General features: G+C 44.0%; 27 protein-coding genes and 1 pseudogene. 16 read left to right on the plus strand and 12 right to left on the minus strand.

Annotated elements, in window-relative coordinates; genetic code table 11:
- The coding region (locus ACIFQM_RS17635) for a helix-turn-helix transcriptional regulator (protein WP_430047649.1) at positions 1 to 450 on the minus strand (450 nt) is incomplete at its 3' end.
- 82 nt (positions 451 to 532) lie between these two features.
- On the minus strand, positions 533 to 1,894 hold the full coding sequence (locus tag ACIFQM_RS17640) for an amidohydrolase family protein (protein WP_430039044.1): 1,362 nt from the start codon (positions 1,892 to 1,894) through the stop codon (positions 533 to 535).
- A 301-nt stretch (positions 1,895 to 2,195) separates the two neighbouring features.
- Here ACIFQM_RS17640 and ACIFQM_RS17645 point away from each other — a divergent pair, with 301 nt between their 5' ends.
- The 6 genes and pseudogenes from ACIFQM_RS17645 to ACIFQM_RS17670 all read left to right on the plus strand — a co-directional run bounded on the left by ACIFQM_RS17645 (position 2,196) and on the right by ACIFQM_RS17670 (position 8,966).
- Complete coding sequence (locus tag ACIFQM_RS17645) at positions 2,196 to 2,768, plus strand: TetR/AcrR family transcriptional regulator (RefSeq protein ID WP_430039042.1); 573 nt, start codon at positions 2,196 to 2,198, stop codon at positions 2,766 to 2,768.
- Positions 2,769 to 2,946: 178 nt separating this feature from the next.
- Positions 2,947 to 4,353: an alanine/glycine:cation symporter family protein gene (locus tag ACIFQM_RS17650; protein ID WP_430039040.1), complete on the plus strand. Its 1,407-nt coding sequence runs from the start codon at positions 2,947 to 2,949 to the stop codon at positions 4,351 to 4,353.
- Between the two features lie 337 nt (positions 4,354 to 4,690).
- Positions 4,691 to 5,401: pseudogene (locus ACIFQM_RS17655) on the plus strand (MBL fold metallo-hydrolase).
- Positions 5,402 to 5,696: 295 nt separating this feature from the next.
- A complete protein-coding gene (locus ACIFQM_RS17660; protein ID WP_430039038.1) occupies positions 5,697 to 6,572 on the plus strand; it encodes an ABC transporter ATP-binding protein in 876 nt (291 codons plus the stop codon).
- Positions 6,569 to 8,194 carry a hypothetical protein gene (locus ACIFQM_RS17665; RefSeq protein ID WP_430039036.1) on the plus strand — a complete coding sequence of 542 codons (1,626 nt, stop codon included), beginning with the start codon at positions 6,569 to 6,571 and terminating at the stop codon, positions 8,192 to 8,194. Before ACIFQM_RS17660 ends, ACIFQM_RS17665 begins: the two co-directional genes overlap by 4 nt.
- Positions 8,175 to 8,966, plus strand: coding sequence for a DUF4097 family beta strand repeat-containing protein (locus tag ACIFQM_RS17670; protein ID WP_430039034.1), 792 nt, complete (start codon positions 8,175 to 8,177; stop codon positions 8,964 to 8,966). The genes ACIFQM_RS17665 and ACIFQM_RS17670 overlap by 20 nt, the downstream gene beginning before the upstream one ends.
- A gap of 40 nt (positions 8,967 to 9,006) precedes the next feature.
- Here ACIFQM_RS17670 and ACIFQM_RS17675 read toward each other — a convergent pair whose 3' ends face one another.
- The 3 genes from ACIFQM_RS17675 to ACIFQM_RS17685 are packed head-to-tail and all read right to left on the minus strand — an operon-like array spanning position 9,007 to position 12,130.
- A complete protein-coding gene (locus ACIFQM_RS17675) occupies positions 9,007 to 10,125 on the minus strand; it encodes a sensor histidine kinase (protein ID WP_430039032.1) in 1,119 nt (372 codons plus the stop codon).
- Positions 10,126 to 10,136: 11 nt separating this feature from the next.
- A complete protein-coding gene (locus ACIFQM_RS17680; RefSeq protein WP_430047643.1) occupies positions 10,137 to 10,853 on the minus strand; it encodes a response regulator transcription factor in 717 nt (238 codons plus the stop codon).
- Positions 10,854 to 10,876: 23 nt separating this feature from the next.
- On the minus strand, positions 10,877 to 12,130 hold the full coding sequence (locus tag ACIFQM_RS17685) for an MFS transporter (RefSeq protein ID WP_430039028.1): 1,254 nt from the start codon (positions 12,128 to 12,130) through the stop codon (positions 10,877 to 10,879).
- Positions 12,131 to 12,580: 450 nt separating this feature from the next.
- Between ACIFQM_RS17685 and ACIFQM_RS17690 the strand changes: the two genes are divergently transcribed.
- From ACIFQM_RS17690 to ACIFQM_RS17700, 3 genes are read left to right on the plus strand one after another with little or no spacing between them, the layout of a single operon-like run.
- Complete coding sequence (locus ACIFQM_RS17690) at positions 12,581 to 19,579, plus strand: amino acid adenylation domain-containing protein (protein WP_430065904.1); 6,999 nt, start codon at positions 12,581 to 12,583, stop codon at positions 19,577 to 19,579.
- A gap of 22 nt (positions 19,580 to 19,601) precedes the next feature.
- Positions 19,602 to 27,233: an amino acid adenylation domain-containing protein gene (locus tag ACIFQM_RS17695; protein WP_430065906.1), complete on the plus strand. Its 7,632-nt coding sequence runs from the start codon at positions 19,602 to 19,604 to the stop codon at positions 27,231 to 27,233.
- 27 nt (positions 27,234 to 27,260) lie between these two features.
- The gene (locus tag ACIFQM_RS17700) at positions 27,261 to 34,835 is read left to right on the plus strand and encodes an amino acid adenylation domain-containing protein (protein WP_430065908.1); all 7,575 of its coding nucleotides are present in this window, start codon (positions 27,261 to 27,263) and stop codon (positions 34,833 to 34,835) included.
- 233 nt (positions 34,836 to 35,068) lie between these two features.
- On the opposite strand, the gene ACIFQM_RS17705 is transcribed toward ACIFQM_RS17700, so the two are convergent.
- The 4 genes from ACIFQM_RS17705 to ACIFQM_RS17720 all read right to left on the minus strand — a co-directional run bounded on the left by ACIFQM_RS17705 (position 35,069) and on the right by ACIFQM_RS17720 (position 38,474).
- Positions 35,069 to 35,773, minus strand: coding sequence for a Crp/Fnr family transcriptional regulator (locus tag ACIFQM_RS17705; RefSeq protein ID WP_192511069.1), 705 nt, complete (start codon positions 35,771 to 35,773; stop codon positions 35,069 to 35,071).
- A gap of 61 nt (positions 35,774 to 35,834) precedes the next feature.
- Positions 35,835 to 36,005 carry a rubredoxin gene (rd, locus tag ACIFQM_RS17710; RefSeq protein ID WP_430039020.1) on the minus strand — a complete coding sequence of 57 codons (171 nt, stop codon included), beginning with the start codon at positions 36,003 to 36,005 and terminating at the stop codon, positions 35,835 to 35,837.
- Positions 36,006 to 36,007: 2 nt separating this feature from the next.
- Positions 36,008 to 37,201 (minus strand): NAD(P)/FAD-dependent oxidoreductase, encoded by a 1,194-nt coding sequence (locus tag ACIFQM_RS17715; RefSeq protein WP_430039018.1) that lies wholly within the window; start codon positions 37,199 to 37,201, stop codon positions 36,008 to 36,010.
- Between the two features lie 37 nt (positions 37,202 to 37,238).
- Positions 37,239 to 38,474, minus strand: coding sequence for an FprA family A-type flavoprotein (locus ACIFQM_RS17720; RefSeq protein ID WP_430039016.1), 1,236 nt, complete (start codon positions 38,472 to 38,474; stop codon positions 37,239 to 37,241).
- Between the two features lie 259 nt (positions 38,475 to 38,733).
- Between ACIFQM_RS17720 and ACIFQM_RS17725 the strand changes: the two genes are divergently transcribed.
- Positions 38,734 to 39,075: a cupin domain-containing protein gene (locus tag ACIFQM_RS17725; RefSeq protein WP_430039015.1), complete on the plus strand. Its 342-nt coding sequence runs from the start codon at positions 38,734 to 38,736 to the stop codon at positions 39,073 to 39,075.
- A 116-nt stretch (positions 39,076 to 39,191) separates the two neighbouring features.
- On the plus strand, positions 39,192 to 39,965 hold the full coding sequence (locus ACIFQM_RS17730; RefSeq protein WP_430039014.1) for a class I SAM-dependent methyltransferase: 774 nt from the start codon (positions 39,192 to 39,194) through the stop codon (positions 39,963 to 39,965).
- 134 nt (positions 39,966 to 40,099) lie between these two features.
- On the opposite strand, the gene ACIFQM_RS17735 is transcribed toward ACIFQM_RS17730, so the two are convergent.
- The 3 genes from ACIFQM_RS17735 to uxuA all read right to left on the minus strand — a co-directional run bounded on the left by ACIFQM_RS17735 (position 40,100) and on the right by uxuA (position 50,557).
- On the minus strand, positions 40,100 to 48,265 hold the full coding sequence (locus tag ACIFQM_RS17735; RefSeq protein ID WP_430047631.1) for a leucine-rich repeat protein: 8,166 nt from the start codon (positions 48,263 to 48,265) through the stop codon (positions 40,100 to 40,102).
- A 304-nt stretch (positions 48,266 to 48,569) separates the two neighbouring features.
- Entirely contained in the window at positions 48,570 to 49,424 is an 855-nt protein-coding gene (locus ACIFQM_RS17740; protein WP_430039010.1) for an SDR family oxidoreductase, read from the minus strand.
- Entirely contained in the window at positions 49,421 to 50,557 is a 1,137-nt protein-coding gene (uxuA, locus tag ACIFQM_RS17745; protein ID WP_430039064.1) for a mannonate dehydratase, read from the minus strand. Before uxuA ends, ACIFQM_RS17740 begins: the two co-directional genes overlap by 4 nt.
- Before the next feature lie 143 nt (positions 50,558 to 50,700).
- On the opposite strand from uxuA, the gene ACIFQM_RS17750 reads away from it, so the two are divergent.
- The 5 genes from ACIFQM_RS17750 to ACIFQM_RS17770 all read left to right on the plus strand — a co-directional run bounded on the left by ACIFQM_RS17750 (position 50,701) and on the right by ACIFQM_RS17770 (position 57,375).
- Complete coding sequence (locus ACIFQM_RS17750; RefSeq protein WP_430039009.1) at positions 50,701 to 52,332, plus strand: response regulator; 1,632 nt, start codon at positions 50,701 to 50,703, stop codon at positions 52,330 to 52,332.
- Entirely contained in the window at positions 52,329 to 54,113 is a 1,785-nt protein-coding gene (locus tag ACIFQM_RS17755) for a sensor histidine kinase (RefSeq protein ID WP_430039007.1), read from the plus strand. The genes ACIFQM_RS17750 and ACIFQM_RS17755 overlap by 4 nt, the downstream gene beginning before the upstream one ends.
- Before the next feature lie 82 nt (positions 54,114 to 54,195).
- A complete protein-coding gene (locus tag ACIFQM_RS17760; protein ID WP_430039005.1) occupies positions 54,196 to 54,309 on the plus strand; it encodes a putative holin-like toxin in 114 nt (37 codons plus the stop codon).
- 409 nt (positions 54,310 to 54,718) lie between these two features.
- A complete protein-coding gene (locus ACIFQM_RS17765) occupies positions 54,719 to 56,386 on the plus strand; it encodes an ABC transporter substrate-binding protein (protein WP_430039003.1) in 1,668 nt (555 codons plus the stop codon).
- Positions 56,387 to 56,400: 14 nt separating this feature from the next.
- Positions 56,401 to 57,375 carry an ABC transporter permease gene (locus tag ACIFQM_RS17770; protein ID WP_430039001.1) on the plus strand — a complete coding sequence of 325 codons (975 nt, stop codon included), beginning with the start codon at positions 56,401 to 56,403 and terminating at the stop codon, positions 57,373 to 57,375.
- Positions 57,376 to 57,671 lie beyond the last annotated feature (296 nt).

Below are 57,671 nucleotides of genomic sequence, written 5' to 3' on the forward strand. Positions count from 1 at the left end.
TGCTGGTATACGCTCAATTTTAATTTCGGCTTCTTGCAAATGTTCCTTAACCATCTGATCCCGCTCCTTCAAATGATAATGATAAGGAGAGAACACTTCAACATGAATCGCTAACGGAATAGGTCTCGGGTCTCTTTGATATGCAGCCGGGGTTGCCTTAAAAGCTTTTACAAATGCTCGTGTAAAAGCTTCCTGTGAAGAAAACCCATACTTTATGGCAACGTCGAGGATACGGGCATTGCTATCCCGGAGTTCAAGGGCTGCACGGCTAATCCTGCGCATCCACACATAATCCCTTAACGTCATTCCTGTAAGAGAATGAAACTGTTTGGTGCAGTAATAAGGGGAGTAGCCTAGCTGATTGGACATTCTCAACAACGATGGTGCTGAAGTATGGTTATCATCAATCCAATCAATCATGAGCTGGACCATTTCGTTCCATTCGTACACGATGGTTCCCTCCTTTCAATTCCATCTTAACAAGCGGAATGCAGGAATATTTGACTTGAGTTGCATGGCACCCTACAGCCAATCAGATGGGCCATGCTTCTTCAGGCACCCCGTTTTGTGCGAAAATATAATCTCTGGACTCATTGGCTAACTTGCGCAAGCGTTGGATGTCTACATGCAGCATTTTTCCGTTCCGTTTGACAGCTTTCCCAGCCACAAACACTGAATCGACGTTGCTCGTGTTTGCGCATTGCACAACAGCACCGATGGGATGATTTACCGGGAACATATTCAGGTCGTTGGTTCGGATCATAATCAGATCGGCTTCTTTTCCCGGGGTTAACGTACCGATCTTATGATCCAGTCCCAATGCTCGGGCGCCATCAATCGTCGCGAATTCTAAAATGTCCCGTGCTGAAATGGTGAATTCCACCGGCATTTCTCCTGTGGATAAAGTCTTTCCATTGATTCTGGAGCGTTCTGCTTGCAAAGCGAACTTCATTTGTGCAAACATGTCCCCACCAGTCGATACTACGACATCGACTCCTAATGAGGGTCTTCCTCCGTTCTCCATAAATAGCCCTGTAGCCGGATAGCCATGTCCCATCATCATTTCGATTTCCGGTGTAACGGAAATGGAGGCGCCCGAATCTGCGATTAGCTTGTACTCCTCATAGCTGAGTGTATTGGCATGGGCAAAGTTAAGATCCGATCCGAGCAGTCCAGCCTTATGCATTTTTTCAATCGAACGATCCACCGAACCCCATGTCCCGAACCCTAAATGCATGGTACACAGCACACCAAGCTCCCGAGCGAATCGAATCTCATCGACTGCTGTTTCCCAGGCGCTAAATTCTGGTCCTCTTATGGCTAGCCCCATGGTAAGCAGCTGGTCCTCTGATGAGAAATACTGCTTCTTCACCCGTCTGCTGTCATCGGATTGTCGTATCTGGCTTTCTCTGGACCAATATTCGCCATCACCAGGAACTCCGTGGGCAAAGACCGCTCGTGTTCCCGATTCTTGCAAGCCCCGGATCAGCTCATCCGTATGCTCGGGTGAATTAATCATCGACCAATCCAGTAGCGTGGTAACCCCTGCATCCAACGCTTCCAGCGCGCCCAGCAGATTGGCTATATACCCATCCTGCGGACGTAATTTAGCTCCAATATTCCCATAGTACATACGCCCCAGGTACTTTTCGAGCGACCAATCGGCACCTACATTACGAACGACAGATTCCCAGGTGTGGCGATGTGTATCCACAAATCCCGGCATAACGATCATGTTTGTAGCGTCAACAACTTCACAATCGGATGCTTCCAGCTCCGGTTGAACAGCGACAATTTTTTTTCCCTCAATGAGAATATCCGCTTTCTTAAAATCACCCATTGTCTTATCGAGCGTAAGTACACAGCCGTTTTGGATTAATAAACGATGGTTCATCTTTTTATCTCCTTTGCATGTTGTTAGATGACTTAATTCTATGACCTCTCTTAGATCGATGTTTAATCTATATATGTATATTGTAAGCCTAATGATATAAATCACAGTATTTTTTTTCGTGCAGATAAGCTCCTTTACATGGAATCGAAAAAGTGGTCAGACCCGCTCTATGATCTTATTTCTTGCAACCAGCATCTCCTTTGTATAGACTAACAGGATTAGCTAAAATAGAAATAAGATTCATTATGTACATGTATACGTAAATACCTTACATAGAAATTCGATTAAAGGAGAATTGCTGATGTCACCCAGAAACGGAGTGAAGCTGCAAGATATTTTACAGGCTGCCGAGGACATTGCCAATGAACGGGGGATGGGCGATGTCACGCTCACCACGCTGGCGCAGAAGTTGCACATTCGCCCCCCGTCTTTGTATAACCACGTGGACGGGTTGAACGGACTGCGCCAAGTGCTGGCTCTACACAGCTTGGGACAGTTGGAGGAAGCTTTGGTGAGCGCGGCGGTTGGCAGAGCGGGTGACGATGCACTGACCGCTATGGGGAAAGCCTATATGCGATATGCCCGCGAGCGACCTGGTTTGTATGAAGCGATGCTGTATGCAACTGATCGAAATAATCCCGAAATGAGGCAGGCTGCGGATCGTGTGGCGGAGCTTGTTATTTCTGTTCTGTCCAGCGGTTACGGATTTAAGGAAGAGGATTGTGTTCATGCGACGAGGGGGTTTCGCAGTCTGCTTCATGGTTTTGCCTCGCTCGAACAGAAGGGCGGCTTTGGTTTACCCGTAGAAGTGGATCGGAGTATTGAAGTCATGCTGAACACTTTTTTGGCAGGTTTGCGTGTGCAGCAGGAATGAGTATAATATGAGGTTTAAACTCTGTGAGGTTTCCTGTTAATGGCTTCTATAAAATAAAATGTATAATTATCTGTTCTGTGTGGCTAAAAATTGATATACTCAAAAAATACTGTTAAACGGCCGAATATGGAACCGGTTCTACAGCGGGAATGAACTAAGGGATATTGGGGGATTGTGGATGCAACAGCTTTTACAGGATGTGATCGGTGTCATTAACGACTTTTTCTGGTCCAAGTTGTTAATTGTCATGCTGATCGCATTGGGACTATTTTTTACGTTCCGCACTAAGGGTCTGCAAGTACGAATGATCGGAGACATGTTCCGCGTTCTGAAAGAGTCGAAGCGCGGCTCCAAGGGCAGCATTTCACCTTTTCAGGCATTTTGTATCAGCATGGCGGCGCGTGTAGGTACGGGTAACATTACAGGGATTGCGCTTGCCATTGCGCTGGGTGGGCCGGGTGCGGTGTTCTGGATGTGGATCATTGCGATTATCGGATCAGCCTCCAGCTTCGTCGAAAGCACATTAGCCCAAGTATATAAAGTGAAGGACAAAGATGGATTCCGCGGTGGTCCCGCGTATTACATGGAGATCGGCTTGAAGAAGCGGTGGATGGGTATTGTTTTTGCGATACTGATTACACTAAGCTTTGGTTTGGTCTTTAACGCGGTGCAGTCCAATACAATCACACTGGCTTTCGAAAATGCCTTTGGCACCAATCGACTGGTTGTGGGTTTGCTGATGGCGGCTGTGTTTGCGGTCATTATTTTTGGAGGAATCAAGCGGATTGCCAAAATGTCCGAGTATATCGTCATCGTACTGGCGGTGCTGTATATCGGAATTGCACTGTTTATTGTGATCATTAATATTCAGCAATTGCCGCAGGTGCTGTCCCTGATCGTACGCAGTGCGTTCGGTTTCGAGCAGGTTGCGGGCGGCTCCATCGGGGCAGCCTTGATGCACGGCATCAAGCGTGGTTTATTTTCCAATGAAGCAGGAATGGGGAGCGCACCGAATGCGGCAGCTACCGCAAACACGAGCCATCCGGTCAAGCAAGGCTTGATTCAGGCTTTTGGAGTGTTAACGGATACGCTTATTATTTGTACAAGCACAGCCATGATTATTTTGTTATCCGGGGCGTATACGAAGCCAGGGCTTAGCGGAATTGAGCTGACCCAGGCGGCTTTGAGTGTGCACATCGGCCCGTGGGCATCCGGTTTCCTTGCCATTATGGTATTCCTGTTCGCCTTTAGCACATTAATCGGTAACTACTATTATGGCGAAACGAACATCGAGTTTATGAAATCGAAGAAAATCTGGGTATGGCTTTATCGGGTTGCCGTGATTGGTATGGTTATTTTCGGAGCAGTGGCCAAGGTGCAACTGGTGTGGGATATGGCCGATTTATTCATGGGGATGATGGTTGTCGTCAATCTGATTGCTATTGCCCTTTTATCCCGAGTCGCTTTTGCAGCCTTAAAGGATTATTCACGGCAGAAAAAGGCGGGTCAGGACCCTGTCTTCTATAAAGATAGCATTCCGGGGCTAGAGCAAGTGGAGTGCTGGGAGCGGGGAACCAAGCTTTAAGGCAACGCTTGATCACAAACTACAGGCGATGATCCTTCTGTCAGCACCATTTCCCGTGAGGATGTAGCCGCAGTGGTAGTAGCGGCACTGGATGAACGGCAGACGTATCACCGTGCCATTAATCTGGCGTCAGGTAGCACGCCCATTGCTGAGGCTATCCAGCAGGGGTGATGGATTTAGGAGCATTCACATCATAGTTGGAGAGAGGCAGACCAGGGATGTTATTCCGGGTCTGCCTTTTTGCTGCGGAATATCTGCGAAAAGATTTGATTAAAACTAATGATATTATTTATTATACTAATGTAATTAGTTTTAACAAGATGAGGAGATGAGATGGATGCGTGTTGTTCAGGTGCAGCATATAGTTCAATTGACGTTTCTGCCGAGACTGTTCCCGGTGAACTGCTATTTGGTGCAGGAAAAGAAGGGACTGACATTGATAGATGCCGGACTTCCTTATTGTGCAGATGGGATCGAGGAGGCTGCTGCGCGGATGGGGTAGCCAATCCAGCGAATTGTACTTACTCATGCCCATGAGGATCATGTAGGTGCACTGGATAAGTTGAAGGAACGGCATCCTGATGTGCAAGTATTCATTTCCAGACGGGATGCGCGGCTGTTACAGGGCGATGTATCGCTGGATGCGGGTGAACCGAATACTCCGATTCGGGGCAGTGTGCCCAAAAACATCCGTACACAGCCTGACGTTCTGCTGCAAGAAGGGGATTATGTGGGTCCGTTGCTGGTGATCAGCGCACCGGGACATACGCCGGGCTCGATGGCATTTCTGGACACTCGTACCCGTGCATTGATTGCAGGTGATGCCTTCCAGATCCGAGGCGGCGTTGCGGTGTCAGGGAGGCTCAAGCCGCTATTTCCATTTCCCGCACTGGCCACCTGGAACAAGGAAATTTCACTGGAAAGCGCCAAAAAGCTGGCGCGATTCAAACCATCTCTGCTGGCTGTCGGACATGGCAACTTGCTGGAACATCCACAGGATGCACTCGAACGGGCCATTCAAGAGATGGGAGGAAGCTGTAAAGCATAGTGAGGCATCGTGTTCACATCAGGCTCCGGTGGCAAAACAGAGGCGGACATAGTCAGCTTATTGACCTGGATAGAAGGACAGACCAAGATTATTATGCTGGTCTGCTTTTTTGATTATAAATAATCCCTCTATTAAGGGAATACTACTAAAGAATTCTACACACACAATGAAAAAAATATATAAATATATCTAGGATTTTACTATTTTTTTAAACACGTACGGTATTCTTAAGTTACCTAAAGGAGAAGCTGTTTCTAGGGTTAATCAAATTTTAGAGTGTAAATGGGGGATTTGAATGGAATTAACTATGGATCATGTTAATAAAACCTATGGCTCTAAGCAAGCACTAAGAGATATGTCTCTACATTTAAAGCCAGGAGTGTTGGGATTACTTGGCCCTAATGGAGCAGGCAAATCGACACTTATGCGTATATTAGCTACTATTGAGAAGCCTACAAAGGGAACTGTTAGTTGGAATAACATAGACATCGCTAAGAATCCTGATGAATTAAGGAGTGAGTTAGGGTACTTACCTCAGGACTTTGGTGTATATCCCAATATGAATCCTGTTGAATTCTTAGAATATATAGCAGCTATGAAAGGCTTGACTATGAAGTCGGCTAGGAAACGGATTGACGAACTTTTGGAGGCACTCAACCTTTCTCATGCACGAAAGCGCTTGTTGGGTGGATTTTCAGGTGGGATGAAACAGCGAGTAGGCATTGCACAATCGTTGTTGAATGATCCCTCCCTTTTGATTGTCGATGAACCAACCGTTGGCTTGGACCCTGAGGAACGGATAAATTTCAGAAATCTATTATCCTCTCAATCCTCAAATCGTATTGTAATTTTATCCACTCATATTGTGACGGATATCGAATCAATTGCTCCAAATATTGCGGTTATGTCCGAGGGACGTCTCATTACCTATACAACACCGGAACAATTTATTCAAACGGTCGATCACAAGGTGTGGGATTACGTAATTCCCTCAACTAGCTTGCAGGAGGTACAGGCGAAATATGCAATCAGCAGTGCAATTCATCGGCGCGATGGAGTGCACGTCCGCATCGTTTCGGACGTTCGTCCCGGCGAGAATGCAGTACCATTGCAACCTTCACTAGAGGATGCTTATTTGTATTCTGTAGCCGCTTTAGGAGTGACATCATGAGAAGTAACTACTTGTATTTACTCAAAGGAAATGTAACCCAAGAAATGAGAAGGTACACGTTTCTGTTGATTATGGGTATCACCTTGTTCCTCGGATATGCTTTGATTCCTGCGGCATCGGACGGTTATGAGGTCTTCTATATCAAGGGTGTACGGGGTATTTATAATTCACACTGGCTAGGGGCAATGGTTGCAATGCTATCTACCATGCTGTTATGGCTGTTTGGATTTTATATGCTAAGAAGTAAAATTTCTGAAGATCAGCGCCTGAAGATGGGTCAAATTATTGCATCTACACCTATTCGTAATCTTCGGTATATATCCAGCAGAGCGTTATCAAATTTCTGTGTGCTTATGATCATTGAACTGGTACTAGTAGTAGCCTTTATGGGAATGCAGTTGCTTCGGGGAGAGGATTTGCACATCAACCTTGCAGCATACTTTCTTCCGTTGTTATTTGTAAGTATCCCCTCTTTGTTACTTTTATCAGCCTTTACAGTGCTGTTTGACGTTTTTCCTGGGTTAAAGGGTGTGTTAGGGAATGTATTGTTTTTCGCCATTTGGATTTTTCTTAGTGTGATGTCTATTTCAAACTCCAGCAGTCTATGGGATGTTTTTGGAATAAATGCAATCCAGACGGGAATGACAAAAGAGGCGGCGGCTCATTTTGACTTTATTTCCGCAAATGAAATAGGAGGAAGTATCGGCTACTATCCCATTGAAGGGAGAACTCCTACTTTTGAGTGGGGTGGGGTGGATTGGACTGGTCACTTGCTAACTTCGCGTTTGATTTGGGTACTCGCGGCAATGTTTATCATTCTACTTTCTTCTCAGTTGTTTAATCGATTTGCAGTAGTTAAAACAGCTTTTTCTGTTAGGCTTCCTGCTCATGACACGAAGAATAAAGTGGTAGAACGTGAGGACCGCAAATCTTATCATTTATCGCCTGTGAAAAGAGATAAGAAAGTTCGCTTGTCCCGTTTAGTTAGAGCTGAGTTTCGCATTATGCTAAAGGGAATGTCTATCTGGTGGTATTTGCTGGTGTTAGGTTCGATGGTGGCGAGTTTGTTGGTACCATTAGATCAGATCAAAAGCTGGCTACCTGTCCTTTTGCTATGGCCTCTTGCAATATGGTCGCAGATGGGAAACAGAGAGTTTTTTTATTCCACGAACGAGATAATATTATCCAGTTGCCCACGTCTGTATAAGTTTTTCTCTGTCTGGATCGCGGGTATTTTAGTGACACTGCTCATTTCCTCGGGCGCTCTCATCCACTTTTTCTTGGAAGGGGAGCTTACGTATATCTATTCATGGGTAGTGGGTCTTATTTTCGTTCCGACTTTAGCTTTAACGCTGGGGACAATGACCCGATCGAGAAAGCTTTTCGAGGTATTGTATATGCTGTTGTGGTATCTGGGCCCTGTAAATGATCTTCCGTATTTAAACTTTTTAGGAGTTCCAACAGGATACGCAGCTTTATATTTGATATTGACGTTTGTGCTTTTAGTGGTGGGCATTATGATACAACATGTTCAGGAAGAAACGTTATTGGCTGGTTTTCGGAAGAATACCAAAATAAATCGGCCTACCAAAGGAGAATATCATGAGAAAATGGAGAAATAAAGGGGTAACCCTGTTGTGTGTCAGTATGCTGATAGTGATTGTGGCAGGTTGTAATTCAGACTCTGATGCGAAGAGTGAAGTGAAGACGTTCAATAGTGACAATATAAAGGAAATTTATGTTCAAACAGATAGCCAGAATATTGAGCTAAGCCAGTCGAGTAATGGACAGATTGAAGTTAGATCAACGGATAAGGGTGTAACAGCAGTGGAAGAGGGAGGGGCACTTAAGGTGAATGCCCCAGGATCTTCAAGCATATTTAATCCTAAAACGACTACTGTATACGTAGCTTTACCTAATCAGCTCTATGATAAGGTGAATTTAACTACAAAGTCCGGAAAAATCACAGGAAAAGATAGTAAATCAAAAGAACTGAATGTATCTGGAGATTCCGGCTCTATTGATATTAATGGGTTTGAAGGAGAAAAAATTGTAAGTCATATGTCCGCAGGGGATATTAATTTGGTAGGGATAAATGGCGGGATGGAGGTAAGTGCAGATACCGGTAGCATTAATATTTCTCATCAAGGAGAGATCGGACAGGATAGCAGTGTCCGAAGCAATAGTGGGAAGATTGAGGTCGAGCTTGATCCTGTCCCATCGTCACTAAGGATTAATGCCGTTACGAACTCTGGTCAAATTGAGTCTTCGTTGAAGTCTTCTTTTGATCCATCCAGCTCTGATAAAGAATTACATGCCCAAATTGGTAAGGTAACAGATGAAAGTCCTGTACTTTCTCTTGAAACTTCTTCTGGAACCATTGTGATTAAATAATAGCTTAAAAAAGACCACACATACTAACAAGCGCTGATTTCTAATCAGCGCTTGTTTCATTGATATAAGGTAGAGTGATATAAACTATAGTACCTTTTGAGAGCTCGCTATCCATGCTAATCGAGCCATTATGGGCAATAATGAGCTGTTTTGCAATGGCCATGCCGAGTCCGGTACCAAATTCGGGTGCATGCGTAGTAGATCCGCGATAATATTTTGTGAATATATTTTTGAGCGTTTCTGGCTGCATACCTACCCCGTTGTCAACGATCATTAGTTCTATCGTTGAATCATTTTTACAGGCTAATGTTAGTTGGATCTTAGTACCCGTCGGATTATGAATTACTGCATTCATTAGTAGATTTTGTAAAGCCCTATACAGTAGACGTTCATCGTAGCTTGCCATAATAGTCTTTTCTTCAGTGTGAAAGCTTATCATATACTCTGCAGAATTCGGATTATTGCGTATATCAGTAATTAGGTTTTCTATGAAAGATGTCAGGTTGCCGCTTTTGGGATGAATGGGGATCTGAAATGTTGCATTTTCAATTTGCAAAGAGAGATTAAGATCCTGAATTAACCTCTCCAGGTGTAGGCTTTTATTATGAACTTCAAGTAAAAAGGATTGTTGCTCTTCTACACTCCAAATATATTCATCATTCATCAGCAAAGTAGTGTAGCCAGTAATGTAGGTAAGCGGAGTTTTGAGGTCATGTGATATCCCGGCAATCCAGTCCCGCTTGGATTCTTCCATATTTTTTCTTTCCAATTCTGCTTGTTGAAGACTATCGGCTAGAATGTGTATATTATCAATGACTTCTTTATACAAACGATAAGGCCGTCTGAGCTTGTGTTTCTTGGTGTATACTTTATTCTTTCTAGTAAGCGGAGCTTCGTATTCTCCTTTTGTTAAATTATCAATCCATGACATGATAAACCATAGCGGGCCCCCGAAATACCAACTGAAAACTACGCTGCACATCATGATATTAATCACAAAGGTTAGTAATACAAATAAATCATAGTTTGTGTTATCAGGTGTGATTCCTACAACAGGTAAAATTATTTCTGTTGTTATGATGGTCATGAACGCCATGCTCGATAGCCAAGCCAGAAAACCTAAAATAAAGTGAATACCATAACGAAGCTTAACTTTCATTTTCGGTCCCTTCATTGTGGGGGGATGAACTTGTACCCAATTCCCTTAAGATTAATAATAATTTCGGGTGATTTCGGATTGATTTCAAGTTTTTTTCTTATTTTTGAAATATGCATGGCCACTGTCTTTTCTTCCCCATAATGAGGTGCCCCTCCCCATACCAATTCATAAATCTGTGAAGTGGAGTAAATCCGATTTGGGTTTCTTAAAAAGAAACGAAGGAGATCCAATTCCTTAGCCGTACATTCGATTTTTTGATCGTCAAATATTAGCATGGCATCCGACGGCTTAAGCATAAGCCGCCCTACCCGTATTTCCTGATTTTCCTGTGTAGCGTAGGACGGAGTTTGGTATATTTTTTGTCTCCTGAACAGAGCCTCAATCCGAGCTACGACCTCTAATGGATTGAATGGTTTTGTAATATAGTCATCCCCGCCCACGCTTAACCCTGTTAATTTATCGAAATCACTCGAACTTGCCGAGATGAATATAATCGGAGCATTGGTATGGCTTCTTACCATACTACATAGCTCAAAACCATTCATGTCAGGTAGCATAACATCCAGTATGATTAGATCGTAATTATTTTTCCGAACCATTTCCAACGTTTGTTTTGCATTTGTACAGCGGTTTATATGCGTATAGCGCTCCTTTTTCAAGGTCACTTCCAATAAAGTCAGAATACCTATTTCATCATCCACTAAAAGTATTTTTTCGTTTTTTAGCAAGGGAGGAATTCCTTTCCACAAGATTATGCATTTCGAATCGGACGAAACATTAACATCATCATGATACAAAATACGCATACAATGACTCCAAAGGAAACTAGTATTTGAGAGATCTGCAGACCTTTATTAAGAAAAATAGAAATCAGGGCTTGTGATAGAGGTACGAGTCCTGTCGTTGCTGTAGTAACAAGGCTTAAAACCCTCCCAATTTTATCCTGAGGGGTTCTTTCCTGAAGCAGAGTGACAAAAAAAGTATTACTAAAAGAGATAACGAACCCGATTATGCCTAATAATAATAGAGTTTGCAAAAAGTTCACGCTAATCCCTAAAAATAAAATAGCAAGCCCGCATAGTGCAAGACTTAGAAGAGAGATCAATGCTCTTCGTTTTTGGATCTTGGACACTACGATCAGGACTCCACCAGCAATCATACCTACAGTTACAGACATTTCTAGGTAACTGAGTGTTAATGCGCTTCCATGTAAAACTGAATTTACAATTAACGGAATAGCCATAGATAATGGGCCTGTGAGAAAGAAACCAGCTACGATTAAGACAATAATAATGGCTTTGATGAACGCATCCTCTTTTATGAAATGGATTCCTTCCTTCCATTCCTTAACAAGATGTAAAGATTCAGAAGAGGAGTGCTGGGCTTTATGCATGTATTTACTGACAAATAGTGAAGAAAACGCTCCAAGAATTAAAATTGCCGAAATACTGCCAAACAAATGATGATAAGAACCATAGGTAAGAATAACCCCCCCAATCAAAGGCCCCGCCAAACTGAAAAATTGCTGAATGATTTGAGATAATGAGTTAGCTTGAGCCAGATGATTCTCTGAGACGATCACAGGAATGAGTGAGGATGAAGCCGGCCAATAAAAGGCTTCTAAAATCCCGAATAATATAGCAAAGGTGACGACTGCGGAGAAGCTTAAGATATTCGATAGAAAACAAAACACCATAACGATTAACAGCAGACCCCGAAATATATCGGATAGAAACATAATATATGTTTTTTTGTAGCGGTCTGCCAGAATTCCTGTAAAGGGCATTAGTACTAGACGTGGGATGGCTGTAGCCATCAGTACAATACCTAGGCTATTACCCGATGTTAGGTGATTTACGACATACCATGATTCTGCTAAAAGGTAAATTGAAATCCCAGAACTGTTGAATGTGATTGAAAGCAGGACAAAAAGAAATGAGACATTTTTGAACAATGAAGATTTGTTTTCTTGTGGTTGCTTGGACATTTCCGCATAAGTTCCCATGTAATATCCCCTTAAGCTTATTTATTGTCAGCAGTGTGGATGATACTTTTTAGTCGAATTAGATACTCATGTGAGTGAGGATTTAAAAAGTTTAAAATTTTAAATAGACACGATAGTCGTTGGATTCTCCTCCCTTACTCCGTAGTATTAAATCCTCTTACCCTAATTGCATATTCTTGAGGTTTGTGTTGAAATAAGCATAAGTTGACGTAATACAATGTAACAGAGTGGATATAATTACTCAATTTACTTTTATACTGGAATAACATAGAAAATTATATCTTAAAAACAAAAGATATTACATATACAAATTATTAAAATGTGGGTTGACAAAATACATCTTCAAGAGTAAGTTGTTAATGTAATTATACAGAATATTGAATTTATAGATTTATAGACATTTTTCGACAAATTTTTCGATTCTCATTACTCGTAAAAGAGGGGGATTTTGTGGATAATTTGACTCAACGTTCGCTAAGAGCGAATGGGGCTACTGATGTTTATAAGCGATATATGGGTGGATTTGATCATTATGTAGAAATTCCGAATCAGAAAATGGAAATTATGATTGAGAATAAAAATACAAAGGAATTTATGGTTGAGCTTCTTCCGGAGGAAACGAAGGAACTGGTTAAGCAGGGTGCAGAAACAGCAAACACGTTGGCGACTCTTTTATATACGATTTGGGGAATTATTCTACAAAAGTATACGAATACAGAGGATATTGCTTTTGAAAGAAGGATACATCAGGAAGGAGAGGTTGAAACCCGAAGAATATTTCCTTTCCGAATGCGTAGTAAAGAAAACGAAACGATCTTGCAGTTATTGGAGCGTATAAATGTAAATGAAAGGAAACTGACACAGTTATTCTTTTTAACAGATACTGTGTTTGACCAGGCAGTTGCGCCCCATTTTTTTATCTTTGAGCAGAGTGAATTCATTCAAGAGTACAAAGATAATTTTCACATGATGCATAAAAAGGACTTAGGTGTATACGCCTTCTTGGGGCAGAATCTAAAGTTAAGGTTTGTGTTCAATCCAAATGTCTATACAGAAGAATTTGTACAGAGTATAGCTTTGCAGTATAAGCGGATTTTATTTATAACAATATCCAGTCCTGAGACGCTTGTGAGTGATGTGAGCACGATTAGTCCAGAAGAGAAAAATTATTTACTGGGAGTAAACGAAAATCGTATGGATTTTCCTCGAAATCAAAGCATCATTGATTTCTTCAGAGAACAGGTACAACGAATTCCTTATAACACGGCGCTTATCTTTGAGAGAGGAACCCTCAACTATCAAGAACTTGATTCCAAATCAGATGCAGTAGCGCACTATTTATGCAATCAAAGTATTGGACCAGGGGATCGTATAGCATTAATGAACGATAGAACTCCTTATATGATTATAAGCATTTTAGGAGTGTTGAAATCAGGTGCTACCTATGTACCTATTGATCCAGCCTATCCTGAGGAGCGGGTAGCTTATATGCTTTCAGATAGCCAGGCTGCGTTCATGTTGGTAGAGGAACAATATGAAAGTATAACCGTAAATTATGATGTAACCGTAACCATTATTAATAAAATCCTTCAAAACGACGACACCGTCTACTCGAGTGAACTTCCACCACAAGATCCGCATCATGAGGCATACATTATCTATACTTCTGGTTCAACAGGCAAGCCTAAAGGGATACTGACGACGCACACCAATATTATTAAAACAGTTGTAAATTGTGGCTACATAGAATTAACTGCGGAAGATAAGCTGTTACAACTGTCCAATTATGTATTTGATGGTTCGACATTCGATATTTTTGGTGCGCTCTTGAATGGAGCTCAACTGGTACTTGTTCCCAAAGAAACTCTTTTAGATCCTACTCAACTCTCAGCTCTCATTCAAAGGGAGCAGATCACTGTAACCTTTATGACAACCGCATTATTCAATTTGTTAGTGGATATTGATATACATTGCCTAAAGTCTCTGCGAAAAATTTTATTTGGTGGAGAGCTGTCCTCGGTAAGACATGTACAACGAGCTTTTGAGGTACTTGGAGCAGATCGGATTATTCATGTTTACGGGCCTACGGAAACAACTGTGTTTGCAACGTATTATCCTATAACCTCGGATATTATGAAGCTGGATTTTGTTCCGATTGGACGGCCTATTTACAATACGAGTGTGTATGTCCTGAACAAAGATAATCAGTTTCAGCCGATCGGGGTTCCGGGAGAATTGTATATAGGCGGTGAGGGGCTGGCTAGAGGATATTTGAATAGGCAAGAACTCACAGAGGCTGTATTTGTGAAGCATCCTTTTATTGATGGGGAACGCGTGTACAAATCTGGTGATTTGGTCCGCTGGACTAGAGATGGACAACTGGAATTTTTGGGGCGACTGGACAATCAGGTCAAAATTAGAGGGCACCGTATTGAGCTAGAAGAGATTGAGAAATCTATAGCTCAGCATCCCCAAATTAGTCAGGTAATTGTATTGCCGCTCACAGATAATGAAGGGCATTATACAGATTTGTGTGCCTATTATATCTCTCAAAACAGAGAGGAAATCACGAACCTCAAAGAGTATCTTTCATTTGAGCTTCCTGCTTATATGGTTCCATCCCAATATATTGCTATGAAAGAATTTCCATTAACCCCCAATGGGAAAATTGATAAAAAGTCATTTCCTTTACCCGTGCCCTCAGTGCGGACAAATTATGAGGTTCCATCCAGTGAAACAGAAGCTAAGCTGGTAAAAATGTGGAGCGGGATTTTTCAAAATGTGAGCATCGGGATTCATGATAACTTTTTTGATCTGGGTGGGCAGTCTCTTAATGCAATGATGCTTATTTCACAAGTAAAGAAGGAGTGGGGGATTTCAGTATCCATACGGAATTTTTTTGAACATCCTACGATTCAACAACTGGCTCAGTATATCCAGGCTGCTCACCAAGATCATTCGCAGGTGCAGATTAGTCTGGAACCTTGTGAAGAAAGAAAGTATTATCCGGTATCAGCAGCTCAAAGGGCTATTTATACCATACAACAATTGGATGAGCAGGGTTGCGGGTATAACATCACTTCCGTCCACTATATTCAAGGAAAGGTAGATCATCAACGTTTGGAGGAAGTTATTAATTCCTTGATTCAAAGACATGAAAGTCTTCGTACCACTTTTCATTATGTGGATGGGCAGCTCGTTCAAAAAGTCAATCCTGAAGCAAGAATCCGCCTGGAAACATGTAGTGTTCATCATCTGGAGGAAATTCCTGATTGTATTCAATCTTATATCCAACCCTTTAATTTGGAAAAGGCTCCATTATTTCGTGCCTCTCTGCTAGAGAGCGGGCCTGAGCAATATATATTCATTATGGATACACATCATATTGTTATGGATGGTATATCGATGAATGTTTTCTATAAAGAACTGTCTGAATTGTATCAGGGGGGAGTACTACCACTCAATATCTATCAATTCAAAGATTATTCTGTATGGGAAGATCGAGTGCTCCAAACAACGGAGTATGATGTTAAAGCTGAATTTTGGCAACAGAAATTTTCAGATGAGCTTCCAGTATTAAATTTACCGACGGATTACTCACGACCTCCAAAGCAAGATTTTGAGGGAAGTCGAAGTTATTTTGAGATGGATCAAGACTTGATAATTGATCTTAAAAAAATAACAGATCAGAGCGGTGCGACTACATTTATGGTTTTATTAGCAGCTTATCATGTACTCTTGTCAAAATGGAGCGGACAAGATGATATTATTGTTGGAACAGCTGTCGCGAACCGTAATCATGTTGAATTAAATAATGCCGTAGGTATGTTTGTAAACACGGTGGCTCTTCGAAATACATCTAATGGGCAGCAGACCTTCTTAGAGTTACTGTTAACTATAAAAAAGAGAACACTACAGGCATTTGAACATGCTGATTATCCATTCGAAAAAGTAGTTCAGAATTTAAAGCAGAACCGGGACGCCAGTCGGAATCCACTATTTGATACCATGCTCATTATGCAAAATATGGATCAACACGAATTGATTATAGATGGTGCAGTCGTTGAACCGCTAAATGTGGCCGGTAACCAATCGAGATTTGATCTGTCCTGGGAATTTTATGGAAAACAACATTTAAGCTTTGCAATTGAGTACAGCACTGCTTTGTTTCAGAGTGAAAGCATTAGCAGAATGGCAGAGCAGTTTATTTTTATACTGAGACAAATTACTAGCTTGCCTGAGATTCAACTGCTGGATTTAGAGGTACTGCCAGCGAGCCAGAAACAGCTTGTACTAGGTGATTTTAATAATACCTTTCAGCCTTATCCTGAGTATAAGGTTGCTCATCAATTGTTCGAGGAAATAGTAGCATCCAGGCATAATCATACTGCGATCGTTTGTGGTGAACAGCACGTCTCTTATCTGGAGCTTAATCATTGGGCGAACTCACTGGCTCGGACATTGCGTTTTGAACTTGGAGTAAAAAGCGAACAATTTGTAGGTATTATGATGGATAGGTCTATTGAGATGGTCGTTGCAGTGTTGGCCGTACTTAAGGCAGGTGGGGCTTATATGCCGATTGATCCTACCTATCCTGCCGAGCGGATACAATATATGTTGAAAGATAGTAGAGCCCATTGGCTATTAACTCATTTGGACGTTCAGGTACCTACTGACTATCCGGGGGAAGTTCTGAAAGTGGAGCTGTCAGATTACAAAACAGAAGCTACCTCGGATAACCTGCTGAATATAAATACAGCTCATGACTTGGCTTATATGATCTATACATCCGGATCGACTGGAAATCCGAAAGGGGTCATGATCGAGCATCAGGGATTAAGTAACTTTTTATTGACAGCCCCAACATTGGGTATTCATGAAGATTCAAGAGTTTTACAATTTGCCCCTTTTAGTTTTGATGGATCAGTCGCAGAAATCTTTCAGACCCTCCTCTCCGGTGCTACATTATATGTGGAGAAGAAGGAGAACATTATTTCGGATCTTTTGCACATGCTTCGGGAAAAGAAAATTACAGCAGCTATTCTTCCACCCAGCATGCTGAGAGCGGTAGAATACAAAAGCTTACCTCATTTGAAAACAATAACAACAGTAGGCGAAGCTTGTAGTAAGGAGCTTGTAGAGATATGGGGAGAAGGCAGAGATTTCATTAATGGATACGGGCCAACGGAAGCGACGATCGGATCTACTCTGGGGGTTATCACCAAGCATACAGACAAAATTATAATAGGAAAGCCTATACCCAATAAAAAAATATATATTGTGAATTCTAATATGCAGCTACAACCGATCGGGGTGTCTGGAGAGATTTATATTGGTGGGGCAGGAATTGCAAGGGGCTATTGGAATAAGCCGGACCTTACCAAAGAGAAATTTGTTAATAATCCGTTTGGAGAAGGTCGAATCTATAGATCGGGAGATTTAGGGCGGTGGTTGCCAGATGGTACTATTGAATTTATGGGTCGAATAGATCATCAGGTTAAAATTAATGGTCACCGTATCGAAATGGAAGAGATTACAGAGACGCTTTTAAAGCATCCAAGTGTCTTGGAAGCCATTGTTATTGATCGTCAGGAAGAGCAGCATACTAAATTAGCTGCTTATGTAGTACTGAAAGATGACAGTATCCGTGAAGAGTTATGGACATATTTAAGTGCCCGGCTGCCTCAATATATGATCCCTAACTATATTGTTACACTATCTTCATTGCCTTTGACTCCTAATCTGAAGATAGACAGAAAAGCTTTGCTGGATCCTTACCTTGGCGTTTCCGAGGCTTCAGCTTACGTTGAACCCTCTAATGAAATAGAAGCTCTTTTGGTATCCATTTGGCAAGAGACTCTTAAAGTTGATCGTATAGGTGTGCTGGATCATTTTATTAAATTGGGCGGAGATTCAATCAAGGGTATTCAAATTGCGGCTCAGTTAAGCAAACACCACTATAAATTGGATTTAAAAAGGCTTTATGAGTATCCGAGTATTATAGAATTAGCCCCGTATGTGGTTCCTATCCGTAAGGAGTCGGAACAACAAGCTATTATAGGACAGGTGCCACTAACACCGATACAAAGTTGGTTTTATGAACAGGAATTTCCTGAAGAGCAGCACTGGAATCAGTCTATCCTTCTTCCGGCGGATACGATATGGGATGACAAACGAGTCGAAAAGTCCTTGATGAAGCTGATTGAGCACCATGATGCGCTGCGTATGAAATTTATTAAGGAACAAAATCAAGTTATTCAAATGAACCAGGGATTGGATCATAAGAGTTTTGAATTTCATGTCTTCCATTGGCAAACGGAGATGGACTGGGAAGAGAGCATTAAGAAGGAAACGATTAGACTGCAAAAAAGTATGAATCTTTCTGAGGGTATCTTAATGCAAGCGGGACTTTTTAAAACACCTGAACAAGAATACCTGTTTATAGCCGTTCATCATCTGGTGATTGATGGGGTTTCATGGCGTATTCTTCTGGAGGATTTTAACCAAGTATATACACAGCTTGAACATAATTCTGAGATAGTCCTTCCTCCAAAAACGGATTCGTTTAAGGAGTGGAGCCATGCATTACAGGAATATGCGAGCACACAACAATTCCGAAATGAACTCGGTTTTTGGGAAAATCAAGATGAGTTTATGCGGCAACAGCTCCCTAACAACCGGGAAAGTGCCCGTAGATGCACAATGCAGGATAGCAAGGTAATTTCAATCATATTTCCGAAACGAACAACACAGGATCTATTGACTCAGGTTCACCGTGCATTCAACACAGAAGTTAACGATATTTTGCTGAGTGCTCTTGTATGGACCGTGACTCAATGCACAGGGAATCCAATGATATCCGTTGCCTTAGAAGGCCATGGAAGAGAATATATCCACAGAGAAATTAACATCAATAGAACACTGGGATGGTTTACATCCATCTTTCCAGTCATCTTCACATTGGACAATCTTGAGATAGGGGAAGTCATTAAAACGGTCAAAAATACACTGCGGAGCATCCCTAATAAAGGCATAGGCTATGGAATTATGAAGTATATATGTGCGGACAAATTGGCCCATTCACCGAGTCTATCCACGGGAATCAGCTTTAACTATTTAGGTGTATTTGATACGGGAGCTTTATTACAGGGATTGGGCCAATCCTCCATTTCTATTGGAGACTCAATAAGTCCACTTACATCGATGACGACTGATTTGGAAATTAATGGAGCGGTTAATCGGGAAAATTTACTGTTGGAATTCCGATATGATCCGAACCTATATGCTAATCAGGCGATGAATAGGCTCGTCGAGACATTTCAAGCAAGTTTGTACGGTATTATTCAGTATTGCATGGAGAAAAAGGAGCAGGTACTAACATCAAGCGATTTTAGTGCCAAAGGAATCAATCAAGAGGATCTGGATTTATTCCTGAATTCCTTAAACTAAAACAGGTATTGAGGTGCTGGCAATGATAGATAAAAAGAATATTAAAGATATGTATGAGCTATCTCCTCTACAGAAAGGTATTCTGTATCACTATTTACAAGATTCCAAATCAAGTGCCTATTTTGAGCAAATGGTTTTATCTATTACTGGCACAGTTGATATTCCTGTCTTGGAAAAGAGTATAAATGCATTGATTCAGAAGTATGACATTCTAAGAACAACCTTTATACACAGTTCCTTCAACACGCCTATTCAGCTTGTTTTGAAGGAACGCTCTACCACATTAATCTTTAAGGATTTATCACAAATGGATGAATCAGAGCAACAGTTTTATATGGAAAGATTCAAACTCGAAGATCGAGAAATCGGTTTTGATCTTCAGTCGGATGTTCTGATTCGTTTTGCCCTATTCCAATTAAACGAACTCGAATACCAGCTTATCTGGAGTCATCATCATATTTTAATGGATGGATGGTGTATTGAGCTTGTACTAAAAGACTTGCTGCGTTTTTATCATGAATCGTTGAGTGGTAATACGATATATGTCGATCATGCATTTCCATACAGTAGTTATATTAAGTGGCTACAACAACAGGATAGCGAACAGCCCCTGGCATACTGGGAAAACTACTTGCGGGATTATGATGAATATGTTTCTCTGCCAGGTGATAAACCGACAATTTCGACGGAGTATCAGGCTGGAACGAGTATATTTGAGCTTAGTGAGCAAGCAACAATTCTATTGTCGGAGACTGCAAAACAGAATCAGGTCACACTGAGTACAGCATTTCAAACACTATGGGGAATTCTGTTGCAAAAGTACAATAATACAGACGATGTCGTATTCGGAACAGTTGTTTCGGGCAGATCTGCGGACGTCGAGCATATCGAAAGTATCGTAGGTTTGTTTATTAATACAGTTCCAGTACGAATAAGTAGCCAGCCGGGGCAAAGTATTGCAGATATGATGCGGAATGTGCAGCAACATGCTGTACATTCCGAGAAGTACAGCTATGTATCTTTGTCAGAGCTTGCGGAGCATTCGGGACACCGAAGCAATATGATTGACCATGTGATTGTTTTTGAGAACTACCCGTTGGATATGAAATCATTAAATATGGAAGCCGGCCTACCCTTTGAAATTACAAATATGGAGGCTTTCGAACAGACTAATTATAATCTGGATGTTACGGTCTATCCGGGCGAACGCATGAAGGTTGTTATTACGTATAATATCTATTTGTATAGTGAACCCTTTATCAACAGAATCAGTACCCATTTTCAAAATATGATTTTTCAACTTGCTCAAGATCCAGGTATGAACGCGAGTCAGTTGGATATCATTTCAGATGCTGAACGGAAGAGAATTTTAGAGCAGTTTAATAACACACGTCAGAATTTTGTGAAACATAAAACCATTCAAGAGCTGTTCGAGGAGCAGGTAGTACACTATCCGCACACGGAAGCAGTTGTATATGAAAATACCTCAGTATCGTATTACGAATTAAATATCAAGGTAAACCAGGTTGCTGAGCGTTTACGGGAGTTAGGGGTTCGGCGTAATGAATTTGTCGCCGTCATGACAGACCGCTCTATAGAGATGATCATAGCCATTTTGGGCGTTATCAAGGCAGGTGCTGCCTATCTACCGATCGACCATTCCTATCCAGAAGAACGAATAGAACATATGCTGAGAGATAGCGGGGCAGCATATTTAATTTGTGACAGAAATACATCTGTCTATTCCCATTTTGGGGGGCACACCCTATGGATTGATGATCCTTTGATGTTCAAGCGGAATGGGGAGAACATTGAGAACGTAAATCAGGCGGAAGATCTGGTGTATATGATTTACACATCGGGATCTACAGGTAAGCCTAAGGGGGTAATGGTTGACCATCAGGCCCTGCATAATTATAGCCTTGTCGCTGATATTTATCATATCAAGCATGGGGAGCGTGTTCTACAAACGGCTTCTCTTAGTTTTGATGCGTCAGTCGGGGAGATTTTTTTAACGCTACTGAATGGGGCAACCTTAATTGTTGTAAATAAAGATTTTATGCTATCAGGCGAACCATTCATGCATTACTTACGCGATCAAAAAGTTTCTTCCATACAGTTTGTACCATCTATGCTGAAGATACTACCCTATATGGAATTACCAGATTTAAAACTAATCTCCACAGGAGGAGAACAGGTGGAGTCGAGCGTTGTCGAGAAGTGGGGCAAAGGTAGGGTCTTTTTGAACGCTTACGGCCCCACGGAGACGACCGTTGATGCGACACATGCTGTATTCGAGGGTCCTACCGAAAATATCCATATTGGTAAGCCTATTTACAATAAGCTGGCTTATATCGTGAATAAAGATGGAAAGCTACAGCCCGTTGGAATAGCAGGGGAGCTGTGCATTGGCGGAGAGGGACTTGCTAAAGGTTATTGGGGACAAGAAGAACTCACCGCAGAGAAATTCACGCCCAATCCGTTCAGACCGGGGGGGAAAATGTATCGAACCGGTGACTTGGCCCGTTTTTTGGAGGATGGAAATATTCAATATTTAGGTCGAATGGACAAGCAGGCCAAAATAAGAGGCTACCGAATTGAGTTAGGTGAAATTGAGGCTGTATTACGCGAGCAGTCCTCTATAAAAGAAGCTGTGGTTATCATTTACGGTAAAGAGATGGGACAGGAGGAGTTATGTGCCTATATCGTAACAAATCAGCGGGATATCCAGCAAGATGAGCTTAGAGCAGCTTTGAAAAGGAAATTACCAGAGTATATGATACCTTCCCGTTTTACAGTTATTCAGTCCATCCCGCTGACACTAAGTGGAAAAGTGGATAGGAAGCAGTTACCTGATCCTGCAACAATGGATGCGTACTCGGAAGAGATTACGATTAACTCTACGGAGGAGGCGCTGCTTCAAATATGGAAGGAAGTTTTGGGCAAAACAAATGTTAGTGTGACCGACCATTTTTTTTCGATAGGAGGGCATTCTTTAAAAGCCCTGATGCTGCTGTCGCGAATCCAGAAGTCACTAAAAATCAAGATCTCTCTACAAACGATTATGACCCATCCCACAATTCGGGAACTGGCTAAATATTTAATGAAGGAAAAAATAACCGCAGCTTACCCCTCTATAATTCAAGTGCCGAAAGCGGAGTATTATGCGGTATCTTCAGCCCAAAAAAGACTGTACTCAGTTCAGCAATTAGATGGCATAGGGACGAGCTATCACATTCCTTTTATTTTTGAGCTGAGAGGGAAATTAGACGTAGCCCGATTAAAAGAGGTCATTGAGAGCCTGGTAGATCGGCATGAGACCTTACGCACATCGTTTCATTTAATCGGAAGTGAGCTTAAACAAAAGGTTCATGAAAAGATGGACTTTCGAGTTGAGTATATAGAGTTGGCCACGGAAGAAGCGACCTTATGGATGCAGCAATTTATGAAGCCATTCAAGCTGGATGAAGCGCCTCTAATTCGAGTCAAGCTTATCAAGCTGAATACGCAACGTCATTTTTTACTAATGGATATTAATCATATTGTTTTCGATGGATTATCTGCCGATATTCTGCTTGATGAGATGATGAAATTATATCGGGGTGAAAGTCTTCCTGAACTGCATATTCAATATAAAGATTATGCGGTATGGCAGCAGCAACTGGCAGAGCATGATGAAATGAAAAAACAAGAGAAGTATTGGTTAGACCAAATGCAAGGGGATTTACCTACCCTTGATATTCCTACAGATTATCCGCGTCCCTCTGTACAGCAATTTGAAGGGAATATTTATGACATTCAAGTAACACCGCATATAACGGAAAAATTAAATGGATTTGCGAAACAGCAGAATGTCTCTGTATATACGGTTCTTCTCTCTGCATATAACGTACTTTTGGCTAAATATACGGGGACAGAGGATATTGTTGTAGGGACCAATACTGCAGGCCGTTCCCATTTTGATGTAGAACCTGTGGTCGGTATGTTTGCAAGCACGTTAGCGATTCGGAGTTTCCCTGAACCGTCGATTACCTTCAAGCAATTCTTAATGAATGTGAAGCAAACGGTTTTTGCAGCGATGGAAAATCAGGATTATCCGCTGGAAAAGCTGCTGGAACGACTTAATATCCGCCGGGATATAAGTAGAAATCCATTGTTCGATACGATGTTCGTATTTGAGAACCCGGATACTCAGATCAGCCAAGATGCAGATATCCATTTTTCAGCACTTCCTATGAAATGGAATCATTCCAAGCTGGACTTGACTTGGTATATTCGCGAGATGAACTCTACAGATATACAGATTTTTGTTGAATATAGTACGCAACTGTTTGAAAAATATACTATTGAGCGCATGTCAACTCACTTTATGCATCTTTTAGACCAACTTTTAGACCATCCCGATGATATGTTGGGCGATATAGAAGTGATTACGAAAGCAGAGAAGCATAAGATATTAACAGAGTTTAATGACACGGCGGTTGTATATCCTTCGTTTAGGCCAGTACACCGTATATTCGAGGAACAGGCTGAAAAAAAACCGAATAGCACGGCTTTAATTTATGATGGTCAGTATATGAGTTACGCAGATCTGAACGAACGTGCTAATCAACTGGCAAGACATTTACAACAAAACGGAGTTACCCGAAACAGTATAGTCGGCATCATGACAGAGCGTTCCTTTGAGATGATGATTGGCATCATGGGCATCCTCAAATCAGGTGCTGCTTATATGCCTATTTCGCAGGATTTTCCTAGTCAGCGCATAAAATACATGGTTGAAAACAGCGGGACGAGCCTGTTACTGACAACGCAGTCTCTAGAAGACCACCTGGAAAGTATAGATGTTAAGCGTGTAAATCTTGATAATCCCGAAATATACCGCGGTGATATAAGCAATTTGCTTTCTGTAAATGAAGAGCATGACCTAGCCTATATTATTTATACTTCAGGCTCAACAGGCCAACCGAAGGGGGTCATGATTGAACACGGTACATTATTAAACCGTATTACTTGGATGGTCAAAGAATATAACATTCAGGAACACGATGTATTTTTGCAAAAAACCCCGTATGTATTTGATGTATCTGTGTGGGAGCTGTTGATGTGGTTCTTTACGGGTGCTCATTTATGTATTCTAAAACCGGAAGAAGAAAAATCACCACAAAGCATGATAGATGTTATCCAGCAATATGGTGTTACAAGCATTCACTTTGTTCCTTCCATGTTTAATAGCTTTTTGGATTTTGTAGAGATTCCTTCCTATGCTCAACAGATTTTAAGTCTTAAAAGAATATTCACAAGCGGTGAAGCTCTATTACCCAATCATGTGTCCAGATTTCAGAGGTTAGGTCTTTCCACGGGCTTATACAATTTATACGGACCTACGGAAGCCACGGTCGATGTTTCTTTTTATAATTGTTCTCCACAGGATGAGATTAGAACTGTTCTAATTGGCAAACCAATTGACAACGTTATGCTATATATCATCAATCAGAAGAATCAGCTCCAACCCATTGGTGTCCCAGGGGAACTATGCATTTCAGGTACGTGTCTAGCCAGAGGATATATTAATCGTGACGACCTAACTGCGCAAAAATTCGTAGAAAACCCGTTTTTATCTAATCAAAAGATGTACAAAACAGGGGATCTTGCCCGTTGGTTACCTGATGGGAATATTGAGTATCTTGGCAGAATAGATAATCAGGTTAAGATCAGGGGCTATCGTATTGAACTAGATGAGATTACAGGTAAATTGTTGGATTACAGTCTGGTTAAAGAGGGAGCCGTTGTTACCAAGTATGATCATATGAATATGCCTTACTTGAGTGCTTATTACGTATCGGAAATTCCGTTGGATAAAGCGGACATCAAAATGTTTTTAGCAGAACAACTCCCGGATTATATGATTCCGTCTCATTTTGTACAATTGGAAAAGCTTCCTTTGAATCATAACGGGAAATTAAATGCCAAGGCTTTGCCTGAGCCCAATATATCTGTTGCGAGCACCTACCTTGCTCCAGAAAGTGAACAGGAAATGCTGTTGGCCAGTATATGGTCTGATGTTCTACAGGTGGAGCGAATTGGAGTAACAGATAACTTTTTTGAACTGGGCGGGGATTCCATTAAGGCCATTACGTTTGTGGCTAATCTTAGCAAGCATAACTTGCAGGTCGAGGTATCTACGTTTTTAAAACATCCATCTATACAGGAAATTACGCCTTATCTTCAGGAGAAAACGATCAGAATCAGCCAGCAGCCTGTAGTAGGAGAGGCGAGCCTAACACCAATCCAGCATTGGTTCTTTGAGCAGAAGCTGTCTGATATAAGTCACTGGAATCAATCTGCGCTTCTGTATCGTCCAGAGGGTTGGAACAGTGATGAAATTAGCATGGCAATGGACCATATAGTCCAACACCATGACTCGCTTCGAATCATTTTTGCTGCAAATTCTGAAGGGTACTATCAGATGAACCGCACCATGGCGCCTGGAATTTACGAGCTTGATACTTTTGAGATACATGATGATACTGAGGTGGAAACGGTTATCCAGCAACAAGCAGAGATCCTTCACCGAGCGCTCCATATTGAAAAGGGACCACTAGTTCGACTGGGACAATTTAAGACGGGGCACGGGGACTATCTTATATTTGTTGTGCATCATTTGCTAATAGATGGAGTATCCTGGCGAATCTTATTCGAGGATTTCTCGACAGCATATGAGCAAGCAGTGAGTGGAATAGCAATAGTATTGCCAGAGAAGACAACTTCCTATCTGGAGTGGAGCCGACAGTTGATTCATTACGCACAAAGCCATACACTTCTTCAGGAAATTCCGTATTGGACAAGAATACAGCAGTCGCCAGTCGTTTTAATTCCGGATAAGCAATCCTCCTCACTGGATAGTGAGACGATTGGTGAAATCACGATTAAGCTGGATAAAAAAGTATCGGAACAATTAATTACTACGGTTCATAGGGCCTATCGGACCGAAATGAACGATATTTTATTGGCCGCACTGGCTCTAACCATTAGAAGATGGTCAGGTCACTCAGATGTTGTCGTCAGTCTGGAGGGTCATGGACGTGAAGAAATTATGGACCACCTGGATATATCCAGAACGATAGGCTGGTTTACCAGTATGTATCCAGTGCTATTTCAGCTTCCGAAAAATGATGTATCTGATGCAATTAAAACCGTCAAAGAGACGTTGAGGAAGGTTCCTAAAAAGGGGATCGGCTACGGTATATTGAAGTACCTCACCCCGGATTCATTAAAGAATGGTTTTATTCCTGTACCTAAGCCTCAAATTTTGTTTAATTATCTTGGTCAAATTGATACTCATGCAACCCAAGAGTTTACGATGTCCAATTTTGCAACAGGCAAGGCATATAGTGAACCGGTGGATGGAGCTCGGGATATAGAAATAAACGGAATGTTTTTTGAAGGACAGATGAAGTTTATTTTAAGTTATCAAACGGATGTATTCTCACATTCCACTATGGAGGCATTCAGCCAAGAATTCCTTCACAATCTTAAGGATATCGTACGACATTGCTCGGAACAGGAGATCGTTGAATATACGCCTAGTGATTTTACGGTTGAGGATTTAAGTATGGAGGAACTTGGCGATATCTTCGATGCTCTGAAATAAAACTTGCATAACTGAGGAGGCATACGGATGGATAAAAATAATATTCAAGATATGTATGAATTGACACCTACGCAAAAAGGGATTTTATACCACTCCATGAAGGACAGCCAGCAGAATTCTTATTATGTACAAGGTTATGCCCAAGTAGAAGGGAATATTAATCCTCTTTTTTTGGAGGAAAGTTTTAATTTTGTCATTCAAAAGCATGATGTATTGCGGACTGCCTTTGTACAAGAAAAGCTTAAACAACCTATACAAATTGTATTAAAGCATCGGGAAGCGAAGCTGGAAGTGCAGGATATTACTCATCTGAATGAAGCTGATCAAGAGTTGTTCATAACGAGATATAAAGAGGAAGACCGAGCAAAGCCGTACCAACTGGCAAAGGATGTTCTGATTCGTTTACATCTAATAAAGACATCCTATCGTAAGTATATTCTACTTTGGAATTTTCATCATATTGTTATGGACGGATGGTGCTGGAGCCTGGTATTTGAAGAGATTCTTAGGGTATATGGAAATCTCATTCATAGTCAACCTACTCCCCATCAAACAACTACAAAATATAGCGAGTATATTCAGTGGCTAAAAAATCAGGATACCGAGGCGGCGGAACATTACTGGCAAACTTATCTGCAAGATTATGAGGAAACAGTCACTATTCCACAGCAGCACAAAGGAAACGGGGTGGCATATCATACGGAGGAATTCGCGTGTTTATTAAGTGAGGCCACTACGGAGCAATTGACGTCACTGTCACAAATGCAGCATACAACTTTGAATCATGTGATACAAACAGCCTGGGGGATATTACTGCAAAAATATAACCGTACCCATGATGTCGTGTTTGGCACGGTTGTGTCCGGTCGTCCTCCTGAGGTTCCGAATATCGAACGCATTGTAGGTTTATTTATTAATACTATTCCGGTTCGTATGGCCCAAAAGTCAGGAGATAGCTTCCGTAGCCTACTAGCTAAAATGCATGACGGAATGATTCAATCCAAGCCCTTTGAATATAGCTCGCTTGCGGATATACAAGCTAAATCAGACTGTGGGGGACAACTGTTTGATCATATCTGTGTGTTTGAAAACTATGCCTCTTCACTGGATGCTCTGCGTGAATTACAAGATCATTTGGGCTTCGCCATTCATGGAGGCGGCGGAGTTGAACAGAATAATTACAATTTAAGCATTGTGTTTTTACCTGGAAAGCAGATGGAAGTCAGCTTTGTTTTCAATCGGGAGGTATACACGCGATCTTTTATAGAAAAATTGGCTAATCATTTTCAAAATATTATAGATTGTGTACTACGCAATCCTGATATCGAAGTAGATCAAATAAAACTAATTACACCGGCGGAAGAGCAAAGTCTATTAGCACTTAGTCACCGGAATCAGGCTGATTATCCTGATGATGAGACCGTCACAAGCCTATTTCAGAAACAGGTGGTGAAGACCCCTGATGCAGTTGCTTTATCCTACAATCAACAGACACTTACTTACAGGCAACTAGATGAGACGTCTAATCAATTGGCAAGATATCTTATACAAAAAGGTATCGCATCTGAGACCATTGTGGCTATTTCCGTCGAGCGCTCTTTGGAGATGGTGATTGGAATACTAGCCATTATCAAAGCAGGCGCTACCTATGTGCCTATAGATCCGCATTACCCTGTAGAGCGTATGGAGTACACTTTGGAAGATAGCGAGGCTTCCTTCATATTGGTTGACGATCCTTGCCGTATAGCGGCTAATTATATAGGCCAAGTGATTGCTCTTCATGATGATCAATGGACTCAGGAGTCGGGACAAGCGCTGGCAGAGCTAAATACCCCGTGCTCGAGAGCATATATTATCTATACTTCAGGCTCTACTGGGAAGCCCAAGGGAGTCATGGTTGAACATAGGAATGTAGTCCAACTCCTATTCAACAGTACAAATTTGTTTGATTTTGATCATCAGGATGTATGGACTATGTTCCACTCGATGTGCTTTGATTTTTCGGTATGGGAGATGTATGGATCGCTTCTCCAAGGAGGAAGGCTTGTTATTGTACCCAGAGAGACAGCTCAGGACGCTACTCAGTTTAGACAATTGCTTCTGGAAGAAAAGGTTACCGTCCTGAATCAGACCCCTTCAGCGTTTAATATGCTGTCCGCTTTGGAAGAATCCGATTCGAGTCCACTTCATATCCGTAAGGTTATTTTTGGTGGAGAAGAGCTATCTCCTGTCCAACTTAAGAAGTGGAACCACAAATACCCTCATACAGAACTGGTTAATATGTATGGAATTACGGAAACTACTGTTCATGTAACCTATAAGAAGATTACGCAAGAAGAGATAGATAGCAATAGGAGTAACATTGGAACTACGATGGCGACCTTAAACGCTTATATTTTAGACGATAAGCAACATCTTATGCCTATTGGGGTTCCTGGGGAATTGTACGTTACGGGAGGGGGGGTTACCAGAGGTTATTTGAATCGAGCAGAGTTGACTGAGGAACGGTTTATAAATAACCCTTTTAAATCAGGAGAAAAAATGTATAAGTCCGGAGATCTCGCCAGATGGCTACCCAACGGTGATATGGAGTATTTGGGTAGAATAGATCACCAGGTGAAAATCAGAGGTCACCGTATTGAACTCAATGAGGTGTCTACTCAGTTGCTGATCTATCCGGGTGTTAAGGAGGGTACTGTACTAGCCAAGCAAGATAAAGAAGGCTATAGCTATTTGTGCGCATACCTGGTTCCAGACGAACATTACATTTTGGAAGACTTGCGTCAACATATGGGAAATAGTCTCCCGGATTATATGGTACCTTCTTTTTATGTGGAATTGGAACAGTTGCCTATGAATTCAAACGGCAAAATCCAACGTAGCGGACTACCCGAACCGGCAGACATAAAGAAACAGGATCTTCATGTAATAGAGCCTGTTAATGAGCTGGAATTCAAACTTCTGAATATTTATCAGGATGTGCTAGGTTTTCAACATTTAAGTACAACGGATCACTTTCTAAAACTTGGCGGACATTCGCTTAAAGCCGCTATGCTGGTATCCCGAATACATAAAGCTCTGGAAACCCAAGTTTCGATCCGTGATATATTGTTGAATCCAACGGTTCGCGAAATGGCGAAATTGATTAATTACAGAGACCATTCGGAGCAGGTATTTTGGATTCAAGCACATGAACATCGTGATGTGTACCCGGTCACTTCCCAGCAAAAGAGACTGTATTCTATTCAGCAATTGGATCCAGCGGGGATAAGCTATAATGTACCCTTCGCTGTTGAAATAATCGGGAGCATTGATAAAGAAAAATGGCAGGTAGCAGTACAAAAACTGGTTGAAAGGCACGAGCCGTTAAGAACATCCTTTCATCTGGAGCACGGCCAACTTATTCAACGAGTTCATGATCAGGTTTCTTGCCCCATAGTATATATGAAAACCAATGAGGAAGAACTGGAATCCCATGCGTCAGCCTTTATTCAGACGTTTGAATTGGACCAGGCTCCGCTGGTACGGACAGTTCTGTTGGAATTAAGTATTACCAAGCATATTTTCATTATGGATATTCATCATATTATTTGTGACGGATTGTCTCTGAATATATTAATACAGGATGTACTACAGATATATCAAGAGAATGCTCTCCCGCTCATTCAGGTTCAATATAAAGACTATGCAGTATGGCAAGAGGAATGGCTACATTCTTCGACGTTTAAGCAGCAAGAACATTTTTGGATGGAGCGTTTTTCCGGGGAGTTGCCTACTCTCAATATCCCAACTGATTATCGTCGACCGCCTCAGCAAACGTTTGAAGGAGAGCAACTAGATTTTGAGTTGGACGCCACAACGACAGCCAAACTCAAGGAATTAGCCGTGTCTGAGCAGGTCACATCATATATGTCATTGTTCTCTGCTTACACTATACTTCTGGCCAAGTACAGTGGACAGAAAGATATTATTGTAGGTTCTCCACTTTCAGGAAGAAGAACGGGACAGTTGGATCATACCGTGGGCATGTTCGCCAATGTTGTTCCCATGCGTAATAAGCTTGAATACGAGCAAACCTATGTGGACTTTTTACAGCAGGTGAAGACAGAAATGCTGTTGACTTATGAGAATGGAGATTATCCATTAGAACAGTTATTAGAGCAGTTGCCTTTACAACGTGACCTCAGTCGCAATCCTTTGTTTGATACCGTGTTTACCTTGGAAGATATCGAAGAACTGGATATTCAGATGTCAGATATCGAGCTTAAAGAGTATAAAATAGGTACCCAAAGCGCTAAATTTGATCTGACATGGGAAATCCGTTTGGGAGAAACGATTGAAATCCATCTGGTTTACAATAAAAGCTTGTTTGCCGAAGCAACTATGGAGCGTCTTATCGGCCATTTTCAGCAAATCATCCTACAGATTGTTGATCATCCGGGCGTCCTGATAAGAGATATTCAACTTCTAACAGATAGGGAGCATCATGAGATTCTCCACCAATTTAATCTTCCTGGAAATCTATCTGATCATAGTCAATCGACTGTTATTGAGCTGTGGGAAGAACGTGTTGCCCAAACTCCAGATGCTATTGCATTGGAATGGCGGGAAGAAAAGTTAACCTATCGACAAGTGAATGAGCAAGCTAATCAAATAGCAAGAGCATTACGGAGCCGAAATATTAGTAGAGATCAGGTTGTTGGTATTATGTTGTTTCCATCTTGCCTGAGAGTAGTAAGCGTCATGGGCGTATTAAAGGCGGGAGCTGCCTATTTACCTATAGACCCTTCTTATCCAACTGAACGTATATCCTATTTCATGGAGGACAGCCAAGCTCAATTGTTGATTACAGAGCGGGATTTGCTTGGTAATATAACTGTCAACTTAGGAGCTGCCGATCAGATTCTATTCATTGATGATCGACAGGCTATAGATGAGCATGATACTTCCAATCTTAAAAGCGTAACTCGACCTGAAGATATGGCCTATGTCATTTATACCTCTGGTTCAACTGGAAAGCCTAAGGGGGTCATGATTGAGCATCATAGCCTATGCAATTTTTCTAATTTAGCTACTACATTTAATATAAAGGAAGGAAGCAGGGTATTACAGTTTTTTTCCTTTAGCTTTGATGCTTCCGTGCTTGAAACTTTTCTGGCGCTTTTATCCGGAGCGACGCTGGTCATTGAGGATCGCAATGAACTGTTGGAATATGGAGTTGGACGGTGGTTAAGAGAGCACACGATCCATGCAACGATATTACCGCCTTCTCTTTTAAGAACTCTTCCCTATGAGCCGATCCCTAGCTTGCATACCCTTATAGCTGGTGGAGAAGCGTGTACCATGGATATTATTGAAAAATGGAGTGAGGGTCGTACCTTTGTGAATGCATATGGACCGACAGAGGGCACTGTATGTTCTACGGCGGCTATATTAGATCAAGACTCCTCCCGTATTACAATTGGTCGACCGGTTGTAAACACCGAGATTTATATCGTGGACGAACATCATCATATGCAACCCATAGGAGTTCCAGGAGAATTATGCATCAGCGGGCCGGGATTAGCTAGAGGTTACCTGCACCGACCTGAGTTAAGCAGGGAAAGGTTTATACCTAACTCGTTCAGAGAGCACCAGCGTATGTATAAGACCGGCGATTTGGCTCGTTGGCTGCCTAACGGGGAAATTGAGTATTTGGGCAGAATTGATGATCAGGTAAAAGTAAGAGGATACAGGGTTGAGCTTGGGGAAATAACGCAGGGGCTATTAAAACATGAAGCAATCCCTGAGGCATGTATTCTCCCGGTTACGAGCGTAAACGATGTCGTATCTCTGGTCGCATACTATGTATCGGAAGAATGCTTTACGAATGCTATGCTGCGTAAATTTTTGAGCAAGGAACTGCCTGACTATATGATCCCGGCTCATTTTGTCCATTTGTCGGCCATGCCGCTAACTGCAAACGGAAAAATAGATACTAAGGCGCTACCACAGCCCAAAAAGTCCTCCGAAACTAAAGTGGCACCTGGAAATGAGCTGGAACAGTTGTTGGTGGACATATGGAGCGAGGTTTTATCCGTATCGAATATAGGCATTGATGATCATTTCTTTGAGCTGGGCGGAGACTCTATTAAAGCCATACAATTAGCTGCTCAACTGGGACAAATGGGCTATGCCGTAAAAATAAAAGGTATTATGCAATTCCAGACGATTAGAGAATTGGTCTCTAATCTGAACTGGGAGAAAACTTTAAGCATTGGCGAACAAATGGTGGTAGGAGAGGTACCTTTAACACCCATTCAAAAATGGGTATTCAACCTGAGTGATAATCCTTTTCATTGGAACCAGGCAGTTATGATGTATAATCCGGAAGGTTGGAATATGCAAGTCATAGTGGAGGCTTTTGAGAGAATTACGAAGCATCATGATGCATTAAGAATGCGTTTTAAACATACAGATGAAGGCTTGGTACAGGAGAATTCGGACGAAGCAGGTCGGCACTTTGATATTGAATTATTCGATTGGACCACGTCTGAAAAAATTGAATTTCAGATCGAACAAGAAGCTAATCAATTACAGGAGAGTATTGATTTATTACAGGGTCCGCTGATTAAACTGGGAGTATTCCGAGCAAATGATGGAGATCACTTGCTAATTATTATTCATCATCTAGTTGTTGATGCAGTTTCCTGGCGCATCATTATGGAGGATTTTGAGTATTTGTACGAGGGTCTTAAAGAGCATCAAGATCTGCAACTGCCTGCAAAGACGACCTCGTTCAAGACTTGGAGTCAGGAATTATCTGCATATGCGAATAGCGCTGACTTTTTGCAGGAAAAGGATTACTGGAAAAATGTATTAAAAGAGAGTGTACCTCAACTTCCGGTTGAATTGGCGGAGGGAGTAGGATCTCATGTATTTAAGGACATGGACTTCATAGATGTTTCACTCACCCAGGAAGAGACGGAAGCATTATTAACTAAAGCTCCTTCCGCTTATAATACTGAAATCAACGATTTGTTGCTGACAGCATTGGTCATGACGATTAAGGAATGGACGTGTAATCCTAACATAGCTGTTGATGTAGAAAGTCATGGAAGGGATGAATTTAGAGAACATCTCAATTTGACACGGACGGTAGGTTGGTTTACTTCTTTTTATCCTGTAGTCTATGATGCCAGTGGGGATTTTCCGGGCGAGCTCATTCAGAGGGTTCAACATACGCATGCCAGAGTGCCCCATAATGGGATTGGCTATGGTATTCTAAAATATCTGTCGGAACCGCAGTATACTGAGGATCTGGAGTTCACTTTATCTCCGGAGATATTATTTAATTACTTGGGACGGTTCGAGGATGGACTGCAGCATGAAGAAATTATTTCTTCCTCTATGCCTATGGGTGAACTTATTCATCAGGATATGCAGTGGCCCTACAACCTAGAAATGAATGCCTTTATCGTAAATGGAATATTTCATTACTCTTTGCGATTTAATCAGCGATTGTTTACCCGTCGTACTTTGGAAGCACTAGCGCTGAAATATCAGCAAAACTTATTGGATATCATTGATCATTGTGTTCATATAGGATTACAAAAAGTCTAAATAAGGTTGATTGAATACAATCCCCTCCAGTAGCACTTCTAAAACCTTATGTTTTCATAAGGAATGAGCGAAATTGGAGGGGTAGTTTGTGAAGAAATGATTCCGTATTCAGCCAAATTTCAGCCAGAACTCACGATGCCCTCAGTTACGACAGGTATACCAGCCATAAACCATTAAGCCAAAGAAGCGGCTTTTTTGTTGCTCTTCATGCCAGAACAACATTTGGATGTGCCTCAATCCATATATTCGTTCAGTTTCTGTACATCGCAAATGGTAATCTCTCGTATACCCTTAATATGAATAATCCCCAGCTGTTCAAATTTTGCGAATTTGCGACTGATGGTTTCGCGTGTGACACCCACATAATTAGCCATTTCTTCGCGTGAAAGGGGGAGATTTATTTTAATGTAGGAGCCGTCCGGTTTTCCGTATTTATGCCCAAGCTCAAGAATCATATAAGCGATACGGATTTCTGGGTCTTTGGTAGCCAGGCTTTGAGCCAGCTTTTCGGTATGTGCCAAGCGTTTAGTAATGGTTTTGAGCAGCTTCAAAGAGATATCGGGATTGTTGTGAATCAACTGCTCCATATCATCCTTGGTGAGCATACAAATATCAGTATCTTTTAAGGCATACGCACTAAAGTTACTCAGCTCATCGCTGTTAAATATGTTCAACTCGCCAAAAAAATCGCCAGTTGTCAGAATGTGCAGAATTTGTTCTTTGCCCTGAGGTGTCATTTTCAGAAGCTTGACATGCCCGCTTTTAATAATGTATAGCGTATCGGATGCTTGTTCCTCGATAATCAAGGCCTCGCCTTTCTGATATTTCCGGTGTCGGATCATGGAGCTGACCTTACACAAATCTTCGCAGGACAAAGAGGAAAAGATAGGCACTTTGCGGGCACAGGGCTCCTTTTCGCACTGGCAGGGGCAGGACATCTCATTCACATTCATTCACTCCATTCATAAGCCGGAAACTAAAGATTATAGCGTATTGTTGTTATTCTGTATCATCTATTGGGGAAAAATGGCTTTGATCCTCACCGCAGACTGGACAAACCCAGTCTTCCGGAAGGTCCTCAAACGCTGTACCGGGCATAACGTCTTCATCGGGGTCACCCATAGCAGGATCATAAATATATCCACAGGGCTGACATACATATTTTTTCATCTTTAGCTCTCCTTGTCACCCAAAATTTTTGTAAGCTCTGGCGCATCCGGTTTGAGTCCCTGAATGATGGCTGTTTTGTATGGAAGTGAAGCGAGGGCATCCCCAAAACCGATCACGCCGCAGATAGAGCCGTTTTGTATGAACATTCGTGTATAAGAAGCTTGATTTTCACTGGTCAGGCTGGTGTCGCATTCCTGTTCATCTACTAGGCCAATGGAAAAGAGAGGGGATTTATAGCTGTTCGATAGAGTTACAGGGATGGGACGCTGGTAGCTGACGGATGCACCCGCCATATTAGCGCCTGCTATTTTTCCTTGCTCTACGGCACTTTCCCATAATCCATCCACTCTATTCTGAAACTCGGCTACATCACCTGCCGCATATATATTGGCGAAGCTGGTTTCCATCTGTGCATTCACCAGAATGCCGTGTCCAATATCAAGTCCGGTTTGGCGAGCAAGCTCAGTATTAGGTACAATTCCGATAGAATACACGACATGCTCGCAGGGAATAACAGAGCCGTCCTGTAGTTCTACACCTTCTACGTGATCTGTGCCTGTAATACGCTTTACGCCTTGTCCAAGGCTTACCTTGGTACCCTGTTCGGTAATTCGATGGGTCAAAATAGAAGCGGCCTTCTCATCCAACTGGCGGGGCATAAGCCGATGCGAGGCTTCCAGAATGGTTACAGCATACCCGGCTTGCTGGAAGGACCAGGCGGTTTCTACCCCTTGAATACCGCCGCCGATGATACATATCCGGTTTCCCTTTTGTAATTTTGTCTTAAGGCTGTCTGCATCTTGTCGAAAACGGATATTGTGAACGTTCCTTAGTGAAGCTCCGTCCAGCGAAAGCTTACGGTTGTGGGCTCCTGTACACAGCAGCAGCTTGTCATAAGCAACGGTTTGTCCGTTTATTGTTTCGATGGTACAGTCCTCTGGATGTATCTCGGTTACCTTGATGTCGGAATAAACATGAATTCGTTGATTAGCAAACCATTTTTCCTTTTTGATTAGGATTTTTTCGCTGTGCAGGTCAGTGAATAGCCCCTTGGAAAGCTTGACTCTGTTATACGGAAGGGATGTTTCTTCCCCGTAAATAGAAATTTCAGCCAGCTCATCATGATCTCTGATCGCTTTCGCCGCGTTGACGGCGGCAACGCTGCCTCCGATAATAACGTAATGTTGGTTACCCATTCAGCATCTCTCCTATTTCGCTATACGCTGCCTTTGTTCAAATGACGCTAAGCAGTAGATCTGAGACAAATTCAGCGGCGTTTTTAATTTTCTTTACTTTTTCATCTTCTGTAGGAGAGAAGCGAATGCGTACCGGGAATTCCACATGCGTCATACCGGTTGACTTGATTACATCAGAAGTGCTTTGGACCTTCATATGGGTACCGATTAAGTAATCCTGTACGACTTCAATGGCTTCCCCGCTCCAGCCGTAGGAACCAAAGGCAGCAGCAAGCTTACCTTCCAGATTCATCTTTTGCATTTTTTGCAGCAGGTCTTCCAGCTTGCCCGTCATGTCCGCATATTTGGTAGAGCTACCGACGAAAACAGCATCCGCTGAGGCAATACTATTCAATAACTCCGTTTCATCCGCCTTATCTACATCCCATAGCTCCACCCTGATTTGGTTCTCCAAAAAGCAGTCTTTCAGGATGTTTGCCATTTTTTTGGTATTATTTTTTAATGTGGCATAGACAATCGCTACTTTTTTATCATCCTTAGTTTCGGTACTCATAGAGGCGTACAAATCAATAAACTTGGCAATGTCATGTCGGATCGCGAAGCCGTGGGAAGGAGCAATCATCTCAATATCCAGGTCAGAAACAGCTTCGATTAATGTACGCACATATCTGCGATGCGGATGAATAATAGCCTGATAGTATCCGATAAAGTCCTCGGTGATATCAAAACCCGCCTCATCGGCAAATAGATGCTCTACAGCCACGTGTGTACTGAAAATATCACAAGGGAACAAGATTTTATCTTCTATGCAGTACGTAATCATGGTTTCTTCCGTATGGAGGTAAGGTGTTTCCTTGAACAGAAGCGTCTTGCCTCCAATATCCAGTTGATCCCCGTCCTTGATCACCAGGAAGTTGCGATGCTGAAGCTTGTACATTTGTTGAATTTCCGGAACAGCAATCTCAGTGCAGACAATCGTAGCGTTCGTTGCTTTGGAAGCAAGTGCCGCCAATCCACCCGAGTGATCTGGTTCCGTGTGATTGACGATGATATATTGAATGTCCAATGGATCGATCAATTCGGTTACAGCTTCTGCAAACTCTCTACCGAACGCCATATCTACGGTATCTACAATGGTTGGTTTTCCGGTTTTTAGTAGATATGCATTATAGGTTGTGCCCTTAGATAGTAGAAGACGATGAAAGGGAACCTCACGATTATCAATTTTTCCTACCCAATAAATATCCTTTGCCAGTTGAAATCCGGGCTTCATAGGAACAACCTCCTGCTTGTTTTTGTTTGTTGTCTAACACCATTCGATTCTAGTTGGATGTGTCGATGAAAAAGAGGATTGAAATCAAATTTTTGAATATTTATAAGTATTTTTCACTTAAATTTAGTTTTGTGATTGCAATCACAAGGCGAGCGTAATAATCAAATACAATAAGACCATACAGATTGAAACCTGAGAACATGCCAGGTATCCAATCCATCATAGGCAAATCCAACTTCAAACAGGAGAGTGAACCTACATGAAAAAATCTAACCTCATTCAGTTTCAGGAATATAAAGAAGCTGCGTTTACAAAACGAATTGTGCATAAGGAAGCCGACAATGTAATTTTTATTCTCAACTTTACTCCTAATGCTGAGTTGCCAACACATAATCATCCAGGAGCAAATGTATATTTGCTTGTTCTTGAGGGTAACGGTACTGTTACTGTGAATGGTGAAGAAACGGAAATTGTCCAAGGGGATATGATCCATGTTACAGGAGATGAGCGCTTTTCCTATCGCGGTGGTGCGGAGGCGAATTCCAGCCTGCATGTGGTGTTGACCCAAACGCCAAGTGAAAGCTACGCGCAAAATATATAAAGAGGGTACATCACCGTAGCTATATAAATTATAAAAATAAAAAATGTTAAATTTTTTTATGCATATACTGATAATGAATATCATTATCAAATTATTGAAAGAGGTGTTTGTGGCCGATGCAGACAGTAGATTACACACAGGTGCCAGGGCACTGGATATTAGCAAGTCTCGGTAAGCGCGTGCTCAGGCCCGGAGGGTTGAAAACGACACGCTGGATGATAGAAGGGCTTGACGTAACCGGGAAGGATGAGGTTATTGAGTTTGCTCCCGGATTGGGCATAACTGCCCAAATGACACTGCAACTGAATCCCCGCCGTTATATTGCGATTGAACAGAATGAGAAGGCGGCTTCTATCGTGAAAACGTATGTAAGCGGAGCAAACCGGGAAGTGCTTATTGCCGATGCTGAACAGGTTCCGTTGCCGGATGCCTCTGCGACGGTGGTATATGGGGAAGCTATGCTGACTATGCAGACAAGGGCCAAGAAGGCACAGATTATTTCGGAAGCCAAGCGACTTCTGAAACCGGGCGGGAAGTATGCTATCCATGAGATGTGCTTTGCTTCAAATCATATTGAGCCTGAGCTCAAAAAGCAGATTAACAAGGATTTGGCTGTAGCCCTGAGAGTTAATGCGACACCGTTGACGGTATCGGAATGGGAACAGCTGCTGAAAGAGGAAGGTTTTAAGGTTCTTAAAATCTATACGGCTCCCATGCATTTACTGCATCTGCCGCGTATCATTCAGGATGAGGGTTGGTTGAGATTTGGCAAAATTGCCTTTAAACTTATGCGAAACCACGCTGCCCGAGCTAGAGTTATGGGTATGCGCAAACAATTTGTAAAGCACGCCGACCATCTGCAAGCGGTCAGTATAATCGCTGAGCGATAGTCTGAAGTCCCGAATAGGAGACTAATGAAGCTTTTTTGGGCAAACAGGAATAAAGGAGACGAAACCCCAACCAGGGATTCGTCTCCTTTTGTGAATTTACTGCTATGTCAGACTAAATTTATTTTTTGAAGATTTTAATTTTGGTTATAGATTCTGTACAGGAATACAGCAGCCTCTGCACGAGTTGTTGGTGCTTTAGGGGCTATTTTGCCATTTGAACCTGTAATGAGTCCTTCTTGAACCAGCACTGCCAGACTCGAAGCAGCATAACCAGCAATATCTGTGCGATCACTGAAGGATTCCAGTGCAGTCGTCGAGGATGTAGCCGCCAGTTTATTTACTTTTTGCAGGGCTTTGTCCGTCAAGACCATCATATCCTGTCTGGATATAGGGGCACTGGGATTAAATTTGTTGTCACCAGAGCCGCCTGCGATACCCAGTTTTTTGGCTATGCCTGCTGCTTCGTAGTAATAGCTTCCTTGCTTAACATCGGCAAAGTTGCTATCGAAGCTTGTGGTCAGTCCCAGTGTTTTTACCAATAGTGTCAGATATTCCGCCCGTGTGATCTTGTCCGCAGGGGAGAATTTAGTATCTGTTGTGCCATTGATGATTCCTTTGGAAGACAGTACCTCAATTTGTTTCTTGGCCCAAGCATATTGACTCAAATCCGGGAAGGATTTTTCGACATAGGCTACAGCATATTGGCTAAAATGATGAGTGGTAAAGCTGACTTGTCCAGTTAGCACATCATATTTTCCTGAAGTCACTGGAGTAGCATGACCTGCTGCATCTACATATTGGATGACAATATGCTCTGGGTTTTTCAACTCGGCTGCTGTAGGTGTATACGGAATAGCTACAGTTACAGCCGCATTGTTATTACTCCAAGGCCATAGCTTACCGTTTGCTTTCAGATTCAGCTCAACGACAGGGCGAGTACCCATATCGGACTTCGCTTGTGCATCCAGCTTGTTTTTGCTGCCGGAGCTTAATTCGAGCGTAATATTTTGTGCTCCTGCTGTTCCAGCCGTTCCAAGCATGTTACCTGGCAGGGTTACAACCGCGATACCCGTTTTGATTTTAATGGCACGGGAAGCATCCGCTGCGGTTACAAAGCTTGCTGGCAGTGTCAGCTCATAGGATTTCGCTTGGGTGGATTCAACCGTGACCTCTACGGTTTTCATTCCTTTGCCATCCGCCTGGGATGTGGCGAAGGCGTTGTTCAGGAAGTCAGAATCCATCGTTATCGTAGCTACACCTGTGCTGGTGTTCAGCTTGGTACTAAATGATTCAATCACGTTCCCTTTGGCATCCAGCACGCGGACAGACGAGGCTGTGCTCGGCGTCCCGGTTGTGGAGCTACCGCTGGAACTGCTACCAGCACCGCTACTAGCAGTTCCACTGCCAGTAGTTCCATTGCCTGTGCTATTACCAGGACTAGAGCCGGTGTCAGTATCCGTGCTGTCGTCGTCATCTTTGCTGCTTGTATTGGAAATGTTGATCATAAACACAGCGTCGTCGCCCTTATCGAATTGCACGGTCAACGGAAGGTTGCCCTTCGGCTGTGTTGCCAGATACTCTTTCTTAATCGTGAGCACATCCTGGTCTACGGTGTAAGCCGCTTCTCTAATGGATGCCCCTTCCAGCTTGATATCTGTAATAGACGTTGCACTGTTCCAAGTGATGGTCGTTTCTACATCTGCCTGATTGCTCGCTTTTTTGTCAAAGCTGGCTGTTTTCGGGCTAATGCTTGCATCTACCTCCACAGGATTTTGGATGGCCCGAATGATCAATACCGCTTTGTCTCCAAAGTCAAAGAGCAACTCAACACTGACGGTGTCGCCTTCTTTCAGATTTAAGCCGGAAAGGAAGCCTTTTTTCAGCGTCAGAGTATTTCCGTTAACGGTATAATCATGACCTTGGATCAGAGCGTCCCTGTCATAAACAGCTTCTGTGACACTTCGGCTAGGACCTTGGTTCACTCCATAGACTGCTTGTGTGACGCTATGGGCTTCGTTCCAGGTAATTTCCGTGGTCACATCTGTTGGATGGCCAAGGTCAAAGTTGTGGGTTGTTGGACTGATCGTGGCCGGAATGGCCGAAATAATCACTTCACCCGACGCCAGCACCTCTATTTGCCGGGTACCTGTTTTGCTTACTCCGGTTTCATCCTTCGTATCTGCATAAACGATATACTTGCCGGCCTGTGGAGTCGGCCACTGGTAGGCATTGCCTGCAGAATAAGTGTCGAGCGTTACAGTCTGCTGTGTACTTTCATTCCACGCCCGGAAGGAGTACGATTTGTTCCCGATCCCGCCAGTAGCCTCAGCACTCAAAGCAATGGTGCCTTCTGAAGCTTCATGATTGGCTTTGAGATGTACGGATAATGGCGTATACACCTTAAATGGAATGGAGTTGCTTCCGGCGTACTCTTCTGCCGCAGAACCCTGCCAACCGTAAAGAGTAAGATTTTGTGTGTCGCTAAAAGCTGCCCAGCCGATGCTGGATACACCCTCACCCAAAACTACCGTTCTGAGGTTAGGAGAACCGACAAAGGCAAACTCTCCAAGTGTGGTATTACTGTCCAAAATGGCAACGGACTTCAAATGTTCGGAGAAGGCAAAGGCCCAGTCGTTAATTTTTGTTAGGTTACTCCCCAACACAATTGTTTCCATGCCTGTATCAGAAAAGGCGAAGCTTCCGATTTCCGTCAAGCTGTCAGGCAGTTTAACAGATTTCAGATTGCTGGTTCTGCTAAAGGCAGAAGTACCAATGGTCAGCAATCCCTCAGGAAATTGGATGTCTGTAAGGAACTGTGCCCTTTGGAAAGCATAATTACTGATTTCCTTTACGGTCGCCGGAATTTGATAAGAAGCATCCGGCTTAGCCGCAGGGTATAAAATCAAATTGGTTTTGGCTTTATCCAGCAGCACACCATCTTCACTGGCATAAAAATCATTATCTTGTGCAACATTGACACTCTTGATCATCAGTGAGCTGGCAAAAGGATTACCGCCGATGGAGGTCACGCCTTTTCCAATATTCACAATGGACAGCCGCTCGGAGTTGCCCAGTACATTGCTGCCCAGGGACTGCACTTGATCCGGGAAGGTGATTTCCACCAGACTGCTGTTATATTGGAAGGCATAGTCGCCAATTTTTTTGACTCCTTTGCCAAGATCGATACTGGTCAGCTTGAAGTTATAAGCGAATGCATACGCACCCAGCTCTTCTACCCCATCTCCCAATTTCACTTTTTCCAGCTTGTCGGAGTGGGTAAATGCCGCTTTCCTGATCGTTTTGACGCTGTCGGGAATCGTCAGGGAAAGCAAGCTGACGCTGGAATCAAAAGCCTGTTGTCCAATGCTCTGCAGGCCATCCGTAAGCGTGATGGAGCTCAAATGGGCTGCAACATGGAAGGCATAATCTTCGATTTGGGTCACGCTGTCAGGAACCGTATAGGCATCCCGGCCGTGTCCGGCGGGATAGCGGACCAAGGTCGTTTTGTCCTTGTTGAAAAGCACCCCGTCCTGACTTGAGAAGGCTGTATTGCCCACAGACACTTCGATATTTTTTAGGCTTGAGCTTTCTGTACTGTCGAATACTTGCGGGCCCATTTCTGTCAGGCCCTTCCCGATGGTAACGCTGCTCAATTTCCCATTCTCAGCAAATGCACTGTAAGCCAAGGTGGTCACGTTGTCCGGGATGACGATAGAAGAGATCAGCGTTTCCGCAAAGCCCCTTTGCCCAATAGTGAGCAGCCCGCTGCCCAATTTGACGGAAGCGATACGACTTCCCCAGAAGGCTTCGTCCCCGATGGAAGTGACGGAGTCCGGTATTTCGACGGATCTGATCCCCGAGGAAGAGAAGGCTGCACGGCCAATGTCGTTCAGGTTACCTGGCAGCTTGATTTCTTTCAGACTGGTTGTAAGGTAAAACGCATGGTCGCCAATTTCCGTTACATTGTTCGGAATATTAATGGAAACGAGATTATTGGTTTCCCGGAAGGCTCCCTGTTTAATTCGGGTTAAACCATCCGGCAGATGCATCGCTTTCAGAGCTGTGTCACGGGCAAAGGCATTATCGCCGATTTCCGTCACCGTGCTTGGCAGCGTAATTTGTTCAAGCTTGGCGAGATCGGAAAAACTGCTTTCCCCGATCACTTCCAGTCCCTCCGATAAGGTGACAACTTTAAGCTCCTTGTTATAGGCAAATGCCGCCCTGCCGATTTTTTTCACCGAGTCCGGAATTTTCACGGACAAAATATCTTCATGATAGGCAAAGGCTTCTTCGCCGATTTCCGTCACATGATCCGGAATGACAATGTGGCCGCCGGAGCCGTTATAGCTCGTCAAAACTCCACTCACGATAGTGAATTCAGAGTTGGAGGCTCCCTCTACCGTAATTCGGCTGGTGGCGGATTTCCCCGAGGCTGTTGCTGTAATGGTTGCCGTGCCGGCCGCTTTTGCCTTCACCATTCCATTCTGATCCACACTGGCAACGGACTCATTGGAGCTGGTCCAGGTGATCGGACCGGAAACCACTTCGGGATTGGTTGTGGCTTTCAATGGCTTGTTCGAGCCAACGGTCAGCTTCAACGCAGCCCGGTTCAGTACAATTCCCTGGCTTCCGATCGGTGTGACCGTAATCTGGCTGGAAGCGGACTTTCCATTAGTTGTGGCGGTAATCCTGGCCGTTCCCGCACTTACGCCTGTAACGGCTCCCTCTGTATCTACAGTGGCTATGGCCGGATCAGAGCTTGCCCAGGTAACCGTTTTGTACGTAGCGTTAACTGGCGTAATATTCGCTGTCAGATCCTCGGTTGTACCGACGGTTAAGGATAGAGCTTCCTTATCCAGTGTGAGCCCCTCCGTACCGACTGCTTCAAGAACAATGGTTGAACTGCTGGTATTGAAGGCATAGTCGAACATATCGACTTGAATTTTGTCGGTAGGCAGTCCATATTTGGTCAGTTTGTCATGCAAATCGGAAATATCCATCGTCACGGTATTGACGGATTGTCCATCAGCCAATTTTTCATCAGCATCTCTGATTGGAACCAGATTGGACAGAGCACCGCCGCCATCTGCTGTGGCTAATTGCAGCCCGCTGGTATAATGGTTATCCTTGATGGACATCTTCAGATACGTTTTACCGTTTTCCTTATAAATGCTGTAATCGGCTAGCTTGGGGCCTGTTTTGTCATAGGCAAAATCAAAGGTCCAGGAATCGGTTCCCTGCCCGTTTGTACCTGCGACTACCCCGGTAATCTTAAAGGTATATATTCCTTCTGGTACTTCGTCATTATTCTGGTCCAGTCCGTCAAAGAAAGGCTGGTCGCCCAGAAGAGCCTCCGCCCAACTGATTGCACCAGAGCCTGGATAGTAGATGGATTTGGGGACGTGCGAATAATTAAACTCTTTGACCATGTTTCCGGCTTGGTCCGTAATGGTATACTTCAAGCTCTCTGCATTCCGCAGCATGCCCGTTGAGATACCCAAAATTTTTGAGCTGTTTCCCAAGCTGTTCGGGGAGATTGCGAATTTCTCTGGCATGACACCCCACTCCTGACCAAGCGCAATGGCTACTTGGTTTTGTCCCAGAAGATATTGCGCACCGGGATACAAGTTATAAACTGTGCTGCCTAGCATAGAGTAGCCTTCCTTGCCATATTCCGTACCATCGAAAATGCGAGGTTGTCCCCAATCCCCATAGAAGCCGACGAACGGCATGGAGAGGTTCACGCCTTTTTCCGCATTCAGCATCACGAACCCGTCAATAAAGGTTCCGTTTTTAGTAGCCTGATCGAACTGTGCTTTGAGTGCATCTGACAGCGTGATTTTCACGGTAACGCTTGCTGTGCCGCGTGCAGGTACAGTTACTTTGCCGTTCGTTGCACCGCTGTATTGTACTTGGATGCCCTTTTCCGCATAGTCTGTAGACTTCTGCGCAAAGAGGCTCTTGCCATCCTTCGTCACTATTTTTTCTGATAGAGCCGCTGTATTCAGGGCATAGGTCAATGCCTCATCCGATATGCTGTGAATATCAAAGGTGAAGGAATAGGCTCCTGTTTTGTTGTAGCCTAGCTCGGCTTTAGGCCGTTCATTGCCTTTTACAGTCAAATAAGCTCCTGTCGTAACTGCTTCGTGCACATTCGCCAAGCCTGCGCCTTGCTTACGTGGGGAGTAGTATTGTTGATCCTCATCCTTGGCAGGGTGTGCAGTGTTCATCAGCAGGGTGTGCACCAGCTTTTCTCGTTCGACCGCATCTGCAATATTCAATTTGTTGATGACATATTGTTTCACTACAGCTTCGGCTCCGGCAATATGAGGAGAAGCCATAGAGGTACCGCTCATCGACTCATATTGATTGCCGGGAACAGTAGAGTAAATATTTTCTCCGGGTGCAGTGATTTCGGGTTTCAGCTTTAAATCCGGTGATACGCCCCATGAAGAAAACTCCGACATCTTGTATCCATCTGGATTAGGCGCATTCGTTCTGAATTTTTCGTCCACTGCCAGCTTTTTATTATCCAGGTTCACAAGGAACTCTCCGTCTTCCTTTGTAATGGAAACGGCTGGAATGTAATAGGAGCTGATATCCATATTGGCTTTGCCTGCTTCATTGTTATAAATAACAGCAGCTACCGCGCCAGCAGCATAGGCAGCCCCGACCTTTTCTTGGAAGCTTATTTGGCCACCACGGGACAACAAGGCGATTTTCCCTTTTAAATCTCCTGCCTTCTGGACATCCTCCGCGGTCCCATAACCAGCGTATACATAGTCGTATGTACGGTTCAACGCCTGTATTTTGGGATCAGCGGCACTGGAGGTATCGTTGAAAACAATTTTTCGATCCCCTGCGAGAATATAGGGGGCGTCCGAGATACCGCTATTCACCATGCTTGCCACGGATAAGGCAGCTTCATAGGTGGAAGGAGCGGCTATGATGGAACTGTCGGGCTCATTGGCATACGGAAGATTGGAGCCGGACTGGTTTTGATAAGCGGAGCTGTAGCTGTTACCGGCAGCGACCACAAGGTTGATTCCAGCGCTCGCAATCCTGCTGTACATGGCATCCTTACTTGCTTCTCCAGCTGTGGAAAAGCCCGCATTGGAGCCAAGACTCATATTGATGACATCTGCACCCATTTTGACTGAATCGTCCAACGCAGCAATGATGTCAGCATCATTGGTAAATCCGTTGATGTCATCAAACACCTTCATGATCATCAACTGGGCATCAGGTGCAATCCCTTTTACTTTGTCACTATTGGCAGCTATAGTGCCTGCTACATGAGTGCCGTGGGCATTGTCAGAACTGGCTGAGGGAATGACATTGGTGTCCTTGTCAGCATAGTCATAGGCGAAGGGCACCTTGTCATCCATGTAGATATCATCTACATTCACTTTGCCAGCAGACATATCGGTACTGTTTAGGATGCCACTGACCTTCTTACGGGTATGTTTTAGGGTCAGTGAGGGAGGCATATTCGTGGAAAAGGCTTCATGCTTCCAATCCAGACCGGTGTCGATAACAGCCACCGTCGTACCTTTTCCTGTATAGCCGGCTGTAATAGCCGCAGGAGAACCGATCATTCCTGAGCTGTTTGCCATGAGAGGCTCTATGGACTGCTCAGGCACGACCTTTTCATAGGTGTTGGCTACCCAGGCGTTTTTCACACCAGGCAATTGTCGAATTTCCTTCAACTGCTGGTAGTCTACCTTTAGCGAAATCGCATTCATAACCATGTAATAATCGTAGATGACTTCCAGTTTGGGAGCGGTTATCTTGCTTAGACCGAAAGTTTTTAAGGAAGATGAATCTTTTGTGGAGAGTGCGCGAATCTGGTTTTTTACCGATTCATGCTGGGTTGTGAGGGTACGCTCGCTGCTTCTTAGAGCATTCAGCTGATTGCCGAAAGCTTTGGGGGAAGCACTGGAAATGAGCGGAGCTCCTTGTAATTCCACAATCACGGTTACTTTCCCTGAGGGTTCGTAGGTGGCTTGTGTTACGTGGGTTTCTCCTGATGCTTCATAGGTTACTTCTGCAACGGATTTCTTGCCTATTCCGCTGTTGTTTAGAGTCCCCTTTTCTAGCTTTTCTTTAAAGCTAGGTTCACTAGGGTCTGCGTTTGCTACTACACTGGTTGTCTGATCTGCACTAGCCAGTGTAGGTATAACGTTACTCTCATCTGTGGCCACCGCCGCGAAGCCTAATCCTGCGGCAAACAGGGTGTTGCTTACGAGTAAGGCGATGAGAAAGCCTGCAATCCATTTATTCTTCCAAACCTTCAGCAATCTTGTTCCCTCCTGAAAATATATTGGTATAGTAAAAAAAGATCCATTAGGATCCATTGATGTGCATCACCATTCGCCTAAAATGATAATGATTATCATTATCAATATACTTAATAATGATAGAAATAGTCAATATCTAATTTTTAAAATTTACAGTATTGAAGGATTCCATCGTGTTGTGGAGGTGTGATGCAGGTTGTTTTCAAGCGATTCTCGGAGTCTATGTAATCGGGAAAAGATAGGAAAGGAAAGCTGTGTCGATAGCCGCCTGGCTCAAGTGCTCAAGCGGCTTTTGGGGTGCTGCTCATACCCCGGAATACGACATAAAGCCGCCGTCTACCGGAATCACTGTACCCGTAACAAAGCCGGAGGTCTGTTCATCCACGAGCCACAGCAGGGTGCCAAGCAGATCGTCCGGTACGCCGAAGCGGCGCATAGGGGTGTGGGCGATGATTTTATCTGCACGTTCAGTGAAGGAGCCGTCCTCGCGGGTTAGCAGACTGCGGTTTTGCTCTGTGAGAAAAAAGCCCGGTGCTATGGCATTGACGCGAATACCCGCTTCAGCCAGATGGACAGCCAGCCATTGTGTGAAGTTGTTAATGGCAGCCTTGGCTGCGCTGTAAGCCGGAACTTTAGTCATCGGGCTGGGAGCGCTCATAGAGGAAATGTTCAGCACGACTGCTCCTGAACGTCCTGTCATGCCCTGTGCGAATATTTGTGTCGGAATGAGCGTTCCGATAAAATTGACGTCCAGCACCTGGCGAAAACCGGGTATGCTCAGCTCGAAAAAGGTGGTGATATCGGGCTGCGTCAGGTCCTCCAACCGGAATGTCTCGCGGGTGGTATTGGCGCTCGCATGATTCCCTCCGGCTCCGTTGATCAGAATATCACAAGCGCCGAATTGCTCGCGTACCGCCTGTTCGGCCCGCCGAACGCTGTCAGCTTCGGTGACGTCACAGGCCACAGCCATCGCTTCTCCGCCTGCGGCCTGAATATCATGGACTACATGCAGGCCCTTTTCTTCCGTTCGGTTCAGAATAGCGACCTTCACGCCTTGCCTTGCCAGCTCGCGGGCCATCGCGCTGCATAGCACCCCGGCACCGCCTGTAACTACTGCTGTTTTGCCTGCCAGTGAAGGGTGTAGAGAAAGTGTGCTCATAGGGTCGACTCCTTCGTATGGACTGATCTGGTCAGCGTGGTTTCCGTCTTGGGAACAGGAGAAATGTGTCGGACCTGGTTACATGTCAATGCATCCCACAGCCCCCATAAATACATAATCCCAAGTGAGCGGTCATACAGTCCATATCCGGGTCTGCATTGCTCTCCCCACAAGTGGCGACCGTGGTCCGGTCTGGCGTAGCCCGTAAAGCCAACATCGTGATACGCCTGGACAATGCCCGCAATATCGACGGTTCCATCCTGAGTTCGGTGAGATGTTTCGATAAAATCTCCGTTAGCGGATACACGCACATTGCGGATATGGGCAAACGGAATACGATCCTTGAACTCATAAATCATGGAAACGATTTCATTTTTGGGATTGGCTCCCAGCGAGCCAGAGCATAGGGTCATCCCGTTCGCCGGACTGTCATACAGCGCCAGCAGCCTGCGCAAATGAGCCTGGCTTGTAATGATGCGTGGCAGTCCGAATACAGACCATGGCGGATCATCGGGGTGAATAGCCATCCGAATGCCGCAGCGTTCGGCAGCGGGAATAACGGCCTCCAGAAAGTAAGCCAGATTCCGCCATAGGTCTTCCTCCGTGACGTGGGTGTACGCTTCAAACAAAGCCGTCAGATGCTCCATGCGCTCCGGTTCCCAGCCGGGCATGGTTAACGAGCTATTTTCGTTAATTTGGCGTACCAGTTCGAACGGATCAATCCCTTCAATGCGTGACTTTTCAAAAAAAAGGGCCGTGGAGCCGTCCTCCAGTTCCTTGTGCAAATCGGTGCGTAGCCAGTCAAAAATGGGCATAAAATTATAGCAGACGACCTTCACGCCGTTGTGGCCGAGCTTTTCCAATGTACGTATGTAGTTATGGATATACTGATCCCGTGTCGGTCGTCCGAGCTTGATATCCTCATGCACATTCACACTTTCAACGACCTCGTTGTGAAATCCCGCCTGTACAACCTGCTCTCGAAATGCCACAATACGCTCCAAAGGCCATTCTTCTCCGGCTGGAATATCGTGTAGCGCCCACACGATCCCTTCTACCCCCGGAATTTGTCGGATTTGTTCCAGCGTTACCGTATCGTTTCCTTCACCGAACCAACGAAATACCATGCGCATGCTTTGCACCGCCCCATTTGTCATATGATAGGTGTAACAGCCATTTCCATTTCCCGATGTTTCCACATTACCATATGGCTAAAGACAATTGGAATAGTTAACCAAAATAAAATGATGCACAAACCAAAAGGAGGAAGTAGGTTATGCAACTGCATCGAGCCATTGTAGTGGATGATGAAATATTCACTCGCAAAGGACTGCTTCAACTCATGGATTGGGAAGCCTGCGGCTTTGAGGTCGTTGGGGAGGCGGATAACGGTGAGGATGCACTGGAACTGATCGGCAGCGTTCACCCTGATCTGGTCATCACCGATATTCGTATGCCTGTGCTGGACGGATTGGAGCTGATTCGTTGTGTACTCGGACGGGGGACGGATCATCCTGCGTTTATTATCTTGAGTGGCTACAGTGATTTTGCTTATGCACAGCAGGCACTTCGCTACGGGGTTCACGATTTTATGCTCAAGCCGATTGATGAGAAGGATTTTTCGGCTACACTGCGCAGGCTAAGTAAAAGGCTGCATCATGAGCAGCAGAATGCACAGCTCTATCAGAGTCGCCGTACAGGTGAGCTGCTGGAGACACTGATGATGAATGGGGAGGATGACGTCGTGGTGACGGCTTGGGAACAGCAGCTACGTCTTGGAGAAGCTGCCCATATGTACTATGTGCTCGTCGAGTTGAATGATCAGCATCCGTGGCGTCCCGATGGCACCGCTGTTCCGCTGTCGCTTTTCCAATTCAGAGAGCTTGTAGAGCAGGCACTTTATCGTTTGATCGACGGTAAGTATCCTCTCTATGTCCATGAGCACCGTAACCGGATTGGCATCATATTGCCAGACTTCTTTTTGAAGTGCTTTGAATCCAGGGCGAACGCTTGTATGAAAGCGCTACAACGAGAATTAGAGGGGCTGGAGTTACTGAAAAATCAGATGGGGAACCGGGTCTTTATATACGTGGGAAGCCCTGTTCAACGATTGCAAGATATCCATCGGTCCTATGAACGTGCCAAGGAAGCGGCGCTCCATAAATACATTCATGACCGCAGCGGCATTGTCCTGTATCAGGAGGAGGGAATGCCAGCGCTCCACTGTAGGACGATCCATCAGAATGTACTGGATTGCTTGACGGAGCAGATAGAGGAGATACGGTTGGAGGAGCTATATTCGACCGTAGATCATCTGTTTTGCAGCTTTCGTGAGCAGCATTACGCCCCGGAGGGTGTGAAAATGAACTTGCATCAATGCGTAATCAGCATTGTGCGGGTCATTCAAAATATGCAGGGTGATGAACGCTCGCTTCAGTCATTAGAGCCTATGATGGGCTGGCAGGATATGAACCTGTCGCTGGGTGAATTACAGCGACTATTTACAGCTTTTGCCGTGGAAAGCAGCCGCATGATTGGGGTGTTGCGCAAGGAGCGTCAACAGGGAGGAATTCAGCACATCCGAACCTACATTGAGCAGCATGCGGCAGAGAATATTAACCTGAAAAGTATAGCAGCCCGCTTTTACATGAATCCGGTCTACCTGGGCCAATTGTTCAGAAAAACGTACGGAGTGTACTTTAACGAATTCCTGCTGCAATTACGGGTTCAGGAGGCCAAACGGTTGCTTCGTCAGACCGATTTGCGCATTTATGAAATTGCCGAGCGTGTGGGCTTTGGCAGCCCGGATTATTTTGTCACCCAATTTGAGAAATTGGTGCAGGCCAAGCCAAGCGAATACCGCAGTAGTCTGAATATCCGTGGGGAGCGGCAAAGGGGCGGCGAATGAGGATGCTGCGCTCAACCCTTGATCATGTCCGCCTGCGGGATAAAATGCTGCTGCTGTATTTTCTCTGTGTATTTGTGCCCGTGGTGCTGACCAATCTGATTTTTTACCATGTCACCTCGCAAAATGTGAAGGAACAGCGTATGCAGGATATTTCCCGTGCGCTGGAGCAGATCAAAATTGAATTTTACCGTGAGTTTGAAGATGCGATGGAAATCTCGTCTATCTTTTATACCGATCATCAGCTAAACGAACTATTGGAGCAAGCCTACCCCCATCCCACTGACTATATTGCCGCCTATGATTCTTATTTACGTCGTATGTTAAACAATACTTCCAGTCCTGTATACCATTCTGTGGGTGGAATGACGATCTACACAGATAATCCGACTCTACTGGATTCCGGGGGGATCAGCTTTATAGATGAGCGGGTTAAAAGCTTGCCCTGGTATGCCAAAATCCCGCCCGGACGGCAGTCCAAGCCTATATTTGTACGTACTGACGACGGTACGGGCGAACAACTGCATCCCTTTAGCCTGATTCGGCGGATGAACTATTTTTATTCCGAAAATGGCCACGAGAAAATACTGAAAATAGAGCTGCGAATGTCGTCCATTCAAGAGATTTTCCATAATCTGAATTTGCGGGGCAGTCTCTTTCTGCTCAACGAACGGGGGGAAATCGAATATACGACCGATCCCAGGATTGATATCAATCATAAGGTCGTGGCCTATAGCACCCTCCAGCAGCCCAAGGACACGATAGAGTTCAAGACAAATTATGTGCTGACGAGTAATCTCAATGGCTGGAGCATTGTGACTGCGGTGTCGGGCGATGAAGTGCTGTATGAAATGGAGAAATCCCGCAATTTTGTGCTGCTGTTAACCTGCATGAATATGCTGCTGCCTACCTTGATCATCATCTGGATTACACGTTCGCTGAACGTGCGCATTCATCGTGTTCTGAAGCATATGAAAAAGGTGAAAAATCAGCATTTTGAACTGATTCCCGGTACAGAATCGCGAGATGAAATCGGGCAGCTAACGGGTGAATTTAATCGAATGATGCTCAAAATAAAGCGACTCATTAATGATGTCTATGTGGCGGATATTCAGAGAAAAAATTTGGAGATTCTGCGCAGGCATGCCCAGCTTAATGCACTTCACAGCCAGATCAACCCTCATTTTCTGTTCAATGCGCTGGAGACGATACGTATGCGGAGTCTGATGAAGCATGAGGACGAGACAGCCCGCATTATTCATAATATGGCACGAATTTTCCGCAATTCGTTGGTGTGGAACAAGGATAGAGTCACGTTGCGGGAGGAGCTGGAGCTGATTCGTTGTTTTCTGGAAATTCAACAATACCGCTTTGGGGAGCGGATACAATACGAAGTGCAGGCACGACCCGAGGACCTGGACTATCTGCTTCCTAAAATGGTTGTGCTTACGCTGGTTGAAAATGCAAGCATTCATGGCATTGAGCCACTGAAGCATGGGGGACGCATCGAGATTCATTTTGAGCACAGGGAGGGGCGGTTGATATTAACCGTGCGGGATGATGGTGTCGGTATGTCGGCGGAACAGGTGCAGCGGTTATATGGATATATGCAAAGTCAAAAGGACATGGGCGAGCGTATAGGTCTGCAAAATGTGATCTATCGTCTCAAGCTTTACTACGGAAGCCGCATTGAGCTTGCCATTCGCAGCGCACCCGGCGAGGGGACGGAGATCCGTATTATCATTCCGGCGGATCGGGAGTCTTTTTGTTCTTCCGCTCAATGATATCCATATGGTATAATTCCCCTAACAACAGAACGGCTTAGATGGCGCGGTCGGCTAGTCTCCTGCAAAGGAGGTGATGCCTGTGGAGGTTAAAGATACGCTGACATTAATGATGATGTTCGGTACGCTAATTATTGCGTTGATCGGATGGATCGTCACGATTGTCATTGCATTGAACCAAAGCAAAAAGAAATAGACCGCTCCTCGGACAAAGGTTAGCGGTCTATTTCTGCACCTAGTTCAAAGCCACCGCCCTTATAAGTGGCTGTTGTTAAAGAGCAGGGATGTTACCGCATCCTTGCTCTTTTTTATTATAATCTTCTTTGTTTCATTTTATCACAACGAGAATCCTATTGACAATGGAGTCAAGGGGGATTGCATTAAAAATGGACGCTGATGCTGGATCGGTGTTTATTTTACTGTGTTGGGCCTACTCCTATAGTTTTCTAAGTAACATCTTTAGATTGGCGGGTAAACGAAATTCATGGCATTTCATAAAATGAAAGTGCTTACAATTTAGAGTGCGCGAGATTTCCAGTGCTTGAGGTATGTCCGTACGATGTTCACACACAACCGACAAAGAGGCCGAAAGGGGATGATCTGGTATGGCAAGCAAAAGATTCGGGACCATGAGTCTGGTATTCATCATGATGGTATCTATGATCACTGCCTGCTCAGGAAGTGCGGGCAAGGAGCCTACAACAGGAGATCCTAATGAGAAGATCACGTTCACGTATTTTAATGCGAGTGCGGGTAAGGACATCCATACGAATGAGACGCGGATCGGCAAAATGCTGGAGGATCAGACGGGCGTAAACTGGAAGCTGGAGCATTTGGTAGGCGATGCCAACACGAAGATCGGTACGTTCATTGCCAGTAACGATTACCCGGATGCCATTGTGCCTGATGGCACGATTGATAAGCTGCTGGATGCCGGAGCCTTTATTCCACTGAATGATTTGATTGATAAATATGGTCCGAATATCAAACGCGTATACGAACCGTATTATAACCTGATGAAGGCGGAGGACGGAAACATTTATTTTTTGCCGCTCAGTGCGGTGGTAGGCGATTATTTACCCGCGCCTAACGTGGAACAGGGAGCTTTTTGGGTGCAGCGCAGGGTGTTGAAGGAAGCGGGATATCCAAAAATCAAAACGTTAGACGAGTTTTTGACTTTGATTCGCAACTACGAGAAAAAGCATGCAAACGAAAGCTTGACCGGGTACCTGGCGTTAACCACGCAGGATAAGTTCTTCGCTCTTACGAATGCGCCGATGCATTTGGCAGGCTATCCGAATGATGGTGGTACGATGATCGATATGAAATCGCACCAGGCCACGGATTACGGAGATGAGGACATGACCAAACAGTATCTGAAGGAACTGAATCAGCTCAACACCGAGGGGCTGTTCGATAAATCTTCCTTCGTGGACAATTACGATCAATACTTGGCAAAGCTGACCTCAGGTAAAGTACTGGGCTTTTTCGACTACCGCTGGCAGGCTGGGCAGGCTTTGAATAACCTACGGGAAGCTGCCAAGCAGTCAGGTAATGATGATCTGGAATATGTGGCTTTGCCCGTTGTGTACGATCAAAATATGAAGGATCAGTATCTTGATCCTCCATCCTTCATTAATAACCGGGGCATTGGAATTACAGTTAGCGCCAAGGACCCGGTGCGTATGATCCAATTTTTTGATAACCTGCTGACAGATGAAAATCAGGTGTTATCCAACTGGGGAATCAAGGGTGAAACCTATGAGATAGATGAAAAGGGACGCTTTTATCGTACTGAGAAGCAGATTACTGAGACTGGTAAGGATGCGTTCCGCGAGACATTCGGGTTCAAATATTTTGAATACAATTGGCCGCGATATGGCAACGGTTCTTCCCTGCCTGATGGCAACTCGGTTGGCCCCGGGCGACAGCCTGAGGTTGCGCGTATGTCCTACACCGAGGGAGATAAAAAGCTGCTAAAAGCCTATGGTGTAGAGTCCTTCTCGCAAATGTTTTCTGCCCCAGACAAGCGCCCATGGTATCCGGCTTGGAGTATCCCGATTGCCCAAGGCTCACCTGCGCAGCTCTTCCAGCAAAAGAAGGGCGACCTGCAACGCAAATATTTCCCGCGTTTAGTGCTGTCTGCACCGGGGCAGTTTGAGGCGATTTGGAATGAGTACACTACTGAATTCAACAAGCTGGATGTGAAGGAGTATGAGGAGCTAATTACGAAGGAGGTTGTCAAAAAAATCGAAACTGCTGGTAAAAAATAAAGGAGGAAGCAGTTATGGGCCACACGGCACCTGTCACGACCTCACAGAGCCATTTGCCGCCCTCACGGCGAACCGGCTTTAGAGGATTCATGCACAAGCTGAACCAGCAGCGGGCACTGGTATGGATGTCCATCCCTTTTTTAATCTGGTTGTTTATTTTCAAATATTTGCCAATTTGGGGCTGGACAATTGCTTTTCAGGATTTTAAGCCTGCCCGTAAGCTGCTCGATCAGCAGTGGGTTGGGTTGAAGCATTTCCGTTTTCTGTTTCAGGATGAACACTTTCTACGGGTGATGCGCAATACGCTGGCGATGAGCTTCATTAATCTGGTGCTGGGCTTTGTGACTGCTATAATATTGGCCATTTTGCTGAATGAGCTTCGTCAGATCGTATTCAAGCGAGTGGTCCAGACGATTAGCTACTTGCCGCATTTTATTTCGTGGGTCGTCGCGGCGAGCATTATCAGTACGGCGCTGTCTGCGGATGGCGGCATTGTCAATGAGGTGCTGATGTGGCTGGGGCTGATCAAGGAGCCTATCCTGTGGCTGGGCGAGGGAAGCTATTTTTGGGGCATTCTCGGTGCATCGGAAGTATGGAAAAATGTCGGCTGGAATACCATCATTTATTTGGCCGCGATGACGATGATTGATCCTTCGCAGTATGAGGCGGCTGAGATGGACGGAGCCGGGCGTTTCCAGCGGATTTGGCATGTGACCTTGCCAGGATTAAAGCCTGTATTCATCATCCTGCTCATTATGAACATCGGCAACCTGCTGGAATCGGGCTTTGAGCCGCAATATTTATTGGGTAACGGCATGAACGTGGATTATTCGGAAAATTTGGATATTTTTGTGCTGAAATATGGTATTCAGATGGGTAACTTCTCGCTTTCGATTGCTGCCGGGATGTTTAAAACAGTAGTCAGCTTTATTTTACTGTTTAGCGCCAATCATATTGCGAAGCGGTTAGGGGAGGAGAGATTGTTCTAGAAAAAAGCGAGTTATGGTGGGATAGAGGCGCTTCGCGTGCAGATTGTTCTTCCGATCGCTGTTACCCCCGGATTCCTTTTTATCATAAAACATTAGAGGTTGGAATCCGGGGATAAAGGCGACCGCTGCCGCTTCTTCAGAACAATTCTGCCCGCTCCGCTGCTACCCGCCATAAAGTCACTTTTTTTAAGAACTGAGGGTGGTGGCAGGGGAGAACTTGAGGGAAGGCGCGTGCTCGCGCTTCCTTGTAGTAACTGCCGATCATGGATCGTTGGCTCAGCTTCGCTATCGCTTGT

Origin of the sequence: Paenibacillus sp. NRS-1782, from assembly GCF_050467685.1 — a bacterium.
Classification (GTDB): Bacteria; Bacillota; Bacilli; order Paenibacillales; family Paenibacillaceae; genus Paenibacillus; species Paenibacillus terrae_A.

Bases quoted from the DNA above. Each gene is read 5' to 3' on its own strand.
- ACIFQM_RS17640 (WP_430039044.1), bottom strand. From the start codon at position 1,894: ATGAACCATCGTTTATTAATCCAAAACGGCTGTGTACTTACGCTCGAT.
- ACIFQM_RS17645 (WP_430039042.1), top strand. From the start codon at position 2,196: ATGTCACCCAGAAACGGAGTGAAGCTGCAAGATATTTTACAGGCTGCC.
- ACIFQM_RS17650 (WP_430039040.1), top strand. From the start codon at position 2,947: ATGCAACAGCTTTTACAGGATGTGATCGGTGTCATTAACGACTTTTTC.
- ACIFQM_RS17660 (WP_430039038.1), top strand. From the start codon at position 5,697: ATGGAATTAACTATGGATCATGTTAATAAAACCTATGGCTCTAAGCAA.
- ACIFQM_RS17665 (WP_430039036.1), top strand. From the start codon at position 6,569: ATGAGAAGTAACTACTTGTATTTACTCAAAGGAAATGTAACCCAAGAA.
- ACIFQM_RS17670 (WP_430039034.1), top strand. From the start codon at position 8,175: ATGAGAAAATGGAGAAATAAAGGGGTAACCCTGTTGTGTGTCAGTATG.
- ACIFQM_RS17675 (WP_430039032.1), bottom strand. From the start codon at position 10,125: ATGAAAGTTAAGCTTCGTTATGGTATTCACTTTATTTTAGGTTTTCTG.
- ACIFQM_RS17685 (WP_430039028.1), bottom strand. From the start codon at position 12,130: ATGGGAACTTATGCGGAAATGTCCAAGCAACCACAAGAAAACAAATCT.
- ACIFQM_RS17695 (WP_430065906.1), top strand. From the start codon at position 19,602: ATGATAGATAAAAAGAATATTAAAGATATGTATGAGCTATCTCCTCTA.
- ACIFQM_RS17700 (WP_430065908.1), top strand. From the start codon at position 27,261: ATGGATAAAAATAATATTCAAGATATGTATGAATTGACACCTACGCAA.
- ACIFQM_RS17705 (WP_192511069.1), bottom strand. From the start codon at position 35,773: ATGTCCTGCCCCTGCCAGTGCGAAAAGGAGCCCTGTGCCCGCAAAGTG.
- rd (WP_430039020.1), bottom strand. From the start codon at position 36,005: ATGAAAAAATATGTATGTCAGCCCTGTGGATATATTTATGATCCTGCT.
- ACIFQM_RS17715 (WP_430039018.1), bottom strand. From the start codon at position 37,201: ATGGGTAACCAACATTACGTTATTATCGGAGGCAGCGTTGCCGCCGTC.
- ACIFQM_RS17720 (WP_430039016.1), bottom strand. From the start codon at position 38,474: ATGAAGCCCGGATTTCAACTGGCAAAGGATATTTATTGGGTAGGAAAA.
- ACIFQM_RS17725 (WP_430039015.1), top strand. From the start codon at position 38,734: ATGAAAAAATCTAACCTCATTCAGTTTCAGGAATATAAAGAAGCTGCG.
- ACIFQM_RS17730 (WP_430039014.1), top strand. From the start codon at position 39,192: ATGCAGACAGTAGATTACACACAGGTGCCAGGGCACTGGATATTAGCA.
- ACIFQM_RS17740 (WP_430039010.1), bottom strand. From the start codon at position 49,424: ATGAGCACACTTTCTCTACACCCTTCACTGGCAGGCAAAACAGCAGTA.
- uxuA (WP_430039064.1), bottom strand. From the start codon at position 50,557: ATGCGCATGGTATTTCGTTGGTTCGGTGAAGGAAACGATACGGTAACG.
- ACIFQM_RS17750 (WP_430039009.1), top strand. From the start codon at position 50,701: ATGCAACTGCATCGAGCCATTGTAGTGGATGATGAAATATTCACTCGC.
- ACIFQM_RS17755 (WP_430039007.1), top strand. From the start codon at position 52,329: ATGAGGATGCTGCGCTCAACCCTTGATCATGTCCGCCTGCGGGATAAA.
- ACIFQM_RS17765 (WP_430039003.1), top strand. From the start codon at position 54,719: ATGGCAAGCAAAAGATTCGGGACCATGAGTCTGGTATTCATCATGATG.
- ACIFQM_RS17770 (WP_430039001.1), top strand. From the start codon at position 56,401: ATGGGCCACACGGCACCTGTCACGACCTCACAGAGCCATTTGCCGCCC.